This window comes from Methylobacterium amylolyticum, assembly GCF_030700245.1.
In the GTDB taxonomy this organism is placed as follows: domain Bacteria; phylum Pseudomonadota; class Alphaproteobacteria; order Rhizobiales; family Beijerinckiaceae; genus Methylobacterium.
The window spans coordinates 107756-162606 of the sequence record NZ_JAUYZI010000004.1 but is presented as its reverse complement, the minus strand read 5'-3'; the positions used below and the strand labels follow the sequence as shown (position 1 = coordinate 162606).

At 71.6% G+C, this 54851-nt stretch carries 56 protein-coding genes and 1 tRNA gene (2 of these 57 running past the window's edge); 17 read left to right on the top strand and 40 right to left on the bottom strand.

The features are described from left to right. A protein-coding gene (locus Q8W71_RS05070) for a LysR family transcriptional regulator (RefSeq protein ID WP_305524244.1) crosses the window boundary here: on the top strand, positions 1-281 show its 3' end. It extends 715 nt beyond the left edge of the window; 281 of the gene's 996 nt are visible here — the last part of the coding sequence; its start codon lies beyond the left edge, outside the window; the stop codon is at positions 279-281. 3 nt (positions 282-284) lie between these two features. Here the strand turns inward: Q8W71_RS05070 and Q8W71_RS05065 are convergent, their stop codons facing one another. From Q8W71_RS05065 to Q8W71_RS04975, 19 genes are all read right to left on the bottom strand, one after another. Next, positions 285-761 (bottom strand): RidA family protein, encoded by a 477-nt coding sequence (locus tag Q8W71_RS05065; RefSeq protein WP_305524243.1) that lies wholly within the window; start codon positions 759-761, stop codon positions 285-287. 3 nt (positions 762-764) lie between these two features. After that, complete coding sequence (locus tag Q8W71_RS05060; protein WP_305524242.1) at positions 765-1991, bottom strand: MalY/PatB family protein; 1227 nt, start codon at positions 1989-1991, stop codon at positions 765-767. A 54-nt stretch (positions 1992-2045) separates the two neighbouring features. Further along, on the bottom strand, positions 2046-2849 hold the full coding sequence (locus tag Q8W71_RS05055) for an amino acid ABC transporter ATP-binding protein (protein WP_305524241.1): 804 nt from the start codon (positions 2847-2849) through the stop codon (positions 2046-2048). Beyond that, on the bottom strand, positions 2846-3784 hold the full coding sequence (locus Q8W71_RS05050; protein ID WP_305524240.1) for an amino acid ABC transporter permease: 939 nt from the start codon (positions 3782-3784) through the stop codon (positions 2846-2848). The genes Q8W71_RS05055 and Q8W71_RS05050 overlap by 4 nt, the downstream gene beginning before the upstream one ends. 89 nt (positions 3785-3873) lie before the next feature. Further along, a complete protein-coding gene (locus tag Q8W71_RS05045) occupies positions 3874-4728 on the bottom strand; it encodes an ABC transporter substrate-binding protein (protein ID WP_305524239.1) in 855 nt (284 codons plus the stop codon). Positions 4729-4999: 271 nt separating this feature from the next. Then, positions 5000-5338, bottom strand: a complete 339-nt coding sequence (locus Q8W71_RS05040) for an MmcQ/YjbR family DNA-binding protein (RefSeq protein ID WP_305524238.1) — start codon at positions 5336-5338, stop codon at positions 5000-5002. Positions 5339-5373: 35 nt separating this feature from the next. Continuing rightward, entirely contained in the window at positions 5374-5910 is a 537-nt protein-coding gene (locus Q8W71_RS05035; RefSeq protein ID WP_305524237.1) for a glyoxalase superfamily protein, read from the bottom strand. A gap of 310 nt (positions 5911-6220) precedes the next feature. After that, positions 6221-6649 (bottom strand): hypothetical protein, encoded by a 429-nt coding sequence (locus Q8W71_RS05030; RefSeq protein ID WP_305524236.1) that lies wholly within the window; start codon positions 6647-6649, stop codon positions 6221-6223. 44 nt (positions 6650-6693) lie between these two features. Next, positions 6694-7224, bottom strand: coding sequence for a DinB family protein (locus tag Q8W71_RS05025; RefSeq protein WP_305524235.1), 531 nt, complete (start codon positions 7222-7224; stop codon positions 6694-6696). Positions 7225-7551: 327 nt separating this feature from the next. Further along, positions 7552-7643, bottom strand: a tRNA-Ser gene (locus Q8W71_RS05020). A gap of 12 nt (positions 7644-7655) precedes the next feature. Next, the gene (locus tag Q8W71_RS05015) at positions 7656-8456 is read right to left on the bottom strand and encodes a glycosyltransferase family 2 protein (RefSeq protein WP_305524234.1); all 801 of its coding nucleotides are present in this window, start codon (positions 8454-8456) and stop codon (positions 7656-7658) included. Positions 8457-8555: 99 nt separating this feature from the next. Then, positions 8556-9824 carry a diaminopimelate decarboxylase gene (lysA, locus tag Q8W71_RS05010; protein WP_305524233.1) on the bottom strand — a complete coding sequence of 423 codons (1269 nt, stop codon included), beginning with the start codon at positions 9822-9824 and terminating at the stop codon, positions 8556-8558. A gap of 81 nt (positions 9825-9905) precedes the next feature. Next, the gene (lptM, locus tag Q8W71_RS05005) at positions 9906-10271 is read right to left on the bottom strand and encodes an LPS translocon maturation chaperone LptM (RefSeq protein ID WP_305524232.1); all 366 of its coding nucleotides are present in this window, start codon (positions 10269-10271) and stop codon (positions 9906-9908) included. A gap of 180 nt (positions 10272-10451) precedes the next feature. After that, complete coding sequence (locus tag Q8W71_RS05000; RefSeq protein WP_305524231.1) at positions 10452-10754, bottom strand: 3',5'-cyclic-nucleotide phosphodiesterase; 303 nt, start codon at positions 10752-10754, stop codon at positions 10452-10454. Between the two features lie 115 nt (positions 10755-10869). Beyond that, complete coding sequence (locus tag Q8W71_RS04995; protein WP_305524230.1) at positions 10870-11562, bottom strand: hypothetical protein; 693 nt, start codon at positions 11560-11562, stop codon at positions 10870-10872. Between the two features lie 155 nt (positions 11563-11717). After that, on the bottom strand, positions 11718-12905 hold the full coding sequence (gene rhmD, locus Q8W71_RS04990; RefSeq protein ID WP_305524229.1) for an L-rhamnonate dehydratase: 1188 nt from the start codon (positions 12903-12905) through the stop codon (positions 11718-11720). A gap of 77 nt (positions 12906-12982) precedes the next feature. Next, positions 12983-14293: an MFS transporter gene (locus Q8W71_RS04985; RefSeq protein ID WP_305524228.1), complete on the bottom strand. Its 1311-nt coding sequence runs from the start codon at positions 14291-14293 to the stop codon at positions 12983-12985. Positions 14294-14817: 524 nt separating this feature from the next. Beyond that, complete coding sequence (locus tag Q8W71_RS04980; RefSeq protein ID WP_305524227.1) at positions 14818-15570, bottom strand: SDR family NAD(P)-dependent oxidoreductase; 753 nt, start codon at positions 15568-15570, stop codon at positions 14818-14820. A gap of 112 nt (positions 15571-15682) precedes the next feature. Beyond that, entirely contained in the window at positions 15683-16525 is an 843-nt protein-coding gene (locus Q8W71_RS04975; protein WP_305524226.1) for a fumarylacetoacetate hydrolase family protein, read from the bottom strand. Between the two features lie 166 nt (positions 16526-16691). Here Q8W71_RS04975 and Q8W71_RS04970 point away from each other — a divergent pair, with 166 nt between their 5' ends. The 4 genes from Q8W71_RS04970 (at position 16692) to Q8W71_RS04955 (ending at position 20444) form a co-directional block, all read left to right on the top strand. Beyond that, complete coding sequence (locus Q8W71_RS04970; protein WP_305524225.1) at positions 16692-17639, top strand: LysR substrate-binding domain-containing protein; 948 nt, start codon at positions 16692-16694, stop codon at positions 17637-17639. Between the two features lie 192 nt (positions 17640-17831). Next, positions 17832-18941, top strand: a complete 1110-nt coding sequence (locus Q8W71_RS04965) for a methionine ABC transporter ATP-binding protein (RefSeq protein WP_305524224.1) — start codon at positions 17832-17834, stop codon at positions 18939-18941. Beyond that, a complete protein-coding gene (locus tag Q8W71_RS04960; RefSeq protein WP_305524223.1) occupies positions 18931-19596 on the top strand; it encodes a methionine ABC transporter permease in 666 nt (221 codons plus the stop codon). The genes Q8W71_RS04965 and Q8W71_RS04960 overlap by 11 nt, the downstream gene beginning before the upstream one ends. 47 nt (positions 19597-19643) lie before the next feature. Beyond that, on the top strand, positions 19644-20444 hold the full coding sequence (locus Q8W71_RS04955; protein WP_370875339.1) for a MetQ/NlpA family ABC transporter substrate-binding protein: 801 nt from the start codon (positions 19644-19646) through the stop codon (positions 20442-20444). Here the strand turns inward: Q8W71_RS04955 and phnN are convergent. The 8 genes from phnN to phnG are packed head-to-tail and all read right to left on the bottom strand — an operon-like array spanning position 20401 to position 26756. Further along, on the bottom strand, positions 20401-20985 hold the full coding sequence (gene phnN / locus Q8W71_RS04950; RefSeq protein WP_305524271.1) for a phosphonate metabolism protein/1,5-bisphosphokinase (PRPP-forming) PhnN: 585 nt from the start codon (positions 20983-20985) through the stop codon (positions 20401-20403). The genes Q8W71_RS04955 and phnN overlap by 44 nt on opposite strands. 44 nt (positions 20986-21029) lie before the next feature. Beyond that, positions 21030-22172 carry an alpha-D-ribose 1-methylphosphonate 5-triphosphate diphosphatase gene (locus Q8W71_RS04945; RefSeq protein ID WP_305524222.1) on the bottom strand — a complete coding sequence of 381 codons (1143 nt, stop codon included), beginning with the start codon at positions 22170-22172 and terminating at the stop codon, positions 21030-21032. 14 nt (positions 22173-22186) lie between these two features. Continuing rightward, a complete protein-coding gene (phnL, locus tag Q8W71_RS04940; protein WP_305524221.1) occupies positions 22187-22891 on the bottom strand; it encodes a phosphonate C-P lyase system protein PhnL in 705 nt (234 codons plus the stop codon). Further along, on the bottom strand, positions 22888-23694 hold the full coding sequence (phnK, locus tag Q8W71_RS04935) for a phosphonate C-P lyase system protein PhnK (protein WP_305524220.1): 807 nt from the start codon (positions 23692-23694) through the stop codon (positions 22888-22890). Before phnK ends, phnL begins: the two co-directional genes overlap by 4 nt. Then, a complete protein-coding gene (locus tag Q8W71_RS04930; RefSeq protein WP_305524219.1) occupies positions 23691-24566 on the bottom strand; it encodes an alpha-D-ribose 1-methylphosphonate 5-phosphate C-P-lyase PhnJ in 876 nt (291 codons plus the stop codon). The genes phnK and Q8W71_RS04930 overlap by 4 nt, the downstream gene beginning before the upstream one ends. Beyond that, positions 24563-25675, bottom strand: a complete 1113-nt coding sequence (locus Q8W71_RS04925) for a carbon-phosphorus lyase complex subunit (protein WP_305524218.1) — start codon at positions 25673-25675, stop codon at positions 24563-24565. The genes Q8W71_RS04930 and Q8W71_RS04925 overlap by 4 nt, the downstream gene beginning before the upstream one ends. A gap of 5 nt (positions 25676-25680) precedes the next feature. Next, the gene (phnH, locus tag Q8W71_RS04920) at positions 25681-26280 is read right to left on the bottom strand and encodes a phosphonate C-P lyase system protein PhnH (RefSeq protein ID WP_305524217.1); all 600 of its coding nucleotides are present in this window, start codon (positions 26278-26280) and stop codon (positions 25681-25683) included. After that, positions 26280-26756, bottom strand: coding sequence for a phosphonate C-P lyase system protein PhnG (phnG, locus tag Q8W71_RS04915; RefSeq protein WP_305524216.1), 477 nt, complete (start codon positions 26754-26756; stop codon positions 26280-26282). Before phnG ends, phnH begins: the two co-directional genes overlap by 1 nt. A gap of 72 nt (positions 26757-26828) precedes the next feature. Here phnG and phnF point away from each other — a divergent pair, with 72 nt between their 5' ends. After that, positions 26829-27587 (top strand): phosphonate metabolism transcriptional regulator PhnF, encoded by a 759-nt coding sequence (phnF, locus tag Q8W71_RS04910; RefSeq protein ID WP_305524215.1) that lies wholly within the window; start codon positions 26829-26831, stop codon positions 27585-27587. A 2-nt stretch (positions 27588-27589) separates the two neighbouring features. Here the strand turns inward: phnF and phnE (Q8W71_RS04905) are convergent, their stop codons facing one another. From phnE (Q8W71_RS04905) to Q8W71_RS04880, 6 genes are all read right to left on the bottom strand, one after another. After that, positions 27590-28450 carry a phosphonate ABC transporter, permease protein PhnE gene (gene phnE / locus Q8W71_RS04905; protein WP_305524214.1) on the bottom strand — a complete coding sequence of 287 codons (861 nt, stop codon included), beginning with the start codon at positions 28448-28450 and terminating at the stop codon, positions 27590-27592. Continuing rightward, positions 28447-29331: a phosphonate ABC transporter, permease protein PhnE gene (phnE, locus tag Q8W71_RS04900; RefSeq protein ID WP_305524213.1), complete on the bottom strand. Its 885-nt coding sequence runs from the start codon at positions 29329-29331 to the stop codon at positions 28447-28449. The genes phnE (Q8W71_RS04905) and phnE (Q8W71_RS04900) overlap by 4 nt, the downstream gene beginning before the upstream one ends. A 22-nt stretch (positions 29332-29353) precedes the next feature. Further along, the gene (gene phnD, locus Q8W71_RS04895) at positions 29354-30295 is read right to left on the bottom strand and encodes a phosphonate ABC transporter substrate-binding protein (protein WP_305524212.1); all 942 of its coding nucleotides are present in this window, start codon (positions 30293-30295) and stop codon (positions 29354-29356) included. A gap of 90 nt (positions 30296-30385) precedes the next feature. Next, a complete protein-coding gene (phnC, locus tag Q8W71_RS04890) occupies positions 30386-31189 on the bottom strand; it encodes a phosphonate ABC transporter ATP-binding protein (RefSeq protein ID WP_305524211.1) in 804 nt (267 codons plus the stop codon). Between the two features lie 95 nt (positions 31190-31284). Further along, complete coding sequence (locus Q8W71_RS04885; RefSeq protein WP_305524210.1) at positions 31285-31554, bottom strand: hypothetical protein; 270 nt, start codon at positions 31552-31554, stop codon at positions 31285-31287. A gap of 39 nt (positions 31555-31593) precedes the next feature. Continuing rightward, positions 31594-31782, bottom strand: coding sequence for a hypothetical protein (locus tag Q8W71_RS04880; RefSeq protein WP_305524209.1), 189 nt, complete (start codon positions 31780-31782; stop codon positions 31594-31596). Between the two features lie 389 nt (positions 31783-32171). Here Q8W71_RS04880 and Q8W71_RS04875 point away from each other — a divergent pair, with 389 nt between their 5' ends. The 6 genes from Q8W71_RS04875 to Q8W71_RS04850 all read left to right on the top strand — a co-directional run bounded on the left by Q8W71_RS04875 (position 32172) and on the right by Q8W71_RS04850 (position 37800). After that, positions 32172-32393, top strand: coding sequence for a hypothetical protein (locus tag Q8W71_RS04875; RefSeq protein ID WP_305524208.1), 222 nt, complete (start codon positions 32172-32174; stop codon positions 32391-32393). 225 nt (positions 32394-32618) lie between these two features. Beyond that, a complete protein-coding gene (locus Q8W71_RS04870) occupies positions 32619-33116 on the top strand; it encodes a dihydrofolate reductase (protein ID WP_305524207.1) in 498 nt (165 codons plus the stop codon). A gap of 284 nt (positions 33117-33400) precedes the next feature. Next, a complete protein-coding gene (gene hflK, locus Q8W71_RS04865; RefSeq protein ID WP_305524206.1) occupies positions 33401-34594 on the top strand; it encodes an FtsH protease activity modulator HflK in 1194 nt (397 codons plus the stop codon). Next, a complete protein-coding gene (gene hflC / locus Q8W71_RS04860; RefSeq protein ID WP_305524205.1) occupies positions 34591-35550 on the top strand; it encodes a protease modulator HflC in 960 nt (319 codons plus the stop codon). The genes hflK and hflC overlap by 4 nt, the downstream gene beginning before the upstream one ends. Positions 35551-35654: 104 nt before the next feature. Next, positions 35655-37178: a DegQ family serine endoprotease gene (locus Q8W71_RS04855; RefSeq protein ID WP_305524204.1), complete on the top strand. Its 1524-nt coding sequence runs from the start codon at positions 35655-35657 to the stop codon at positions 37176-37178. Between the two features lie 103 nt (positions 37179-37281). Beyond that, a complete protein-coding gene (locus Q8W71_RS04850; protein WP_305524203.1) occupies positions 37282-37800 on the top strand; it encodes a coiled-coil domain-containing protein in 519 nt (172 codons plus the stop codon). Positions 37801-37813: 13 nt separating this feature from the next. Here the strand turns inward: Q8W71_RS04850 and serB are convergent, their stop codons facing one another. Then, complete coding sequence (gene serB, locus Q8W71_RS04845) at positions 37814-38707, bottom strand: phosphoserine phosphatase SerB (protein WP_305524202.1); 894 nt, start codon at positions 38705-38707, stop codon at positions 37814-37816. On the opposite strand from serB, the gene miaA reads away from it, so the two are divergent. Further along, positions 38706-39620: a tRNA (adenosine(37)-N6)-dimethylallyltransferase MiaA gene (gene miaA / locus Q8W71_RS04840; RefSeq protein ID WP_370875338.1), complete on the top strand. Its 915-nt coding sequence runs from the start codon at positions 38706-38708 to the stop codon at positions 39618-39620. The genes serB and miaA overlap by 2 nt on opposite strands. 21 nt (positions 39621-39641) lie before the next feature. On the opposite strand, the gene Q8W71_RS04835 is transcribed toward miaA, so the two are convergent. Then, positions 39642-40511, bottom strand: coding sequence for an NAD(P)-dependent oxidoreductase (locus tag Q8W71_RS04835; RefSeq protein WP_305524200.1), 870 nt, complete (start codon positions 40509-40511; stop codon positions 39642-39644). Positions 40512-40740: 229 nt separating this feature from the next. On the opposite strand from Q8W71_RS04835, the gene Q8W71_RS04830 reads away from it, so the two are divergent. The 4 genes from Q8W71_RS04830 (at position 40741) to Q8W71_RS04815 (ending at position 47008) form a co-directional block, all read left to right on the top strand. Next, positions 40741-42798 carry a carbon starvation CstA family protein gene (locus Q8W71_RS04830; RefSeq protein WP_305524199.1) on the top strand — a complete coding sequence of 686 codons (2058 nt, stop codon included), beginning with the start codon at positions 40741-40743 and terminating at the stop codon, positions 42796-42798. A 4-nt stretch (positions 42799-42802) separates the two neighbouring features. Next, the gene (locus Q8W71_RS04825; protein WP_305524198.1) at positions 42803-43027 is read left to right on the top strand and encodes a YbdD/YjiX family protein; all 225 of its coding nucleotides are present in this window, start codon (positions 42803-42805) and stop codon (positions 43025-43027) included. Between the two features lie 115 nt (positions 43028-43142). Beyond that, positions 43143-43577: a tellurite resistance TerB family protein gene (locus tag Q8W71_RS04820; RefSeq protein WP_305524197.1), complete on the top strand. Its 435-nt coding sequence runs from the start codon at positions 43143-43145 to the stop codon at positions 43575-43577. Between the two features lie 140 nt (positions 43578-43717). Continuing rightward, the gene (locus Q8W71_RS04815) at positions 43718-47008 is read left to right on the top strand and encodes an efflux RND transporter permease subunit (RefSeq protein ID WP_305524196.1); all 3291 of its coding nucleotides are present in this window, start codon (positions 43718-43720) and stop codon (positions 47006-47008) included. Positions 47009-47054: 46 nt separating this feature from the next. On the opposite strand, the gene Q8W71_RS04810 is transcribed toward Q8W71_RS04815, so the two are convergent. The 5 genes from Q8W71_RS04810 to Q8W71_RS04790 all read right to left on the bottom strand — a co-directional run. Further along, positions 47055-48266 (bottom strand): methyl-accepting chemotaxis protein, encoded by a 1212-nt coding sequence (locus Q8W71_RS04810; protein WP_305524195.1) that lies wholly within the window; start codon positions 48264-48266, stop codon positions 47055-47057. Positions 48267-48480: 214 nt separating this feature from the next. After that, positions 48481-51456 (bottom strand): Rne/Rng family ribonuclease, encoded by a 2976-nt coding sequence (locus Q8W71_RS04805; protein ID WP_305524194.1) that lies wholly within the window; start codon positions 51454-51456, stop codon positions 48481-48483. A gap of 582 nt (positions 51457-52038) precedes the next feature. After that, entirely contained in the window at positions 52039-53373 is a 1335-nt protein-coding gene (gene glcF / locus Q8W71_RS04800; protein ID WP_305524193.1) for a glycolate oxidase subunit GlcF, read from the bottom strand. 118 nt (positions 53374-53491) lie between these two features. Continuing rightward, positions 53492-54679 (bottom strand): glycolate oxidase subunit GlcE, encoded by a 1188-nt coding sequence (gene glcE, locus Q8W71_RS04795; RefSeq protein WP_305524192.1) that lies wholly within the window; start codon positions 54677-54679, stop codon positions 53492-53494. 125 nt (positions 54680-54804) lie between these two features. Further along, positions 54805-54851, bottom strand: the end of a protein-coding gene (locus tag Q8W71_RS04790) for a gamma-glutamyltransferase family protein (RefSeq protein WP_305524191.1). It continues 1543 nt past the right edge of the window; only the last 47 of its 1590 coding nucleotides appear in the window; its start codon lies beyond the right edge, outside the window; the stop codon is at positions 54805-54807.

The following is a 54851-nucleotide window of genomic DNA, read 5'->3' as shown; positions in this document are numbered from 1 at the left end:
CGCACTATCTCGTGGCTCCCTGGATCATCAAGGGAACCCCGCTGGTCACGGTGTTCGGAGACAGCGTTTTGCTGGCCCTGTCTCCCGAGAGCGAGACGCGGATCATCCAGCCGCCGATCCCGCTTCCCGACGTGACCGTTTCGCTCATCTACGAGGCGAGCGCCGAAGGCGACCCGGGACACCGCTGGTTCCGCGGCATCATCCGGTCGATCTCGGATGCGCAACAGCAGCGCAAGGAAGCGATCTACCGCCGCCTCCGTTGGCCGAGCGCCAGGGGCTGACGCTCAGCTTTCCGCTTCGATCTCGAACAACCCTTCCACCTCGACGGGCACACCGAGTGGAAGTGACGCGACGCCGACGGTGCTGCGGGTATGGCGGCCGGCCTCGCCGAAGATCGTGACCATCAGGTCGGAGGCGCCGTTCATCACCTTTGCGTGGTCCGTGAACTGGCCGGACGAGGCGATGAAGCCTCCAAGGCGGACGACCTTCTTCACGCGATCGAGGTGTCCCACGGCCGCCTTCACCTGCGCGACGAGATTGACCGCAGCAGCCTTCGCTGCCCGCTGACCGTCCTCGACGGAGATCTCCTCGCCGAGTTTGCCAAGCGCGACCGGCTTGCCGTCGCTTCCCAAGCAGAGTTGGCCGGACACGAAGAGCAAGTCGCCGACCGGACAGGTGGCGACGTAGTTCGCGACCGACCCGGGTGGAACGGGAAGGACGAGACCGAGTTCGTGGATGCGATCTTCGATAGATGCGACCATCGTCTAGCTTCCAGGCTGGTTGGAGTGTGGGATGTGCGTCCGGATGGCCGCCGCGATTCGGCAAAGCCCTTCCGATAAGTTCGATCGCGCGGTGGCGAGATTCAGACGGATATGGCCGTCGCCGCCTTCACCCAGGAACGCTCCGTAGGTCACCGCCACATGCGCCTCCTTCTCCAGAACGTCACGGAGCTGCTCTGTCGCCAAGTCTAGGCTCTTGACGTTGATCCAGGCGAAGTAGGTGCCCTCAGGCGATGTGACGCTCAATTCGGGAAGGTGTATTCTGAGGAACTGTTCGAGATAGCGGAAATTGCCTTCGATGTGACGGACCGCGGCCTTCGTCCAGGCGTCGCAATCCCGGAACGCCGCTTCGGCGGCCGCCTGGCCGAACACGCAGCCGCCGAAGTAGAGGTTGTTTCGCTTCAGGCCGCGCATGTACGCGCCCCGCAGGCCTTCGTCCTCGGCGATCACGAGGGAGTGCTTCAAGCCGGTCACGTTGAAGGACTTGCTGGCCGAGGTCAGGGTTACCGAGTTGCGGGACGCGGCGGCCGACACGTTGGCGAACGGGGTGAACGCAACGCCGTCGAAGATCAGGCCGCAGTACACCTCGTCGGACAAAACGAGGATCCCCCGCTCCAGGCAGAAGGCACTCAGTCGATCGAGTTCGGCTCGGGTCCAGACACGGCCCACCGGATTGTGCGGGCTGCACAGCAGCAGCATCCGCGTCCGTTCCGTCACCTTCCAAGAGAGGTCGTCGAAGTCGATCTCGTACCGGCCCCGGCGCTCGACCAACGGGTTGGCGAGGGCGACCCTGCCGGCCGCCTGGATCACCTCGGGGAAGATGTGGTGAACCGGGGGCTGATAGAGGATTTCGTCGCCCGGTTCGGTCAACTCCTCGATGAGCGGCTGCATCGAGGGATAGATGCCGACGTTGCTGGCGATCCAGTCCTTCTCGATCTTCCAGCCGAAGTGCCGATCGAAGTATCCGACGACGGCCTCGTAGTAAGAGGCCCGCTTGAACGGATAGCCGAAATGGCCCGCGCCCGCCACGCGCTCGAGAGCGGCGCGGATCGGTGGCGCGGCCCGGTAATCCATCTCGGCGGTTCCGAAGCACAGGAGCGTCGGATCCTGGGTCCGCGCGATCTCCATCTCCCATTTCGCGGTGCTGAGGCCGGCACGGTCGAGGGGGACGTCGAAGCCGAACTCATCCGCTGTCGAAGAGGCAGGTGTCATGTCCTTGCACCGATGCAGTGGCTTTCGAGGGGCATCCGGCGGGAATGCCGGCCTTCAAAGGACGCGTGCGAGGAACTCGCGGGTCCGCGGGGACCGGGGATTGGTGGTGATCTCAACGGGATCGCCGGCTTCCACGACCACACCGCCGTCCATGAAGACGAGCTGGTCCGCCACCTCGCGGGCAAACCCGATCTCATGCGTCACGACGACCATGGTGATGCCGCCGAGCGCCAGATCCTTCATCACCTCCAGGACCTCGCCGACGAGTTCCGGATCGAGGGCCGAGGTCGGCTCGTCGAACAGAAGGACCTTCGGGTTCATCGCGAGCGCGCGCGCGATCGCGACGCGCTGCTGTTGTCCACCCGAAAGCTGTCGCGGATAGGCGGCGCGCTTCTCCGCAAGGCCGACACGCTCCAGCAGAACCAGCGCCCGCGCGGTGGCGTCCTTGACGGGCTCTCCCCTGACCCTGACCGGCGCCTCGACCAGGTTCTCCAGCACGGTCATATGCGGGAAGAGGTTGAACTGTTGGAACACCATCCCGATGTCGGCCCGCCTCTCGCAGATCGCCGCCGGCGGCAGTTCGTACAGACGGTCGCGTTCGAGGCGGTAGCCGACGAAGTCCCCGTCGACCAGCATCAGGCCGCCGTTGATCTCTTCGAGGTGGTTGATGCAGCGCAGGAAGGTGCTCTTGCCCGAACCCGACGGCCCGATGATGCAGGCGACGGAGCCGGTGGGAACGACGAGATCGACCCCCTTCAGGACATCGAGGTTGCCGTAGGATTTCCGGATCCCGGATGCGTAGACCATCGTCGTCGGGTCGATGCCGAAGCGTGCATGATGTCCAGCCGAAGCGTTCATGCCGAGTCTCCCTTTCGCCCAAAGCGGAAAACAGTCTTGAACAAAGCTCCCGCGAAGGGCGGTCCGCCGCGCTGCTCGTCGCGGCTGTAGTGCCTTTCCAGAAAGTATTGGCCGACGGACATGATCGAGACGACGAGCAGGTACCAGAAGGTGACCACGATCAGCAGGGGAACGGTCTCGAAAGTCCGCGCGTAGATCGCCTGGGCCGAGTAGAGAAGGTCGCCGACGGCGATGATGCTGACGAGGGAAGTCGTCTTCAGAAGGTTGATCGTCTCGTTGCCCGTGGGCGGAATGATCATGCGCATCGCCTGCGGCAGCACGATCCGCTTCAGTGAAAGGGTCGGCTTCATGCCGAGGCAGGCGGCGGCTTCGCTCTGCCCGCGATTCACCGATTTCAGTCCGCTGCGGACGATCTCCGCCATGTATCCGGCTTCGTGCAGGGACAAGGCGACGATGGCCGATACGAACGGGGTCATGACGTCGTTGGTGGCAACCGAGAAGACGGTTCCATACCCCGGCAGCCAGAGACTGAACTCTCGCAGGACGAGAGAGAGATTGTACCAGAGGATGAGCTGGACCAAGGCTGGCGTTCCGCGAAACAGCCAGACGAAGACAGCCGCCGGGATGGAAAGGAGCTTGCTGGGCGACAGCATCATCAGTGCGGCGATGGTTCCGCCGATCGTGGCAAAGATCATCACAATCACGGTGATGATGATCGTCTGCCCCACGCCCTTGAGTATCAGGGGATTGAAGAGGTAGCGCGCCACCACGGGCCACTGAAATTCCGGGTTGGAAACCGCTGACCGCGCCATCAGGGCAACGACCACGATGACCAGAGCGACGGCAATCCATCGTCCAGGGTGGCGAAGGGGAACGACCGTCAGGGCAGTTGGGTCGAGACGTGCGCTCGACGAGCCCGAGAAATGCTTGTTCACGACGTAGCCTCCGCGTGGACAGAGGAGCTGCCTCGAAACTCCTCATCGATATTCGACGTGCTTGCGGCGCTCAGTGCGCGCCCGGTCGATTACTGCGGAAGTTGGGAAGGATTGGAATAGAGGGCCGGCTTGGAGACGGCGGAGGACCGCAGGTTGTACTTATCGAGGATCGTCGCGTAGGTGCCGTCGGCGATCAGGCTGCTCAAGGCCGCCTCGAGCATCTCTGCCGTCGCCTTATCCCCCTTCACCACCGCTGCGCCGAGCGGTGCGGGATACAGGCTGCGACCGGCGACGACCATGCGCCCCTTGCTCGTCGCTTCGTAATATCCCGCAGAGGTCGAGTCATCGAGGCGCGCCTCCACGCGACCGGACAGAACCGCCTGGATGACATCCTTCTGCTCGGGATAGATCGCCTTCCTCATGGCCGGCAGGCCGGCCTTCTCACAGTCGGCCACGATGCGGTCGGCAACGAAATCGGCTGCCGTGCCGCTCTGCACGGCGACGGAGGCACCACAGAGTCCATTCTGTGTGGCAAACCGCTCCTTGTTTGCCGGCAAGGTGGAGACCACCGTTCCTGCTTCGAGGAACGAGACGAAGTCGACCTGAGCAAGTCGCTCCGCAGTGACCGAGAACGTAGCCCAAGCGATCTTGACGCGCCCGGAGGCAAGGGCCGGGATCTGAGACGCGAACGGGATGGTGACGATCTTGAGCTTCACGCCCAGGCGGTCTGCGACGGCTTTCGCAAGTTCGATGTCGAGGCCGGCAGGCTTACCCTGTTCATCGACGAACTCGAACGGTGCGTATGCGAGCGAACTGGCGATCGCGAGCTGGCCGCTATCCTTCACATCCTGCGCGATCGGGATCTCCGCCGCATAGGCCGTCGTCATCAATGCCGACCCTGCGACGAGTCCCAGCATCCTGCGCTGCATGCTGAGAATGGACATCGAAACCCTCCCTCCGAATTTTATCCGGGGATCATTGGACGCCGATGCACCATCCATCAAATCGATATTTTGCATTAAGAAAATTATTTTCACGCATGCTGGTGGCAGTTGCAGATCGTGACGTCGTGGTTTTTGGTGGAGCGGGTGCGGCCTGACCTCTGGGGCGGCGGCAGCGTCCGTCTTCATATGGAACTGCACAATCGGTGGATTGCACGGCCGAGGCGCCCGACGACCGGGAGGTCTCATGCTCCCGGCCGACAGAGGGGGCGGATCAGCGGCGGGTTCGGGTCCTCGACTTCGGGGCGGCAAGCCGATGCGCCGCCGTCAGGGCCGACATCAGGGTCGCCTCGTCGACGGCCGCCAAGTCGCACCGCGTCGCGCCCATCCGGCCCCAGCCGCCCGGGACGGGGCTGAACGCCTCGGGAACCTGCTCGCAGAAGAAGTCGCGATGGTCCGGGTCGAACATCAGGTTGAGGTCGCGGCCGGCCTCGTCCAGCGTCGCGAAGGTCTTGCGCGGCGTGTGGAAGGCCGTCCTGTGGACGTGGGGGCCGGCGGTGACGGCCTCCAACGTCGCGATGAGCGCCTTCACGCGTTCGACGTCGACGCCCATCGCGACCGTCCCTCTCTCAGCCGGCAGTGGCTCCGTCATCCAGCCCGGCGCTCGCAGAACCGCAATCGGTTGCCGAACGGGTCCGCCACCTCCAGCACGTCGCCCCAGGGCGCCCGCTCGATGCCGGGCCGGGCGTAGCCGTACCGCTTGTCCGTCAGTTCCCGGTGGAAGGCGTGGATGCCCGTCATCGGCACGAACACCGTCGAGCCGGGACTGGCGTCGCCGTGATGCTCGGAGAGGTGCAGCCTCAAGCCGGCGCGGGCGACCTCCATGTAGAGCGGCAGGCCCGGCTCGAACCGGTGCTCGAACCCGGACGTGAAGCCGAGGAAGCCGCCATAGAACTCACGCGCCTTGGCCTCGTCGAAGATGCGCAGGATCGGCACCGTCTCCAGGAAACGGGGTTCGTCCTCCCCGATGCGGTCCAGGGCGGCGCAGGCCGTGTTCCAGTCGTCGTGGCCGAGACCGGCTGCGACGAGTTCGAGGGCGGTCGCGTGCGGGACGGCGAGGTCGCGCGCGGCCAAAGCGGCGCGCAGCCGCTTGGCCATGGCCTTGGCCTGGTCGACGGTCGTCATGGTGCTCTCCCCAAGTCGGCGTCGGCTCGTCGGTGCCCGCATTGCCGACCCGGCGCCGGTCAGGGACGCGGTGAGGGTGGTCGTCCGCGATGCTTTCACCATCCCGTTCCCGGGGCGAGCGGCAGGCAGCATCGGCCTCGCGGCAGGCTACCCCGGCGGCGGTCCGGACGCCAAGGCGTCCTCTCACGCCCTGCCGCCCACGCCTCCCCGTGCCTGCGGTGATCTGCTCGGACATGCTCGCGCCGCTATGAACCGGCCGACCGGCCAACCCTCGTCCGACGGGTTGCACCTCGCTGGCTGCTCGCCGAGGCTACGCCGCGGACGCCGACCTTCGCGGCGTCCGGGTCCAACCGCCCCCGGTCGCGCACGGCGAGCCACCCGTACACGCCGCCGCCGACGGCCCCGGCGCATGTAGCCTGGACCGGCCGGTCGACCATGCCGGCGAACAGCCCCCAAGGGCGAGGCCGACGGCGGCGCCGCAGGCTACGTGGAGGGCCGGGTGGCGCGAGCCGGCCCGCACCGACACGGCCAAGCACAGCAGGAAGGCCGGCAGTGCGAAGGCCGTCGCGAGCAGCATGGCCATGACGAGCGTAATGGCCACGGAGATCCAGTCGAGGGCGAGCGCGGATTCGGCAGACACCGGGACGGGAGGCTCGGCCATCCGCTGGACCGCGTCGGTCAGCATGTAGACGGCCAGCGCTGCCGCCACGGACGCGAGGTAGCTGCCGAGCACGCGCACGACGGGATCTCCGGGCGGATCGGTGCCGGCAGACGTCTGGACGGTCACTGCGCGGAGGCCGTGGCGCGGCGCGCCAACTCGCGTTGCATGAGCAGCAGGTCGAGCGAGGGCGGCTCGGCCACGCCCAGCCGTGTCAGAATGGCGTGCGCCTGCCCGCGGTGGTGGGTCTGGTGGTTGAAGAGATGCGCCAGCGCCTCCGAGCGCGGCTGGCGCTGCGGCACGCCGCTCGTCGTCGCGTAGTCGACGTGCGCCGTCAGCGCATCGGGCGAGAGGCCGGCGACGTAGGTTTCGAGGCGCGCATCTTCCGCCACCCGTGCCTGCCGCAGCGCGTCGAGCCGCTCGAACAGGATGACGTCCAGCCTGTCGGGAGCGTCGCCCTCGCCGGTCAGGCGCCGCAGCCAGAGCCGGTCGGTGACGAGCAGGTGGTTCAGCGTACCGTGCAGGCTGCCGAAGAACGCGCCCGCCGCCTGTCGGTAGGCGTCATCCGGTAAGGACGCCGCCGCGGCATAGAGACGTTCGTTTGCCCAGGCGTTGTAGGCGGCCATGGTGCGCATATGGTCGGCGAGGCTGGTCATCGGCGTGCCCACGTCCCCAATAAGCAAGGCCGACTCTACACCTGGGACTGGGACGCCCCTTTCACAACTTACGGAGGACCAGACCGACCCAAGGCACAAGGCTCTGCCTTCCCGGGACGCCGCGAACCGCATCTCCGGCCGGGCCGTCGGCGACCCCGCGACTCACGGCGTCGAATGAACTCGGGGCCCCTTTGGCGGGACGGTCTCCGGGATCCGGGCCAGGGACTGGCCACAGGCATCGGTTCCGGAGTGGAATCGGGGTCGAACGCGATTGTTGCGCAGCCGAAACCCTGGCAAAATCAAAGATATACAAGGGTCTCGGGTAGATGGCGGAGACGGAGGGATTCGAACCCTCGATACCCGTTTCGGGGTATGCTCATTTAGCAAACGAGTGCCTTCAGCCGCTCGGCCACGTCTCCGGCTCCCCGGCTCTAGAAGGTCGCATCGGGCCGGTCAACCCGATCGCGGCGGGCGGCGGTGCGCCGGCGCTCGTAGTGTTTGGCGATCCGCAGGTGGCGGGAGATGGCGTAGTTCATCGCCGTGAGGAAGCCGTAGGTGCCGCGGGCGAAGTGGCGGCGGCCGAGATAGGCCTTCAGGAAGTTGCCCGGCAGCTCAACGAAGATCCGCCACGTCGGGATCACGACGCCGCGCGCCTCCAGGTCGTCCGCCTGCTGGTCCGAGTACCGGTTGAGCTTGTCGAGCTGGTCGCCGAGCGAGCGCACCGAGAAGTGGTGGATTTTTCCGCGCAACCGGCCGGGTTCGACGCCGGGTTCCAGCTCGACCCGGTCGTGGACGGGCGACGCCGAGTAGCGGCCCCGGTCCCGCCGGTAGAGCCGCACGGGGGTGAGCCGGTAGGCGAGCGGGTGCGGGCGGTCCTCGCCCGGAAAGATCTCGGCGATGCCGATGCGCCAGGCCGGTCGCTCCGGCTCGCCGCGGGCGAACAGGGCCCGGATCTCGGCGGAGAGCGCCGCCGGCACCACCTCGTCGGCGTCGAGGTTGAGGAGCCAGGTGTGCCGGCACTGCGCCTCGGCGAAGCGCTTCTGCGGGCCGTAGCCCGGCCAGTCGTTGTGGATCACCCGGGCGCCGAGCTCCGCCGCGAGCGCCTGCGTGCCGTCGGTCGAGCCGGAATCGACCACCACCAGGTCGTCGGTCAGGTCGCGCACCGCGCGGATCGTCGCGCCGATGCGGTCCGCCTCGTTGCGGGCGATGATGAAGACGGAGAGCGGCGGCACTTCTTTGGGACTTGAGACGGCGCCAATCCCCTAACGACGGCGTCCCACGGGGACAAGCGGGGGCCGATGCGGGGCGCCGCGGCCGGCCTCCAGAAAGAGTCAGGCGAGCCAGTCGGGGACGCGGTCGAGGGCGACGAGCGCCTCGACCGGCTGGCGCGGGCGCACGACCGCGGCGTCCGCGCCGCGCACCAGCACCTCGGGCACGAGGGGACGGGTGTTGTAGGTGCCGGCCTGGACGGCGCCGTAGGCGCCCGCGCTCATCACCGCGATCAGGTCGCCGGCGGCGACCTCCGGCATCTCGCGGTTGAGGGCGAGGTAGTCGCCGCTCTCGCAGACCGGGCCGACCACGTCGACGACGCGGCGGGGTGCGTCCGCGGCCGGCTCCGCCACCGGGCGCAGGGCGTGGTAGGCCTCGTAGAGGGTCGGGCGGATCAGGTCGTTCATCGCCGCGTCGACGATGACGAAGGTCCGGCCCTCGCTCCGCTTCACGTAGAGCACCCGGGTGACGAGGATGCCGGCGTTGCCGCTGATCATCCGGCCGATCTCGAAGACCGGGCGCAGGCCGAGCGGCGCGAAGTGCGGGCGCAGCGTCGCCGCGAGCGCCGCCGGGTCGGGGGGCGGGGCGTTGTCGTCGCGGTAGGGGATGCCGAGGCCGCCGCCGAAATCGATGTGCCGCAGCGGGTGGCCCGCCGCCATCAGGTCGCGGGCGAGCCCGGCCAGCAGGCGCGCGGCGTCGGCGAAGGGGGCGAGGTCGGTGATCTGGCTGCCGATATGCATGTCGACGCCGTGGACCGCGATGCCCGGCAGGCGCGCCGCCTCGGCGTAGACGGCGGGGGCGCGGGTGATCGGGATGCCGAACTTGTTCTCGTACTTGCCGGTGGAGATCTTGGCGTGGGTGCCGGCATCCACGTCCGGGTTCACCCGGACCGAGACCGGCGCGCGCAGGCCGAGGGCGGCGGCGGTCTGGGACAGCAGCGCCAGTTCCGGCTCGCTCTCGACGTTGAAGCAGGAGATGCCGGCGTGCAGCGCCGCCTCCATCTCCGCCCGGGTCTTGCCGACGCCGGAGAACACGATCTTCTGCGGATCCACCCCGGCCGCCAGCGCCCGGTGCAGTTCGCCGCCCGAGACGATGTCCATGCCCGCGCCCTGACGGGCGAGCGTGCGCAGCACGGCCTGGTTCGAGTTCGCCTTCATCGCGAAGCAGACCAGCGCGTCGTCCCCGGCGAAGGCCTCGGCGAACACCCGGTAGTGCCGCTCCAGGGTGGCGCTCGCGTAGCAGTAGAAGGGCGTGCCGACCTCCGCGGCCAGCGCCGTCAGGTCGACGTCCTCCGCGTGCAGGCGGCCGTCGCGGTAGTGGAAGTGGTGCATCTCGGCCGTGTCCCTCCAGAACGGCCCCCGCCGCGGCGGGTCCGCCGGCCGGTCGCGCGGGGCCGGCGCGGCGTCGCCCGTCTACAGCAGCGGGTCGAGAATGAAAGGATCCCGGGGGATCCGGTAGCCGCGCTTGGCGCCGCGGCTGGTCTGGATCGGCGCCTCGGTGCCGGCAGGCGGCACGGCGGAGAGGGACAGCTCGTCGCCCGCCCGGACCGCGGTCGGGTCCGGCTCCGGCCGGCCACCGCCGAGGCCGACGCTGTCGGGCAGGGTCCGGGCGCCCTGGACCACGCCCGGAACCGCGCCCGGGGCCGCCTGGGCCCCGGCCGCCGGGCCGAGTGCCGCGGCCTGCGGCGGCTCCAGGGCGCCCCGGCGCCCGCAGGCCGAGACCGCGAGGGCCGCGAGGGCGGACGCGGCGAGGAGCGTCAGGGCGGGTCGGGGCAACATCGCGCGCGGGTCCGGCGGGTCTGGTCGCCGGCGGTGGTCCCCCGGCGGGCGGCTCACCTTAGCCGTTGCCGCGGCCCGCGGCGAGCGCAGGGCCGCAACAGAGGGCCGCAACAGGGGCCCGTGCGCGGGAGCGGGCGGAGGCGTGGGCGGAGGCGCGGGGGCGATCCCGGGTCGGCTGCGTCAGCCGCGGCGGTCGCGGGCGCCCTGGGCGCCCTGCTTGTCCTTGTTGTCCTTGTTGTACTCCTGCTCCGCCTGATACGCGTTGATCGCGCGACGGCAGTTCTCGCTGAGCTGCTTCCAGTTCTTCTGCATGCACGCATCCGTCGCGGGCGCGTCCGGATCGAGATTGCCGCAGTAGTTCAGGTAATCGCCGGTGCAGTACTTCTTCAGCGTGTCGTTGCCCCGCTTGGATTGCTGGGCGGTCGCCGGGACCGCCAGCGCGAGTCCGGCCAACGCGGCGAGAAGGGCGTGCGTGAGGCGCATAGGGCTTCGTTCCATCGATCGGAAGGGACTGACGTGTGCGATGATGCGTTTGCGTGGTCGAAACAAGGCGCGGACCCCGAATTTCCGGCCGGCAATCCCGGCCCTCGACACCCGGTCAGACCCGTTCGGGCTCCGCCGCGGCGAGCGTGGCCGCCCTGGGCAAACGTTCGCGCCCGGTCAGGGCATCCGCGACCTCGGCGATGCGGCGGCGCAGGTCGGCATTGTCCCGCTCCACGCCCGCGTCGCGGCCCGCCAGCGCCGCGGCCAGCGCGTCCTCGGCGGCCCGGAGGCTCGCGCGCAGGTCGTCGCGCTCGGTCGCGAGGGCCGGGTCCGTGCCCGGCATCCCGGCCACCGTGCCGTCCTCTCCGCGCGCGGCGAGCAGGCTGTCGAGGAGGTCGGCATGCGCCTCCTCCAGCGCCCGCAGGGTGGCGAGGCTCGCGGTGCCGTCCTCCAGCGCGGCGGCCAGTTCCGCCTCCAGCGCCTCGCGCCGCTCCTCGACCCGCGCGATGCGGGCGTCGCGGGCGGCGACGTCGCGGGTCAGGGCCGCGGCCCGCATCGTCCCGGCGCCGATCGCCGCCATGTCGGCGTGGCGCTTGGCCCGCACCTCCTCCACCGTGCGCTCCAGGCGGCGCTGCTGGACGGCGAACTGGGCCCGCAGGAAGTCGCGCTCGGCGGCGATCTCGCCCGGGGAGAGCGGCAGCACCGCCTCGGCCCGGCGGCGGGCGAGCCGCGCGGCGCGCCTGTTCACCGCCGGCAGCACGAGGAGGCCGCACAGGCTCGCCGCCAGGAAGCCCAGCGCGAAGATCATCGCCGTTTCGATCACGAGGGGACAGCCCGCGCCACCGGCCGGACAGGCCGGCCCACCCCCTTCTAACCCAGGTCCGGCCCGGGACAAAAACCCAGATCCGGCCCCGGACGAAAACATCCGTTGCCGGCGCGCCGCGCGCGGCGCGCCGGGTGCGGTCACGCCGCCTGGTAGGGCCGGTGGAGCTTGACCTCGGGGTTGAGGCGCACGCCGAAGCCGGGCTTGTCGAGGGCGGACGCCTTCATGCGGCCGTTCACCGGCACCGGCTCGTCGAGTAGCAGGGGGTGGAAGGCCGGGCGCACCGCGTCGGCGTGCGGCGCGGTCATGATGATCTCGGTGAACGGGCTGTTATGCCGGGTGATCACGAAGTGGTAGCTGTAGACGCCGGACCCGTGCGGCACCATCAGCGCGCCGTGGGCGTCGGCGAGCGCCGAGATCTTGATCAGCTCGGTGATGCCGCCGCACCAGTTCACGTCCGGCTGGATGATATCGCAGCAGCCCATCTCCAGGAGCATGCGGAAGCCCCAGCGCGTCGCCTCGTGCTCGCCGGTGGTCACCAGCATGCCCTTGGGCACGTTGCGCCGCAGGGCCGCGTAGCCCCAGTAATCGTCCGGCGAGAGGCACTCCTCCAGCCATTTCAGGCCGTAGGCCTGGGCTCCCTGCGCGAGCTTGGTCGCGTAGTTGAGGTCGAGGCTCATCCAGCAATCGTACATCAGCCAGAAGTCGTCGCCGACCCGGTTGCGCATGTCCTCCAGGGCGGTGAGGTTCTTCCTCAGACCCTCCTCGCCCTCGGCGGGCCCGTGCTTGAGCGGCAGCTTGCCGCCGATGAAGCCCATCTCCTTCGCCAGATCCGGCCGGGCGCCGGTGGCGTAGAAGGACAGCTCGTCGCGGACCGGACCCCCGAGCAGGGCGTGGACCGGCTCGTCGCGGATCTTGCCGAGCAGGTCCCACAGGGCGATGTCGACGCCCGAGATGACGTTCACCACGACGCCCTTGCGGCCGTAGAACTGGGTGGCGAAGTACATCTGGTCCCAGATCTTCTCGATCTCGGTGACCGGCCGCCCGACGAGGAAGCGCGCGAGGTGGCGCTCCACGATGAAGGCGCCGATCTCGCCCGCGGTAGTGATCCCCAGCCCGACCGTCCCGTCGCTCGCCTCGACCTCGATCACCAGCGTGCCGAGCACGTTGATGCCGAAGGACTGGCGGCTCTGGCGGTACTCCGGGTAGCGCGCCATCGGGGTCGCGATGTGGTCGTCGATCCAGTGGTAGCCCTCCTGGTCGTGGTAGTCGGCGCCCCCGCCGCGCACCGTGTAGGCGCGGACCGCCTTGATCGTCGGCATGGCCATGATTGTCTCCCTCTCGTTTCGGGCTCTCGTTTCGGGCCCCGCGACGGGGCGTCGGATCCGGTGCGGCGCGCGCCGGCTCAGGCGTGCTCGACGGCGACGCCCGGACGGGCGGACGTGCGCCCGATGGCGAGGATGAGCAGCGCCCCGCACAGGGTGGTGGCGGCGAGCCCGTAGAGGCCCGCGGCCGTGGAGGCGAAGGCGCTCTCCGCCCAGGTCTTCACGTTGGGCGCCACGAAGCCGCCGAGCGCCCCGACCGAGTTGATCAGCGCGATCCCGCCCGCGGCCGCGACGCCGCCGAGATAGTCGGTCGGGAAGGTCCAGAAGATCGGCTGGACCGCGATGAAGCCCGCCGCCGCGCAGCACAGGGCCAGCAGCGACAGCACCGGCGAGGTGGTGGCGACCGAGGCGGCGATGCCGATCCCGGCGACCGCCAGGATGGCGGCCGCGTGGCCGCGCCGGTGGCCGGAGGCGGCGGCGATCCGGGGCAGCCAGTAGGCGGCGGCGAGCGCGCAGACCCACGGGATCGCCGACACGAAGCCGACCTCCAGGCCGACCTTCTTGCCGAGCAGGCTCGCCACCTGGGTCGGCAGGTAGAAGACCACGCCGTAGACGCTCATCTGGATCAGGAAGTAGATCAGCGCGAAGTGCAGCACCCGGCCGTTGCGCAGGGCCGAGAGCAGGTGCGCGGGGCCGTGGGCCTCCTTGTGCTGCTCCTCGGCGCGGATCGCGCGGACCAGCACGCTCTTCTCGTCCGCGGTGAGCCAGCGCGCGTCGGCGGGCCCGTTGTCGAGGTAGTAATAGGCCCAGACGCCCACGATCGCGGCGAGCAGGCCCTCGACCAGGAACATCCACTGCCAGCCGTGCAGGCCCGCCACGCCCTGGAAGTCGAGCAGCAGGCCCGAGAGCGGGCTGCCGAAGATGAAGGCCAGCGGCGCGCCGAAGTAGAACAGGCCCATCGCCCGGCCGCGATCGGCCGAGGGGAACCAGTAGGTCAGGTAGAGGATCACGCCGGGGAAGAACCCGGCCTCGGCCACGCCGAGCAGGAAGCGCAGGACGTAGAAGGCCAGCTCGGTGTGGGCGAACATCATCGCGGCGGAGATGAGCCCCCACGAGACCATGATGCGGGCCATCCAGAGCCTCGCGCCCACCCGGTGCATGATCAGGTTCGAGGGCACCTCCAGCAGCGCGTAGCCGAGGAAGAAGATCGAGGCGCCGAGCGCGTAGGCCGCGTCCGACAGGCCGGTATCGGCCTGGAACGCCTTCTTGGCGAAGCCGACGTTCGCCCGATCGAGGAAGGCGAGGACGTACATCAGCAGCAGGAACGGCAGCAGCCGTCGGGTCACCTTCGCGACCGTCGCCGCGAGTTCGGCGGGTTGAGGATTCGGCATGGCGCTCTCCCTGATGATATGATTTTCGGCGGAACGCCCGGTCGTCGGCGCGCACGCCGTCATCGCGAGCCGAAGGCGAAGCGACCCAGGGCAGCGCGCGTTCGCCAGCGGTGGCGCTGCCGGGTTGCTGCGCTCGCAAGGACGGACGGAAGCGAACGCGAGCGCTTCAGCCGGAAACCGTGCGCGACATCGCCTTCGGCCGTCCGGGACGGCGGCTCACGCGGTACACGACGCGGCGAGCCGAAGGGGTGTCTCCGACCCTGATCCTCATCCTGAGGTGCCCGCGAGAGCGGGCCTCGAAGGAGCCCTCCAGGAATCGCGTGGCTGGCTGGAGGGCTCCTTCGAGGCCCCTTGCCAGGGCAAGGGGCACCTCAGGATGAGGGGGGTTGGTGGGATCGGCCGACGCAAACTCCGAACTGTCGTGTACCGTTGGTGGCCCGACATGCTCTGTTCTCGTCGATTGCGAGGTTACGCTCGCCCGGTGCGTGCGCGCCGCAGCGGCGGCCGGCCCCCGGCGGTGCGCCTCAGTAGACGGCGCGGCCGCCCGACAGGTCGAAGACCGCGCCGGTCGAGAAGGCGCACTCCTCGGAGCACAGCCACACGATCATCGCGGCGGCCTCGTCGACTTCGAGGAAGCGGCCCATCGGGATCTTCGACAGCATGAAGTCGATGTGCTCCTGCTTCATCTGGTCGAAGATCTCGGTGCGCGCGGCGGCGGGGGTGACGCAGTTCACCAGGATGCCGGACTGGGCCAGCTCCTTGGCGAGCGACTTGGTCAGCCCGATCACGCCGGCCTTCGAGGCCGAGTAGTGCGAGGCGTTGGGGTTGCCCTCCTTGCCGGCGATCGAGGCGATGTTGACGATGCGCCCCCAGCCGGTCTCCAGCATGCGCGGCACCACCGCCTTGGAGGTCAGGAACGGGCCGACGAGGTTCACGTCGACCACCCGCCGCCAGACCGCCGTGTCGAGTTCCCAGAGCTTGCCGTTGCCGCCGGTGATGCCGGCGTTGTTCACGAGGATGTCGATCTTGCCGTGCGCCTCGACCGCCGCCCGGGTCGCCGCCTCCACCGAGGCCTCGTCGGTCAGCTCGACGGTGGCGGTGGTGACGCGGCCCGCCCGGCCCAGAGCCGCGGCCGCCTCGGCGAGGCGCCCGGCGTCGATGTCCCACAGGCAGACCTCGGCGCCCGAGGCCAGCAGCCGCGCGGCGGTGGCGTAGCCGATGCCGCGCGCGCCTCCGGTGACGACGGCGACGCGGCCGCGCAGAGCGATGGTGGTCATGATCGATCCCCTAAAGCGCTCTCCGCCGAGGTGGACGCCGGCTCGGCGCGAGAGAGCGCGTCAAAACAAAGGCTTAGAGCCGAGCACGATCGCAACGCGATCGGGAACGGCTCTAGCCCTGGACGGTGGTCTGGCGCTGCTCGCCGAGCCCGTCGATGCCGAGCCGCATGGTCTGGCCGGCCTTCAGGTAGACCGGCGGCTTCTGGCCCAGCCCGACGCCCGGCGGCGTGCCGGTGGAGATCACGTCCCCCGGCTGGAGGCTCATGAACCGGCTGATGTAGCTGACCAAGTGGGCGACGCCGAACACCATCGTGCGGGTCGAGCCCTGCTGGAAGCGGCGGCCGTCCACCTCCAGCCACATCGACAGGTCCTGCGGGTCGGGCACGGTGTCGGCGGTGACGAGCCAGGGGCCGATCGGCCCGAACGTGTCGCAGCCCTTGCCCTTGTCCCACTGGCCGCCGCGCTCGATCTGGAAGGCGCGCTCGGACACGTCGTTGATCACGCAGTAGCCCGCCACGTGGGAGAGGGCGTCGGCCTCCGCCACGTACTTCGCCGGCTTGCCGATCACCACGCCGAGCTCGACCTCCCAGTCGGTCTTCTCGGAGTCGCGGGGGATCTCCACGGCGTCGTAGGGCCCGCAGATGGCGCTGGTCGCCTTCATGAACAGCACCGGCTCGGTGGGCACGGGCAGGCCGCTCTCGGCGGCGTGGTCGGAGTAGTTGAGGCCGACGCACACGAACTTGCCGACCGCGCCGACGCACGCGCCGATGCGGGGCGAGCCCTCGACCAGCGGCAGGGTCGCCGGGTCGGCGGCGCGGATGCGCGCGAGGCTGTCGGGCAGGAGGGCGGCGCCCGCGATGTCGGGCACGAGGCCGGACAGGTCGCGCAGCCGATCCTCGGCGTCGAGCAGCGCGGGCCGCTCCCGGCCGACCTCGCCGTAGCGCACGAGTCTCATCGCATCCTCCCGTTCGCGGCCGCTGCCGCGACTCGTCCCCGAGTCGGCGCGCCGATCTGTTCCCGGACGCTAGTCGAGGACGCGATAACGGGATAATCGAATTTTTCGTTCGATCCATTCCATTCCGTTATGGCAGTTCGGTCATGGCCGCGGACCCGTCGGTGCGATGAGCGAGCTGGATCCGGCGACGCTGATGGGGCGCGTGAAGTTCCGGCAGCTCCGGCTCGTGGACGCGCTCGCCCGCGTCGGCACCCTCGGGCGGGCCGCCGCCGCGCTGAACGTGACCCAACCCGCCGCGACCAAGACCCTGCAGGATCTGGAGGCGCTGCTCGGCGTGCGCCTGTTCGAGCGCACCCCGCGGGCGATGGTGCCGACCGAGATCGGCGCGCACGTGGCGGACTACGCCCGGCGGGTCCTCGCGGACGGGGAGCGCTTCGCCGACGGGCTCATCAGCCTGAAGCGGGGCGGCTACGGCGCGCTGGCGCTCGGCGCGATCATGGCCACCGCCTCCGACCTGCTCCCCCGGGCGGTCGCCGCACTCAAGCAGCAGCGCCCGCTGATGACGATCCGGCTGCTCGCGGCCACCTCGGACGTGCTCGCCGCGGCCCTCGCCCGGGGCGAGATCGAGCTGTTCCTCGGGCGGATCCCGGCCCCGGGCGACCGGGCGGCCTTCGCGTTCGAGCCGCTCGCGGGCGAGGAGCTGTGGGTGTTCGCGGACGCGTCCCATCCCCTGGCCGGGCGGAGCCGGATCGATCCGGCCGAGCTCGGCGGCCTGCCGTGGGTGCTGCAACCGGCCTCGAGCCCGATGCGGCGGCGGATCGCGACCGCCTTCGCCTCCGCCGGGCTGGCGATCCCCGACAACCGGGTGGAGACGACCTCGATCTTCGCGACCCTCAACCTCGTGCGCCGCGCCGGCATGGTCTCCATGCTGCCCAGCACGATCATCGCCCACGAGGTGGCCCGCGGCGACTTCGTCCGGCTGCCCGCGCAAATCGCGGTCGAGGTCGGCGATTTCGGGGTGGTCACGCGGCCGGACAGGCCGCTCTCGGCGAACGCGCACGCGTTCATAGCGGTCGTGCGCGCGCTCGTCCGGGACGGGCCGCCGCGTTCGTGAGCGCTCACGCGCGCGCTCATGGGCGGGAAGGACGTTCTCGAACCGGCCCGGGCGGCGAGACCGTCCGTCTCCACGGATCGCGAATTATGTAGGGCGCTTTCATTGACCGTCACCGCCGGGAGAAGCGATACAACCCGGACATGCAGCGAGATCCCGGGGCCGTCCTGCCGCGTCCGGGGCCAGGAGCAGGACGTGCCAGCCCGACCGAGTCCGCACGACGGCGACGACGCGCCGCTGATCCGCATCGAGGGCGTCTCGAAGACCTACCCCGCCCGGGCCGGCGCCGCCCCCGTCGCCGCCCTGTCCGGCATCGACCTCGCGGTCCCGAAGGGCGAGATCCTCGGGGTGATCGGGCGCTCGGGTGCCGGCAAGTCCACGCTGATCCGCCTGATCAACGGCCTGGAGCGGCCGAGCGCGGGCCGGGTCGTGGTCGGCGGGGCGGAGGTCTCGGCGCTGGCCGAGCGGGACCTGCGCGCCGTGCGGGCCCGCGTCGGCATGATCTTCCAGCACTTCAACCTGCTCTCCTCGCGCACCGCCGCCGACAACGTCGCCCTGCCGCTGGAGATCGCCGGCTGGAAGCGGGACGCCATCCGCACCCGCGTCGCGGACCTGCTCGCCCTCGTCGGGCTGGAGGATCAGGCGCGCCGCTACCCGGCCGAGCTCTCGGGCGGGCAGAAGCAGCGGGTCGGCATCGCCCGGGCGCTCGCCACCGGGCCGGACGTGCTCCTGTCCGACGAGGCGACCTCGGCGCTCGACCCAGAGACCACCCGCGCGATCCTCGCCCTCCTGAAGCGGATCAACCGCGACCTCGGCCTGACCATCGTGCTCATCACCCACGAGATGTCGGTGATCCGGGCGGTGGCCGACGCGGTGGCGGTGATCGAGGGCGGCGCGATCGTCGAGCGCGGCAGCGTGTTCGAGGTCTTCACCCGGCCGCGGGCCGAGATCACCCGCAGCCTGCTGGCCGGCGAGACCGGGCACGGCCTGCCGCCGGGCCTCGCGGCGCGGATCGGGCCGGAGCCGCTGCCCGGCGCCGCGCCGGTGCTGCGCCTCGTCTTCCGCGGGGCCGGCGCCGACACCGCGGTGATCGCGCGGCTCGCCCGCGAGACCGGGATCGAGGCGGCGATCCTTGCCGGATCGGTCGACGAGATCGGCGGCCAGCCCTTCGGCGCGCTGGCGGTCGCCCTGTCCGCGGGGCCCGACGTCGCCGCCCGGGCGCGCGCCTTCCTCGTCGGCCACGGCGTCGAGACCGAGAGCCTCGGCTACCTGGCCCCCAACCGGGAGGAAGCCCGTGTCGCCTGACCTCGTCGGCCTCCTCGTCCAGGCCACCGCCGACACGCTGACCATGGTGGCGATCGCCGCCGGGCTCGGCACTCTGTTCGGCCTGCCGCTCGGGGTGTTCCTCGCCACCAGCCGGCGGGGGGAACTGCTCGCCGTGCCGCCGCTCAACGCGGCGCTGGGCTTCCTCGTCAACGCCACCCGCTCGACGCCGTTCATCATCCTCGTGGTGGCGATCATCCCGTTCACGCGGCTGGTGGCCGGCACCTCGATCGGCACCATGGCCGCCACCGTGCCGCTGACCGTGGCGTCGACCCCCTTCATCGCCCGGCTGGTGGAGGCGGCGATCCGCGAGGTCGATCACGGCCTCGTCGAGGCGGCCCGCGCCTTCGGGGCGAGCCCGGCGCAGATCGTGCTGAAGGTGCTGATCCCGGAGGCGCTGCCGGGCATCCTGCTCGGGCTGACGCTGGCCGTCGTGTCGCTGCTCGGCTTCTCCGCCATGGTCGGCGCGGTGGGCGGCGGCGGCCTCGGCGATCTCGGCATCCGCTACGGCTACCAGCGCTTCCGGCCCGACATGATGCTCGCCGTCGTCGTCGTGCTGATCGTGCTGGTACAGGCGGTGCAGACGCTGGGCGAGACCCTGGCCCGCCGCCTCAACCGGCGCATCCGCCGCACCTGATCCCACCCGCCCCTCGGCCAACCCCTCCAACAGAACGGATCCCCGCCATGCTGCGCGCCCTGGCGCTCGCCGCCCTGCTCGCTCTCCCCGTCCAGATGCTGCCGGCGCAGATGTCCGCCCAGGCGCAGGCGCCCAAACGCGTGCGCATCGGCGCGACGCCGGGGCCGCACGCGCAGATCCTCGAAGCCGTGAAGCCGGTGGCCGCCAAGAACGGACTCGACCTCCAGATCATCGAGTTCTCGGACTACGTCGTGCCGAACGAGGCGCTGTCGGCGGGCGAGATCGAGGCGAATTCGTTCCAGAACCAGCCCTTCCTCGACAACCAGAAGGCCGATCGCGGCTACAAGCTCGTCAGCGTCGCGCAGACCGTGAACTTCCCGCTCGGCATCTACTCGAAGCGCCACAAGAGCTTCGATGCGGTCCCGAACGGCGGCACGATCGCCATCCAGAACGACCCGACCAACGGCGGGCGCTCGCTGCTGCTCTTGCAGGACAAGGGCGTGATCAAGCTGCGGCCCGGCACCGGCTTCAAGCCGACGCCCGCCGACATCGTCGAGAACCCGCGCAAGCTCCGGTTCATCGAGGTCGACGCGGCGCAGACGCCCCGGGCGCTGGACGACGTCGACGCGGCGGCGATCAACACCAACTACGCGACCCCGGCCGGCCTCAAGCCCTCGGACGCGCTGCTGCGGGAGGACCCGAAAGGGCCCTACGTGAACATCCTCGCCGTGCGCGAGGCCGACCGCGACCAGCCCTGGGTCAAGGCGCTGGTCGAGAGCTACCGCACCCCCGAGACCAAGGCGTTCATCGAGAAGACGTTCGGGGGCACGGTGCTGCCGAGCTGGTAGGCGCCTGCCGCAGGAACGCGACGAGCCGCGCGCCCGCGGCCGCGGGCGCGCCCTCGTTGACGAGGGTGAGGTCGGCCCCGGTCGGCGCCGCCCGCGGCGCCTCGCGGGCGAGGCGGGCGCCCAGGTCGCCGTCCTCCGCCCGGCCCCGGGCGGCGAGGCGGGCGGCCAGGATCTCGGGCGCCGCGGTCACGTTCACGACGCGCACCCCGGGGAGCGCCCGGCGCGCCTCCGCCACCACCCGGCGGGAGACGTTGCAGACCACGCACCGCCCCTCTCGCACCGCCGCCAGGGTCTCGGCGGGGATCGCGTAGCCGAGGCCGTGCGCCCGCCAGGACAGGGCGAAGGCGCCCGCCTCCGCACCGCGCGCGAAATCCTCCTCCGCGATCTCGGCGTTGTCCTCGTGGGCCGAGGGCGGCCGGGTGACGAGGCGGCGCGGGAAGACGAAGCGCGGGTCGCCCGCCAGCGCGTCGCGGGCCAGCCGGATCAGGGTGTCCTTGCCCGCCCCGCTCGGGCCGACCACGAGGACGAAGCCGCCCGTCATCACCGCACCCGTCGTCAGCTCGGCCGTTCCCGCGCGGCCCGCCATCACGCCACCCGCACGCCCGCGCGCCAGACCGCGCGCACCACGGGCACGCCCCGGGCCACCCGCACACGGACGAGGTCGGCGCGCAGGCCCGGCGCGAGCCGGCCGCGGTCGTCGAGGCCGGTGGCGCGGGCGGGGTTGGCGGTCACGGTGGCGATGGCGGCCGGGAGATCGATGCCCGGCACCCGCTCGGGCAACTGGAACGCCGCCATCAGCAGGCTCGCCGGCACGTAGTCGGAGGACAGGATGCTGAGGAGCCCGGCATCGGCGAGATCCTGCGCCGCGACGTTGCCGGAATGCGAGCCGCCGCGGATCAGGTTCGGCGCCCCCATCATCACGGTGATCCCGGCCGCGTGCGAGGCCTGCGCCGCCTCGCGGGTGGTCGGGAACTCGGCGAGCGCCACCCCCTCCGCGCGCGACAGGGCGACGTCGTCCGGCGTCGTGTCGTCGTGGCTCGCGAGCGGGATGCCGTGCGCGCGGGCCAGGGCCACGAGCGCCGGCCGGCTGACGGCGGTGAGCGCCTGCCCCCGCTCGATCTTCAGGGCGGTGCCGGCCTGGATCGCCTCCAGCGAGCGCCCGCCGCGGCCGGCATACTGGTAGTACTTGGCGATGTCGCGGAACTGGCGCTGCCCCGGCGTGTGGTCCATCAGCGAGATCAGGCCGACGGGGTAGCGGGCGACGAAGTCCGCCACCGTGTCGACCACGTCGGTCGAGGGCAGCTCGCAGCGCAGGTGCGTGCGGTGCTCGACCCGGAACAGGCCCTCCGCCCGCGCCTGCCCGATCGCCTCGGCCAGCGCCTCCAGCTCCGGCCCGAGGCCGCTCCCGTCCGGGTCGCTGCCGGCGCGCAGCGAATCGAACACCGTGGTGATGCCCGACGCCGCGATCTGCGCGTCGTAGGCGAGCACCGCCCCGAGCGGGTGCCAGCGCACCCCCGGCCGCGGGGCGTAGTGGCTCTCCAGGTGGTCGGTGTGCAGCTCGACGAGTCCGGGGATCAGGTAGTCGCCGTCGCAGTCGAGGCCGCGCTCCGGCGCCCGCCCCGTCCCGGTCTGCGCGATGCGCCCGTCCGCGACCGCGAGCCAGCCGGCCTCGACCCGGTCCGGCAGGACGAGCCGGGCGTTCTCGACGATCTCGATCCGGCCGTTCATCGCGCCTGCCTCCCTCACGCCGCCGCCGCCGGGCGGAAGCCCGCCACGTCGACGATCCGGGTCGCCACGGCCTCGCGCACGTCGGCGTCGTGGAAGATCCCGAGGATCGCCGCCCCGGCCGCCCGCCGCTCGCGGATCAGCTCCACCACCGCGGCGCGGTTGCCCGCGTCGAGGGAGGCGGTCGGCTCGTCGAGCAGCAGCAGCGGGCGCTCGGCGATCAGGCCGCGGGCGATGTTGACCCGCTGCTGCTCGCCCCCCGAGAAGGTCGCCGGCGGCAGCTCCCAGAGCCGCTCGGGCAGGGCGAGGCGCGCGAGCAGGTCGGCGGCGCGGGTGCGCGCCGCCTCCGCCGTCAGGCCGCCCTCGATTCCGGCCGCCTCCACCACCGCGCGGGCGCCGACCCGGGGGATGACCCGCAGGAACTGCGAGACGTAGGCCACCACCCGGCGGCGCAGCGCCAGGATCTCGCGGGGCTCGGCGGTCGCCACGTCCACGACCCGGTCGCCGTCCCGGACCCGGATGGCGCCGCGCGCGCAGCGATAGTTGCCGTAGGCCATCTTCAGGAGCGAGGATTTGCCCGCCCCCGAGGCGCCGCCGAGCACGACGCACTCGCCCGGATCCACCGTGAAGCTCGCGGCGGCGATCACCGGCAGGGTCACGCCCCCGCGCAGGTGCAGGGTGAAGCTCTTGCCCACGTCGTCGAAGGCCAGGACCGGGTTCATGCGGTGAGCACCGAGGCCACGAGGAGCTGGGTGTAGGCGGCCTGGGGGTCGTCGAGCACTTGGTCGGTCAGCCCCGTCTCGATCACCCGGCCGCCGCGCATCACGAGGACCCGGTGGGACAGCAGGCGCGCCACCGCCAGATCGTGGGTGACGATGATCACCGCGAGCCCCAGCTCGGCCACGAGGCCGCGGATCGTGTCGAGGAGGCGGGCCTGGACCGAGACGTCGAGGCCGGAGGTCGGCTCGTCCATCAGCACGAGGCGCGGCGCGGTGACGAGGTTGCGGGCGATCTGGAGCCGCTGGCGCATGCCGCCGGAGAACCGGGTCGGCGGGTCGTCCACCCGGTCGGCGTCGATCTCGACCCGGGCGAGCCAGTCCAGAGCCTCGGCGCGGATCCGGCCGTAATGGCGCGCGCCCACCCCCATCAGGCGCTCGCCGACATTGCCGCCGGCCGAGACCGCCATGCGCAGGCCCTGGGTCGCGTCCTGGCGGACGAAGCCCCAGTCGGTGCGCATCAGGGCGCGGCGCTCGGCGGCCCCGAGGGCGGCCAGCTCGCGGGTGACGCCGTCGCGCATCCGGTAGGAGACGGTGCCGGCATCCGCCGCGATCTCGCCCGCGATCAGGCCGAGCAGGGTCGACTTGCCGGAGCCCGACTCGCCCACCACCGCCAGCACCTCGCCCGGGTGGAGGGTGAAGCCGACGCCGTCGCAGGCGCGGCGCGGGCCGTAGCGCTTGGTCAGGCCGCGCACGTCGAGGAGCGGTCCGCTCACGCCGGTCATCTCGCCGGTGATCTCGCCGGTCATGCCGCCTGCTCCCCCGCATGGCCCGCGGCGCGGCGCGCCTCGCAATGGTCGGTGTCGGAGCAGACGAACATCCGCCCGCCGGCATCGTCCAGCACCACCTCGTCGAGGTAGACGTCCGCCGCCCCGCACAGGGCGCAGGGGCGGTCGAAGCTCTGGACCCGGAACGGGTGATCCTCGAAATCGAGGCTGCGCACCCGCGTGTAGGGCGGCACCGCGTAGATGCGCTTCTCGCGGCCCGCGCCGAAGAGCTGGAGGGCGGGGCAGTCGTCCATCTTCGGGTTGTCGAACTTCGGCGTCGGCGAGGGGTCCATCACGTAGCGGCCGGCCACCTCCACCGGGTAGGCGTAGGTGGTGGCGATGTGGCCGTGGCGGGCGATGTCCTCGTAGAGCTTCACGTGCATCAGCCCGTACTCGCCGAGCGCGTGGAGCTGGCGCGTCTCGGTCTCGCGCGGTTCGAGGAAGCGCAAGGGCTCCGGGATCGGCACCTGATAGACGAGGATCTGATCCTCGGTGAGCGGGGTCTCGGGGATCCGGTGGCGGGTCTGGATCACGCTCGCCTCGCACGTCCGAGTCGTGGTGGCGACGCCCGCGGTGCGGCCGAAGAAGCGGCGGATCGAGACCGCGTTGGTGGTGTCGTCGGCACCCTGGTCGATCACCTTGAGCACGTCCGAGGCCCCCAGGATCGCGGCGGTGACCTGCACGCCGCCGGTGCCCCAGCCGTAGGGCATCGGCATCTCGCGGGCGGCGAAAGGCACCTGATAGCCCGGCACGGCGACCGCCTTGAGGATCGCCCGGCGGATCATCCGCTTGGTGCCCTCGTCGAGGTAGGCGAAGTTGTAGCCGGTCTCCGGCAGGGCGGACGCGGCACTCATTCGGCGGCCTCCCGGATCGGGGCGTCGCCCTGGGCGCGGGCCGCCGCGTGCTCGGCGCGCAGGCGCCGGACCAGCTCCAGCTCCGCCTGGAAGTCGACGTAGTGGGGCAGCTTCAGGTGTTCCACGAAGCCGGTCGCCTGGAGGCTGTCGCAGTGGGCGAGGACGAATTCCTGATCCTGCGCCGGGGCTCCGACCGCCTCGCCGAGTTCGGAGGCCCGCAGGGAGCGGTCGACCAGCGCCATCGCCATGGCCTTGCGCTCGCCCTGGCCGAAGACGAGGCCGTAGCCGCGGGTGAACTGGGGCGGGACGTCGCCGCTGCCGTGGAACTGGTTGACCATCTGGCACTCGGTCAGCGGCACGTCGCCCAGAGGGACGGAGAAGCCCAGTTCCTCGGGCACGAACTCGACCGCCACCGTGCCGCAGCGGATCTCGCCGACGAACGGGTGGGTGCGGCCGTAGCCGCGCTGGGTCGAGTAGCCGAGCGCCAGCACGAAGCCCTCGTCGCCGCGGGCGAGCGCCTGGAGCCGCACCGCCCGGTCGGCCGGAAAATCCACCGCCTCGCGGGTCAGGTCGCCGACCGGCGCCCCCGCCTCCGGCGGCGAGGCTTCGAGCAGCCCGGCCTGACCCAGGATGTCGGTGACCCGCGGGCAGAGGGCGGCGTCGGGGCCGGGCTCGGCCTCCGCGGCGGGCTCGGGCTCGCCCGCGGCGGCGAGCGCGAAGTCGATCAGCCGGTGGGTGTAGTCGAAGGTCGGCCCGAGCACCTGACCGCCCGGCATGTCCTTGAAGGTCGCCGAGACCCGGCGGTCGACCGCCATGGCGCCGGTCTCGACCGGCACGCTCGCGCCGAAGCGCGGCAGGGTGGTGCGGTAGGCGCGCACCAGGAACACCGCCTCGACCACGTCGCCGCGGGCCTGCTTCAGGGCGAGCGCCGCGAGGTCGGGGTCGTAGAGCGAGCCCTCGGCCATCACCCGGTCGACGAGCAGGCTCATCTGCTCGCGGATCTGCGCCACGGTGAGCTCCGGGACGGCCGGGTCGCCCCGGCGCCGCTCGGCCAGCAGCCGGTGGGCGTTGTCGATGGCGGCCTCGCCGCCCTTCACGGCCACGTACATGCGGCTCAGGCCTCCGCCGGCTGGAGGAGCCGCGCCGCGCGCGGCAGCCCGGCGATCCGGCCGGGGGCGGTGAGAATGAGGTCGATCCCGAGCGGGAAGGCCGCGGCGTTCTCCGCGAGCCGCCCCGCCCAGTCCGCCGGCACGGGCCCCGCGTCGATCCGCGCCCGGCCGCGGATGCCGGGTCCCGCGAAGGCCGGGCCGGCCGCGTCGTCGAGGTGCCGCAGGGCGAGGATCAGCGTCGCCGAGCGGTCGGGATAATCCGGCGCCCCGCGCGCGAAGGCCGCGAAGTCCGGGCAGCGGGCCGGGTCGGCGATCAGCGCGAAGGCGGCCTCGGCCGGGTCCGCCGTCAGCGGCGCCCCGGTGTGGAAGCGCAGGAACGCGGCCACGTCGTCCGAGCCGGCGAGCGGCGGGTCGAGCCAGAGCGGCGTGTCGGCATCCGCCAGCGCGAGCGCCAGGGCGGCGAGTTCCGGGCTCAGCGGGGCCGGCGGCGCGAGCGCGGTCGGCAGCGGGCGGACGCGGGCGGGCCGGCTCAGCGCGTCCAGGGCGGCGCGGAACACCGCTTGCGCGTCGTGGACCGGGTCGGCGAAGCCGGGGCGGAGCGCCATCAATCCTCTCCGCGGACCAGGGTGAAGAAGTTGACCCGGGTGGCCGCCGCCCGCCGGGCGCGGGCCCGCGCCGCGCCGGCCCGCCGGTCCGCCACGGCGCCCAGGGCGGCCTCGACCGCGGGGCGGTGCGCGGGGTTCTGCCAGTGCGCGTCGAGGATCGCGGCGAGCCGCGCCTTCGGGCGGTCGCGGCCGAGATGGTAGGCGAAGCCGGTCTCGCCGCCGGGCAGCCGCACCGCAGCCCGGGTCACCGTCGCCTCGCCGAGATTGAAGGCCCGGCCGTCGCCGCCGATCCGCCCGCGGGTCATCACGAGGCCGGTCTCGGGCGCGCGCAGATCCTCGGCCCGGTCGGGCAGCCCGGCGTCACTCAAGGCGGCGCGCAGTTCGGCGAGGGTGGCCGCGCCCGCGAGCGCCATGGCAGCCTGTCGCGCCGCGACCTCTGGCGCCGCGGCACCGGCTGGTGTTTCGCTGCTCGACATCGCGCTGCGATTCCTATTTGTCTAGTGTTGTAGACAACCGGATGTGCGGACGCAAGGGATCCCCGCGACCTGATGACCGACGCCCGCGACACCTCCGTGACGCCCTCCGACCCGCCGCTGCTGCGCGGCGCCGGGCTCACGGCGTGGCGACAGATCGCCGACGCCCTGGCCGACGAGATCGGAAGCGGCGCGCTTTCCGCCGGCAGCCAGCTCCCGACCGAGGCGGCGCTGGCGGCCCGGTTCGGGGTGAACCGGCACACGGTGCGGCGGGCGCTCGCGGCGCTCGCGGAACGCGGCCTCGTGCGGGCGACGCAGGGGCGCGGCACCTTCGTAGAGCGGGGCCAGATCCCCTACCCGATCGGCCGGCGCACGCGCTTCTCCGAGAACATCTCCCGGGCCGGGCGCGAGGCGCGGGGCGAGCTGATCGCGGCGGCCGAGATCCCCGCCGATCCCGAGACGGCGGAGGCGCTGGGCGTCGCGCCGGGCACGCCGGTCGTCGAGATGCTGACCGTGCACCGGGCGGACGGGACGCCGATCTCGACGGCGCGGATCGCCCTGCCGCTGCCGCGGTTCTCCGGCTTCGCGGCGGCCTACGCCCGCCTCGGCTCGATCACCCGCGCCTTCAAGGATTTCGGGGTCGAGGACTACACCCGCCTCTCGACGCGGATCGGCGCGCGTGGCGCCACCCCCGAGGAGGCGGCCCGGCTCGATCTCGCCCCGGGCCGGCCGCTGCTGGCGGTGGCGAGCGTCAACGTCGACCCGGAGGGGCGGCGCATCGAGGCGACGCGCACGCTGTTCGCCGCCGACCGGCTCGAACTCGTGGTGGAATGACGCTACCGCGCCTCGCCGCCGATCAGCGCCCGGCGCAGGCGGCCGGAGACCGCGTCGATCACCGCGACGGTCACGAGGATCATCAGCACGAGGCAGGAGACCTGCTGGAGTTCGAGCACGCGGATCAGCTCGGTGAGGTACTGGCCGATGCCGCCCGCCCCGACGATGCCGATGATCGTGGCCGAGCGGGTGTTCGACTCGAAGAAGTACAGCACTTGGCTGCCCAGCACCGGCAGCACGGCGGGCACGAGGCCGAAGCGCACCCGGTGCAACCCGCCGCCGCCCGCGGCGGTGACGCCCTCCACGGCCTTGCGGTCGGCGGTCTCGACCGCCTCGGAGAACAGCTTGCCGAGCGCTCCGATATCCGAGCAGGCGATGGCGAGCGCCCCCGCGAACGGGCCGAGCCCGACCACGTTGATCCAGATCAGCGCCCAGATCAGCACGTCGACCGACCGCAGCACGTCGAGGCCGCGCCGCACGGCGAAGTGGACGAAGGGGTTCGGCACCACGTTGCGCGCGGCGAGGAACGCGACCGGGAAGGCGAGGAGCGCCGCGGTCAGGGTGCCGAGGAAGGCGATGCCCAGCGTCTCGGCGAGCGCGTGCAGGAAATCCGGGAACCGCCCGCCGGCCGAGGGCGGCAGCATCAGCACCGCGAACGCGCCGAGCCGGCCGAGGCCGTTCAGGATCCGGGCGGCGGAGACGTCGAGGCGCCACAGGGCGAAGGCGGTGAGCCCCGCGAGGCCGAGCAGCACGCCCACGGTCGCGAGTCGGGCGGGCCAGGCGATGCGGAAGGCGTCCGGGTAGCGGGCCCGCAGGGCCGCCACCTCGACCGCGTGCCCGCGGCTGGTATGCCCGCCGCTCATCGCCCGTGCTCCAGGCCGATCAGGTGATGGCGCAGGCGCTCGGTGCCGAGGTCGATCAGCATCACCGTCGCGACGATCATCAGCAGGATCGCGCTCACGTCAGTGTAGTAGAAGTTGCGGATCGCCACGAGCAGCTCCTGCCCGATCCCGCCGGCGCCGACGAAGCCCATCACGCCCGCGCCGCGCACGTTGATCTCGAAGCGCAGCAGCCCGTAGGAGGCGAAGTTCGAGGCGACCTGCGGCAGCACGGCGAAGCGGATCGCCGCGACCCGGGTCGCGCCCGAGGCGACCAGCCCCTCGACCGGCTTCATGTCGATGTTCTCGACGACCTCCGAGAACAGCTTGCCGAGGGCGCCGGCGGTGTGGATCGCGAGCGCCATCACCCCGACCATCGGCCCGAGGCCGAAGGCGATCACGAACAGCAGCGCGAACACGATCTCCGGCACCGTGCGGGCGAATTCCAGGGCGCGCCGGGTCAGGAACCGGCCGGCCCGGGTGCGGGCGAGGTTCTCCGCGGCACCGAAGCAGAGCAGGAACGCCGCGAGCCCGCCGAGCAGCGTGCCGAGATAGGCCATCAGCAGGGTCTCACCCAGCAGCGCCGCCCATTTCGGCAGGCCCCAGTACCACTCGGCGAGGTCGCCGCGCAGGTTGCCCAGGGTGAGGTGGGGCAGGATCCGCCCGAGATAGGCGGTGAAGTTGCCGATGTTCTCGGCGAGCACCAGCGGCCGCACCTCCGCGGCGAAGCCCGCGGCCACCGCCAGGACGGCGATTGCGGCGAGCGTCAGGATCGTCCGCCGCCGCGTGGCCGCGACCGCCCGGGCGTAGGCGCTCTCCAGCGCCGCGGCGCGCCCGGGCGCGAGCGGGACGATCCGCGTGTCCATGCTCACGCTCGGAACCGGCGGATCAGGACTTGCGGCGCTGGTCGTCGTTGAAGCGCAGCATGTCGATGATCGGCTGGTAATCCTTCAGCGTCACCGGCGTGAGGTCGAGGTCCTTGCCGTCCGAGAGCCGGTCGAAGGCGGCCTTGTCGGCCTTGGGCAGGGCGAGGAACGCCGCGCGGATCTTCGCCTTCAGGTCGTCCGGCAGGCTCGCCAGCACGGCGAACGGCCCCTCGGGCAGGAACTCGGACTTGAACACCACCCGGAAGTCGGACTGGCCCATCGGCGTCCCGTCGGGCTTCTTCAGCATGCCCTTGGTCGCCATGCGGGTGACGACGGTGTCGGTCTCGGAGTTCCAGAGGTTGGCCGCGGCGTCCGCGGTGCCCTGCACGAGGGCGAGCACGGCGTTCTCGTGGCTGCCGGCATAGACCGTCTTGCCGAAGAACTTATCGACCTCGATCCCGGCCTTCTGCAGGAAGTAGCGCGGCGCCTGGTTGCCGGAGGTGGAGTTCGGGTCGACCAGGGCGAGGTTCTTGCCCTTCAGGTCTTCGAGCGTCCGGTAGGGGCTGTCGGCGCGCACGTAGAGCACCGAGTGGTAGCCCGAGACGCCGTTCTCGTGCTTCTGGTTGACCACAGGCTCGACCTTCACCCCGGTCATCACCGCGCGGGCGAAGGAGGCGGGGCCGTAGAAGGCGATCTGGATGTTGCCGGCGCGCTGCCCCTCGATCACCGCGGCGTAGTCGTTGGCGACCCGGAGCTTCACCGGCACGCCGAGCGCCTTCGACAGGTACGCGGTGAGCGGCGCGTAGCGGTCGGCCGTGCCGGTCGCGTTCTCGACCGGGATCACGGCGAGCGTCAGCTCGGGAACCTTTACCTTCCAGTCCTGGGCGGCGGCGGGCGCGGCGCGGAGGGGCGCGGCGAGGGCGAGCGCGGCGAGGGCGCCGGCGAACAGACGACGGGTCGGCATCTCGGTCTCCTGTGGTCGTGGGCTCTGAGTCCGTGTTCCGGCGCGCGCTCCTGCGCCGAACCGGACCGATCTCGGCGGAGAGCGCTCCGGTCAGGCGACGAGGGCGGCCCCGACCGGCGGATGCGCCGCTTCGGGCGTCCGGCGGTCCATCACCTCGCCGGCCTCCAGGCCGTAGAGGCGCTGCGCCACGTCCTCGGTCAGGTCGAAGGCGCGTCCGTCGAACACCACGCGCCCGTCCGCCAGCCCGATCAGGCGGTCGCAATAGGCGCGGGCGAGGTCGAGCGAGTGCAGGTTGCACAGCACGGTGATGCCGAGGCGCCTGTTGGCATCGGCCAGTGCGTCCATCACCAGCTTGGTGTTGCGCGGGTCGAGCGAGGCGACCGGCTCGTCCGCGAGGATGATGTCGGGCTCCTGCACCAGGGCGCGGGCGATGGCGACGCGCTGCTGCTGGCCGCCCGAGAGCTGGTCGGCCCGGTTGCCGGCGAACTGGCCCATGTCGAAGCCTTCGAGGGCGGCGAGCGCCAGCGCCCGGTCCTGCGCCGACCAGAGCTTCAGGAGCGCGCGGTGGCTCGGGGCGCGGCTGAGGCGTCCCATCAGGACGTTGGTCAGCACGTCGAGGCGGCCGACGAGGTTGAACTGCTGGAACACCATGGCGCAGCGGGCGCGCCAGCGGCGCAGCGCCCGCCCGCGCAGCCGGGTGACGTCGACCCCGTCGAACAGGATCCGCCCGTCGGTCGGCTCCGCGAGGCGGTTGAGCATGCGCAGGAGGGTGGACTTGCCGGCCCCCGACCGGCCGATCACGCCGACGAAGCTGCCGGGCTCGATCCGCAGGGAGATGCGGTCGACCGCGTGCCGGCTGCCGTACCGGCGCGTCAGATCCTCGACGATCAGCATGCCTTGCGCCCGCCGCCTGTTCCGGGCCGTCATGCCCCCGGATGCGCGACGGTAGGATGACACCCGGTTCGCGCGGCGGCTTCCGGGCCGGCGGCTCACCCGGGAATGGCGTACCCGATCGCGAGCGACACGGCGCCCACGAGCGCGAGAATCAGCGTGACGCGCACGACCCGGGCCCGGCGCGCGGCCCAGGCCCGCTCCTCGGCGGTGTCCGAGAGGTGCATCTCGTCGTCGAAGCCGCGGACGAACGCCTCGAAGCTCGGGTACAGACGCAGCGCCAGCCACACCGCGGCGCAGAGCGCGATAACGGCGACGAAGCCGCCGCCGTATGTGAAGGCATCATCGAGCACGGCGACGGATCGCATATCCCATCCCGCGGCCTCCGGCACGCCCGCTGCGCCGGTTCAGCGCGATCGTGATCGCGCCCCGAGCGCGAACGCGACGCTGGTCGACGCGGTCGCCGCGATGAGCAGCGCGACCTCGGCATCGGCCATGACGAGACCGGACCATCCCGTCGCGGCGGTCCATGCCGTGAACAGGATCATCCCGACCGGCGCGCTGAAGCAGAGCGCCATGAAGGCGACGACGCGCATCCTGTCCCGGCCTCCTCGATCGACGAGGCGGCACCTAAGCAGGCGCGCGGGATCCGCGCGCTGATGTATGTTGGCGCCGCTCCGGCGCATTCCCGACCCGCGCGGCGGCGCGCTTCCCCGCCTCCCGCGGAACCGCCGGCCGGCCCGCACCCGCGTGCGCCGTGACGCTCCGGACGTGCCTGTCCCGGACGAGTTCCCGTGACCCGGAGTGTTCCCGTAACCCGGCCGAGCCCCGTCACGCCGCCGATGCGCGGGGCTCTCGTCCGCGCGCCGGCCCACGGAGGGGCTCTCCCGGGCCGGGTCCCATCGTCCCGTGTCAGTACTCTGCACCGTTGAACAGCCGAGCCATAGTTGCAGCTTATGGTTGAAACTAGCGGAAGGAGGTCGTGATGCAAGCGTCGGAGTGCTGCATCATCCGCGTGGCCATCGCGTCGATCCTGGGCGGCATCGCCGCCTTCGCCGTGCTGTGGCAGCACAGCGCGGTCGCCGCCCTGCTGCTCAGCCCCTTCTTCGGAAGTGCTGCCGCCATCGCGGCGATCACGCTGTTCTGGTTCGTGAGCCTGTTCGTCCCGTGCCAGCCGGTCCCGGAGGAGGCCCGCGCGCGCCTGTAGCGGCGCCCGCAGCCGCGGAGCGGGGGACATCGCGCGACTGTCCGCGGGTCGCGCTTCTCCCCGGGCCGGAACGTCTCTATCCCGGGAGCGGCGCCCCGCGCCCGGTCCGGGGCGCGGGAACAGGCGCGCCGGGCGCGAGGGAGGCAGGATGCCGCGGGAGATCGGTGAGGCCGGGGCCGGGCGCGCGCGACCGGGCGCGGGCGGGTCCGGCCGTGGCGGGGCGCGATGAGGCGCCCGAGCATGATCGCCCTGGTGGCGGCGGTCGCCCGCAACGGCGTGATCGGCCGCGACAACGGCCTCGCGTGGCACCTGTCGAGCGACCTGAAGCGGTTCAAGGCGCTGACGATGGGCCGGCCGATCCTGATGGGCCGGCGCACCTGGGACTCGATCGGCCGGCCGCTGCCGGGGCGGCGCACCCTGGTGCTGACCCGCGACGCGGGCTTCTCCGCTGCGGGCTCGGAGGTCGTCCACGGCTGGGACGCGGCGCTCGCCGCCGCCGCGGACGCGACGCTGATGGTGGTCGGCGGGGCCGAGATCTACGCGCTGGCCCTGCCCGAGGCCGACCGGATCCATCTCACCGAGGTCGAGGCCGAGCCCGCGGGCGACGCGCGCTTTCCCGCCTTCGACCGGGCGAACTTCCGGGAGACCCTGCGCGAGGCGCACCCGGCCGGCCCCCGCGACGCGCACCCGTTCGCCTTCGTCGACCTGGAGCGCATCCGCTGAGCGACCGGGAGCGGGGACCGCCCGGGACGGCGTGGGGCGCGCCGCCGCATTTGCCAACCGGCGCCCGCGTGCCCACCTGCCAGCCTTGACAGCGGGTGGCCCGCGCCCGCAGGTGCCGGGCGGGCGTGGGTTTTCGCGCCGGTTCCCCGGTCTCGCGGCCGGGGCGCCGCCACGGCGAGGCACGCGGCCGGGATGGGGCGGGCGGGTGTCGCCGTTCAGGCAGGGGGCGGACCGGGCACGCGGGTGGCGGACCGGGCGCGGCAGGTCAGGAGACGACGTCTAGGATGCCTTGGAGCAATCAGAGCGGCGGCGGCGGTGGCGGCGGGGGTCCGTGGGGCCGGCCCGGCGGCAACGGCGGCGGCCCGTGGGGCGGCGGGGGCGGGGGCGGCAAGACCCCGCCGAACCTGGAGGATCTGCTGCGCCGCGGCCAGGACCGGTTGCGCGGCCTCATCCCCGGCGGCGGCGGTCCGGGCGGCGGCGGGGGCGGCGGATCCGGGTTCGGAGGCGGCGGCCGCAGCGTCGTCGTGATCGCCGGCCTCGCGGTCGCGGTCTGGCTCGCCACCGGCTTCTACACCGTGGCCCCCAACCAGGTCGGCATCGAGACGATCTTCGGCCGCTACGTCGGCTCGAAGGGCGAGGGCCTGCGCTACAACTTCCCCTATCCGATCGGCGGCGTCGTCAAGCCGAATGTCGGCCAGGTCAACTCGATCCAGATCGGCTTCCGCGCCGGCCCCGGCGGCCAGGGGCGCAACCGCGACGTGCCCGACGAGAGCCTGATGCTCACCGGCGACGAGAACATCGTCGACCTCGACTTCGAGGTGCAGTGGCGCGTCAACCCGCTGAAGGCCTCCGACTTCGTGTTCAACATCCAGAACCCGGAGGGGACGATCAAGGCGATCGCCGAGAGCGCGATGCGCGAGGTGGTCGGCCGCCGCAACATCCAAGCGATCCTCACCAACGAGCAGGCGAGCATCGCCCAGGAGGTGAAGGAGATGGTCCAGACGGCGCTCGACGAGTACGGCGCCGGCGTGCGGATCGAGGTGGTGCAGCTCGTCTCGGTGAACCCGCCGCCGGAGGTGCGCCCGGCCTTCATCGACGTGAACGCCGCCCAGCAGGACGCGGACACCGCCCAGAACGAGGCCAAGACCTACGCGAGCCGCGAGGTGCCGCAGGCCCGCGGCCGGGCCTCACAGATCGTCCAGTCGGCCGAGGCCTACAAGGCGAAGGCCACCGCCGACGCGACCGGCCAGGCCGCCCGCTTCAGCGAGGTCTACGCCTCCTACAAGGAAGCGCCGGCGGTGAGCCGCGAGCGGATCTTCCTGGAGACGATGGAGAAGGTGTTCGGCTCCGTGAACAAGGTGATCATCGACCAGAACGGCGCGCCCGGGGCCGCGAGCGCGGCCGGCGTGGTGCCGGTGCTGCCGCTCGCCGAGTTCGGCGCCCGGGGCCAGGCCCAGACGACGGGAGCGGCGCGATGAAGCAGGCTCTCCGCACCGGCCTCATCGCCGTCGCCGCGATCATCGCCGTCGGCCTCTACGCCTCGGTCTTCACGGTCGGGCAGATGCAGCAGGCGCTGGTCCTCCAGTTCGGCCGCGTCCGCGCCGTCCTCAACGCCACCGGTGAGGACAAGCCCGGCCTCTACTTCAAGATCCCGTTCATCGAGAACGTGGTGATCTTCGACAAGCGCGTCCTCGATCTCGACCTGCCGGTGCAGACGGTGCTGACCGCCGACCGGCAGAACCTGGAGGTCGACGCCTTCGCCCGCTACCGCATCCTCGATCCGCTGCGGTTCTACCAGGCGGTGGGCAATGTCGGGCTGGCCAACCAGCGGCTGGCGAGCTTCACCAACTCGGCCCTGCGCAGCGTTCTGGCCCGCTCGACCCGCGACGCGATCGTCAAGACCGAGCGCGGGCGGCTGATGCACCAGATCCAGGAGGACGTGAACCGGCAGGCCAAGGCGCTCGGCATCGAGATCGTCGACCTGCGCATGACCCGCGTCGACCTGCCCGCGCAGAACTCCGCCGCCGTGTACAAGCGGATGAAGACCGAGCGCGAGCGCGAGGCCGCCGACATCCGCGCCAACGGCGAGCAGGCCGCCGCGACCATCCGCGCCAAGGCGGACCGCGAGGTGACGGTGATCGTCGCCGAGGCGACGCAGACGGCCGAGCAACTGCGCGGCCAGGGCGACGCCGACCGCAACCGCATCCTCGCCGAGGCGTTCGGCAAGGACCCGGACTTCTTCAGCTTCTACCGCTCGATGCAGGCCTACGAGACCGGGCTGAAGGGATCCGACACGCGGCTGGTGATCAGCCCGAACTCGGACTTCTTCCGCTACTTCAGCGACCCGCAGGGCAAGGCGGCGGCGACGCCCGCCTCCCGCGGGCCCGCCCCGGATCCGAGCGCCACCACCGGCTCGACCGGCGCGGCGCGGTGAACTGGCGCGGCCCGCATCCGGGCCGCTTGAACCACGAAGCCCGGCCGCCGATCTGACGTCGGCGGCCGCGAGGGCCGGGAAACGCGTTCTTGGAGAGGCCTGCCATGCACCCTGTCGCGAGCGCCCGTCCGGCGCCCCTCCGCCGCGCCCGATCGCGGGCCCGTTCGATGATGACCGCCCTGCTCGTCGGCGCGTCGGTGGCGGGCGCGGCCCTGCCGGTGCCGGCGCTGGCCAAGGGGCCCGCCTCGCTCGCCGACCTCGCCGAGCAGGTCACCGACGCCGTGGTGAATATCTCGGCCTCGACCACCGTCGAGGCGCGCGGCGGCCGCACCGGGCCGCAACTGCCGCCCGGCACGCCGTTCGAGGACCTGTTCGAAGAGTTCTTCAACCGCCGCGGCGGCCGCAACAACGAGCGCAACGAGGAGACGCCGCGGGCGCAGCGCAAGTCGAACTCGCTGGGCTCCGGCTTCATCATCGACGCCTCCGGCCTCGTCGTGACCAACAACCACGTCATCGGCGACGCCAACGATATCCAGGTCATCCTGCACGACGGCACCAAGCTGAAGGCCGAGATCGTCGGCAAGGACCCGAAGATCGACCTCGCGGTGCTGCGGGTTAAGCCGACCGCGGAGCGGCCGCTCAAGGCGGTGCCGTTCGGCGATTCCGACAAGATGCGCCCGGGCGACTGGGTGATCGCCATCGGCAACCCGTTCGGGCTCGGCGGCTCGGTCTCGGCCGGCATCGTCTCGGCCCGCGGCCGCAACATCGAGTCCGGCCCCTACGACAACTACATCCAGACCGATGCGGCCATCAACAAGGGCAATTCCGGGGGGCCGCTGTTCAACATGGACGGCGAGGTGATCGGCATCAACACCGCGATCCTGTCGCCCACCGGCGGCTCGGTCGGAATCGGCTTCGCGGTGCCCTCGGGCACGGCCAAGCCGGTGATCGACCAGCTCCGCGAGTTCGGCGAGGTCCGCCGCGGCTGGCTCGGGGTGCGCATCCAGAACGTCGACGACGCCACCGCCGAAGCGCTGGGCCTCAAGGGCGGCGCCCGCGGCGCGCTGGTGGCCGGGGTCGACGAGAAGGGACCGGCCAAGGCCGCGGGCCTCGAGGTCGGCGACGTGATCGTCAAGTTCAACGGCATGCCGGTGAAGGCGTCGAGCGATCTGCCCCGCGTCGTGGCCGCGACCCCCGTCGGGCAGAAGGTCGACGTGGTCGTGGTGCGCAAGGCCGAGGAGGTGACGAAGCCGGTCACCCTCGGCCGCCTGGAAGACGGCGAGAAGCCGCAACTCGCCAACCTGCGCCAGCCGGACCCCGAGAGCGCGGTGCGGCAGGCGCTCGGCCTCAACCTGTCGGGCATGACCGACGAGCTGCGCAAGCGCTACGCGATCAAGGACGGCGTGAAGGGCGTGGTCGTCACCCGCGTCGACCCGAACTCGACCGCCGCCGACAAGCGCATCCAGCCCGGCGAGACCATCGTCGAGGTCGGCCAGGAGGCGGTCTCGACCCCCGCCGACGTGACCAAGCGCGTCGAGGCCCTCAAGAAGGACGGCCGCAAGTCGGTGCTGCTGCTGGTGGCGAGCGCCAACGGCGACGTGCGCTTCGTGGCGATCGGACTGGACTGATTTCACCGATCCGGCGCTCCGCGATCCCGCGCGTTGACGCGGGCGCGGGCGCCGGTCCACCTTGCGTCACGGATAGGTATCCCAACGAGCGCCAGCCGCCACCATGACCGCGGTCGCCTTCGATACGCTGAAGTTCTCGCGCACGCTCCGGGAGAAGGCTCGGCTGTCGCCCGAGCAGGCGGAGGGCTTGGCCGACGCGCTGGTCGAGGTGCTCGACGGCAATCTCGCGACGAAGGGCGATATCGCGGCCGTCCGGGGCGACATCGAAGCGCTGAAGATCCAGACACAGGCCGATATCGAGGCGCTCAAGCTTTCGACCAAGGCCGGCATCGAGGCGCTCGGGTTGTCGACCAAGGCCGACCTCGACGCCCTCAGGCTTTCGACCAAGGCCGACCTCGATGCCCTCAGGCTTTCGACCAAGGCTGACCTCGACGTCGTCAAGCTTTCGACTAAAGCCGATATCGACGCACTGAGGCTCTCGACTAAAGCGGATATCGAAACCGTTCGCAGGGAGATCGCGACCTCCAAGGCCGAGACGATCAAATGGCTTATCGGCGCCGTCGGCTTCCAGACGATCGCCGTTCTCGGAGCTGTGCTCGCCCTCTCACGCAGTCTTCACTGACCGCGTTCGATTCTCACCCCACGAACTCGCTCGCCGCGTAGCCCTGAAGGTACAGCAGCGCGGTGAGATCGCCGTGCTCCACCCGCGCCCGCGCGGCCGCGGCCACCGCCGGCTTGGCGCGGAAGGCGACGCCGAGGCCGGCCTCGCCCAGCATGTCGAGGTCGTTGGCGCCGTCGCCGACCGCTAGGGTGTCGGCGGGGGCGAGACCGAGCCGGTCGCGCAGTTCGATCAGGCTCGCGCGCTTCTCGGCCTTGCCGACGATCGGGTCCTCGACCGAGCCGGTCAGGCGCCCGTCCGCCACGCACAGCCGGTTGGCGCGGTGCTCGTGGAAGCCGATCGTCTCGGCGATCGGTCCGGTGAACAGGGTGAAGCCCCCCGAGACGAGGCAGGTGTGGGCGCCGTGGGCGCGCAGGGTCCGGACCAGGGTGCGGCCCCCGGGCGTCAGGCTCAGCCGCTCGGCGATCAGCCCGTCGACCGCGCCGACGGGGATGTCCTTCAGGAGCGCCACCCGCTCGCGCAGGGCCGGCTCGAAGGCGATCTCGCCGCGCATCGCCCGCTCGGTGATCGCCGCGACGTGGTCCTTCAGCCCCAGCGTGCCGGCCAATTCGTCGATGCATTCCTGCTCGATCATGGTCGAGTCCATGTCGGCCAGGAACAGGCGCTTGCGGCGATGGGCGTCCGCGGGCAGCACCGCCACGTCGACCGGCTCGGAGCCCAGCGCCGCGCGCAGGCGCTCGGTCAGGGCCAGGGCGTCGGCGGCTCCGCCCGGCACCGGCAGCTCGGCCGCGACCGCGCGGTGCAGGATACGGGGCTGGTGGTCGGTCCCGAGCACGGCGCGGGCCTCGGCGAGCACCGCGTCGGTGATGGCCGGGCGCTCCGGGTTTGCTATCAGGACCGCGACCAGCATGCGGAGCAACGCCTTGTCATCCGAGGCCCGGGATCGTCCGGCGGCGGTCCTCATCGCAGGGCCGACCGCCTCGGGCAAGTCGGCACTCGCGAGCCGGATCGCGCGCGCGCGCGGCGGCGTCGTGATCAACACCGACTCGATGCAGGTCTACGCGGACCTGCGCGTCCTCACCGCGCGGCCGGACCCGGAGGAGGCGGGCCGCGTCCCGCACCATCTCTACGGCCACGTGGACGGGGCGACGAACCACTCCGCCGGGCACTTCGCCCGGGACGCGGCGGCGCTGCTGCGCGACCTCGACGGCCGCCTGCCCGTCTTCGTGGGCGGCACCGGCCTGTACTTCCGCGCCCTGGAGCAGGGTCTTTCCGAGCTGCCGCCGGTGCCGGAGGCGGTGCGGGCGCGGGTGCGGGCGGAGGCCGAGGGGCGACCGACCGAGGCGCTGCACGCCGATCTCGCCCGCCTCGATCCCGCGGGCGCCGCGCGCCTGCGCCCCAGCGACCGCATGCGGGTGATGCGCGCCCTGGAAATCTTCATGGGGACCGGCCGGCCGATCGAGAGCTTCCACGGCGATCCGGTGCCGGGCCCGCTGGCGGGATGGAATCTCGAAAAGATCTTCCTGGCGCCGGATCGCGCGGAGCTGCGCGCGCGGATCGACGCGCGCTTCCGGGCGATGATCGCGGCCGGCGCCCTCGACGAGGTCGCGGGCTTGCGCGCCCGCCGCCTCGACCCGATGCTGCCGGTGATGCGCGCCCACGGCGTGCCCGGGCTGATCGCCCACCTCGACGGGACGCTCGACCTGGAGGCGGCCATCGCGCGGGGGCAGGCGGACACGCGCGCCTACGCCAAGCGCCAGTTCACGTGGTTCCGTCACCAGATGGGGCCGGACTGGCGCTGGGTCGATCCGGCCGCACTCTGACGGGGTCACAGCGCTCCAGTCTTAGCGCTCCAGTCGGGCGACGAGGCTCGACGTGTCCCAGCGGCCGCCGCCCATCGTCTGCACCTCGGCGTAGAACTGGTCGACCAGCGCCGAGACCGGCAGCTTGGCGCCGTTGCGCCGGGCCTCGTCGAGGAGGATGCCGAGGTCCTTGCGCATCCAGTCGACCGCGAAGCCGAAGTCGAACTTGCCCGCGTTCATGGTCTTGCCGCGGTTCTCCATCTGCCAGGAGCCGGCCGCGCCCTTGGCGATCACGTCGAGGACCGCCTCCACGTCGAGGCCGGCGCGCTTGGCGAAGTGCACGCCTTCGGAGAGCCCCTGCACGAGGCCGGCGATGCAGATCTGGTTGACCATCTTGGTGAGCTGGCCGGCGCCCGCGGGTCCCATCAGCCGGCAGGCGCGGGCGTAGGAGCCGATCGCGCCCTCGACCTTGGCGTAGGTCGCCGCGTCGCCGCCGCACATCACGGTGAGCACGCCGTTCTCGGCCCCCGCCTGGCCGCCGGAGACCGGCGCGTCGATGAAGCCGAGCCCCTTCGCCTCGGCCGCCGCGGCGAGTTCGCGGGCGACCTCCGCCGAGGCGGTGGTGTGGTCGACGAAGATCGCCCCCGGGCTCATCCCGGCGAGCGCCCCGTCCTCGCCGAGCACCACGCTGCGCAGGTCGTCGTCGTTGCCGACGCAGGCGAACACGATCTCCGCGCCCTCGGCCGCCTGACGCGGGGTCGCGGCGTGCGCGCCGCCGTTGGCCTTCACCCAGGCCTCGGCGCGTGCGCCGGTGCGGTTGTAGACGGTGACCTCGTGGCCGCCCTTCTTGGCGAGATGCCCCGCCATCGGCGAGCCCATCACGCCGAGCCCCAGGAACGCAACCTTCGCCATCGCCCGTCTCCAGCCCTGTCGCCGAAATGCGGGCGCTGTATAGCGCAGTATGGCGCGGGCGCGACACGGCAGGGGTGACGAATCCATCCCCGCCACCGCGGACCCGAGGGAACAATTCGGCATCGAATGTCGCGGAGCGGTTCGGAAAGGATTTGCTTACCGGCAAAATTCCGCCAAAAAGCCGTTCGGTCTCCGGCCCTGAAGAGCCGGTCACGGGAGCGAGACGGCGATGACCGCTTTGCAGAAACACGGGCCCTGGGCCCTGGTGGGGGCGCTCGGCGCGGCCGCGCTCGCGATCGTCGCGACTCAGCGCGGCGAGACGATCAACGCCCTCTGGATCGTGGTGGCGGCGGTCTGCGTCTACCTGATCGCCTACCGCTACTACTCCCTGTTCATCGCCAACCACGTGATGCGCCTCGATCCGAAGCGCGCCACCCCGGCCGTGCGCCACAACGACGGGCTCGACTACGTCCCCACCAACAAGTCCGTGCTGTTCGGCCACCACTTCGCCGCCATCGCCGGCGCCGGCCCGCTGGTCGGCCCGGTGCTCGCCGCGCAGATGGGCTACCTGCCCGGCATGCTCTGGATCCTGGCCGGTGTCGTGCTCGCGGGCGCGGTGCAGGACTTCATGGTCCTGTTCGTCTCGATGCGCCGCGACGGCCGCTCGCTCGGCGAGCTGATCCGCTCGGAACTCGGCACGGTGCCCGGCATCATCGCCCTGTTCGGCACCTTCATGATCATGGTGATCCTGCTGGCGGTGCTGGCGCTCATCGTCGTCAAGGCGCTGGCCGAGAGCCCCTGGGGCACCTTCACCGTCATGATGACGATCCCGATCGCCATGCTGATGGGGATCTACACCCGCTACATCCGCCCCGGTAAGATCGGCGAGGTCTCGATCCTCGGCTTCATCCTGCTGATGGCCGCGATCGTGTTCGGCGGCTCGGTGGCCGACAGCCCGGTCTGGGGCCCGGCCTTCACCTTCACCGGCACGCAGCTCTGCTGGCTGCTGATCGGCTACGGCTTCGTCGCCTCGATCCTGCCGGTCTGGCTGCTGCTCGCCCCGCGCGACTACCTCTCGACCTTCCTCAAGATCGGCACGATCGTCGGGCTGGCGCTCGGCATCGCCATCGTCGCCCCGCACATGCAGATGCCGGCGCTGACGAAGTTCGTGGACGGTACCGGCCCGGTCTGGTCGGGCAGCCTGTTCCCGTTCCTGTTCATCACCATCGCCTGCGGCGCGGTCTCGGGCTTCCACTCGCTGATCTCGTCGGGCACCACGCCGAAGCTCATCGCCAGCGAGGCGGACGCCCGCTTCGTCGGCTACGGCGGCATGCTGATGGAATCGTTCGTGGCGATCATGGCGCTGGTCGCCGCCTGCGTGATCGATCCCGGCGTCTACTTCACCATGAACTCGCCGGCCGCCCTCCTCGGCACCACGCCGGAGACCGCCGCCGCCGCCGTGACCAAGCTCGGCTTCCCGACGACCCCCGAGGTCATCACCCAGACCGCCCAGGATGTGGGCGAGCACACCATCATCTCGCGGGCCGGCGGCGCGCCGACGCTCGCGGTCGGCATGGCTCACATCATCTCCTCCGCCATCGGCGGCAAGGCGATGATGGCCTTCTGGTACCACTTCGCCATCCTGTTCGAGGCGCTGTTCATCCTCACCGCGGTCGATGCCGGGACGCGGGCCTGCCGGTTCATGGTGCAGGACCTGATCGGGCTCGCCGCGCCGGGGTTCAAACGCACGGACGCCTGGGTCCCGAGCATCGTCGCGACCGCGATCTCCGTGGGCGCCTGGGGCTACTTCCTCTACCAGGGGGTGACCGACCCGCTGGGCGGCATCAACACCCTGTGGCCGCTGTTCGGCATCTCCAACCAGATGTTGGCCGCGGTGGCGCTGACGCTGTGCACGGTGGTGATCTTCAAGATGAAGCGCGAGCGCTACGCGTTCGTGACGATCATCCCCACCATCTGGCTGTGCATCTGCACCCTGACCGCCGGCTGGCAGAAGATCTTCTCGGCCGACCCGCGGATCGGCTTCCTCGCCCACGCCGACCGCTACAGCGCGGCCGCCGCCGAGGGGAAGGTGCTGGCCCCGGCCAAGAACGCCGACCAGATGAGCCAGATCATCTTCAACGACCGCATCGACGCCGCGCTCGCCGCCCTGTTCATCGGGCTCGTGCTGGCGATCGCCGCGTTCGGGATCCTGGCCTGCGTGAAGGCGTGGCGCGCCGACCGCTGGACGGCTCTGGAGACCGAGCCCAAGATGGTCGCGGCGGAGTAGGCCCATGGCGCAACCGTCGCAGACCCTGCGGAACCGCTGGCAGACGCTCACCAAGTGCGTCTGCGACGGCGCCCGGCTGATGGTCGGCCAGGGGGATTACCAGACCTACGCCGACCACGTCCGACGCACCCATCCCGACCAGGAGCCGATGACCGAGCTGGAGTTCTTCCGCAACCGCGAGAACGCCCGGTTCGGCGTCGGCAACACGTCGGGCTTCCGCTGCTGCTGAGGGGCTGCCGCGCGGCATCCGTCGGCGCCGCGCCGGCCCTCCGGGCGGCCGAAGCTCGGCCGCGACTTGACTCGACCGCGGCAATGCCCGCCTTTGCTGTCCGCAGGAGGTGGGTATGAGCATATTCCAGGACGCCATCCTTCGGTTCGGCCGCACGATCATGTCGTATGCGGGCGACGCGGTGTTCCTCCAGGCCTCGGTCTCGGCGGCGGCCAACGTCATCGTCGCCGACGGCGACGTGGCCGAGGAGGAGATCGACTCGGCAATCACCGGGATCCGCGCCAACCCGATCCTGGAGAAGTCCTACGACACGCTGCGCGTCGAGCAGGAACTCTACGAGGCGATCACGCGGGCCAAGTCCCGCGCCGGGCGGCTGGAGAACCTGCGCTTCGTCGGGGCCATCGCCGAGCGGCCGGTGGAACAGCGCCAGGACGTGTTCCTGATCGGCGCCGACGTGGCCGATTTCGGCGGCATCAGCGAGGTCGAGCACAAGGCGCTCGACGAGATCGCCGCCGCGCTCCACGTCGACAAGAGCGCGCTGCTGCGCTGACGACGCCCCGGGGCCCCGCGGAGCGAGCCGGCCGCCACGGCCCCTGCGACGGCGGCGCGCCTCGCCGCGGCCCGCGTTTCACGCCAGGATTGCGCCCGTGACGCCGGCTGCCCGGAACGCGGGCGCGGAGACGTGAGCGCATGGGTCTCGTCCTCTACGCCCTGAAGTTCCGGATCACGACCTACGTACTCGCCGTGCTGATGATGCTCGGCGGCGTCGGCGCGATCGTCGTCATGCCCAAGGACGTGCTGCCGGTCGTCGACATCCCGGTCGTCGTGGTGGTCTGGACCTACAACGGTCTCGCCGCGCCGGAGATGGAGCAGCGGATCACGACCTACTCGGAGTACTCGTTCTCCAACAACGTCAACAACATCCGCCGCATGGAGTCGACCACGCTCCAGGGCACGGCGGTGCAGCGCATCTACTTCGACCAGTCGGTCAGCATCGACCTCGCGGTGGCGCAGGTGGTGTCCTCGGCGAACTCGATCCGCGCGGTGATGCCGCCGGGCACGCAGCCGCCGATCGTGGTGCGCTACTCCGCCTCCTCCGTGCCGGTGATCCAGATGGTCCTGTCCTCGGCCAAGGACAGCCTGAACAAGGTCTACGATTACGGCCTCTACCGCGTCCGCCAGACGCTGACGCAGGTGCCGGGTTCGACGCTGCCGACGCCCTTCGGCGGCGCCCCGCGGCAGATCATGGTCGATCTCGACCTCAACGCGCTCCAGGCGCTCGGGCTGACGCCGCTCGACGTCACCAACGCGATGAGCGCGCAGAACCTCACCGTGCCCTCGGGCCTCTCCAAGATCGGCGAGCAGCAATACCCGATCCAGCTCAACGCCACGCCGCCCTCGATCGAGACGCTCAACCTCGCGCCGATCACGGTGGTGGCCGGCCAGCCGGTGCTGATGCGCGACGTGGCCTACGTCCGCGACGGCGGGCCGCCGCAGGTCAACGTGGTGCGCGCCGACGGCGGCCAGGCGGTGCTGCTGCCGATCATCAAGAACGGCAACGCCTCGACGCTGAGCGTCGTCGACAACGTGAAGGCGATGATGCCGCTGATCCGCGCGGCCGCGCCGGAGGGCATGAGCGTCAAGCTGCTGTTCGACCAATCGGTGTTCGTGTCGAACGCGATCCGCGGGGTGCTGCACGAGGCGGCCATCGCCGCCGCGCTCACCGGCCTGACCATCCTGCTGTTCCTCGGCTCGTGGCGCTCGACGCTGATCGTGCTGATCTCGATCCCGCTCTGCGTCATGACCTCGCTCGCGGCGCTGGCAGCGCTCGGCGAGACCATCAACGTGATGACGCTGGGGGGCCTCGCGCTCGCGGTCGGCATCCTCGTGGACGACGCCACCGTGGCGATCGAGAACACGTACCGCCTGTTCGAGGAGGGCGAGGAGTTCCGGGAGAGCGTCGTCCACGGCGCCGCCGGCATCGCCAAGCCGGCGCTGATCTCGACGCTGTCGATCTGCGCCGCCTTCACCGCGGTGTTCGCGCTCGCCGACACGCCGAAGTTCCTGTTCACCCCGCAGGCGATGGCGGTGGTGTTCGCGATGCTGACCTCGTACCTGCTGTCGCGCACCCTGGTGCCGCTGCTGATCGACGTGATCGTCGCCCCCGAATACGCGGCCAAGCACGCGAAGGATCGGCCCGGGAGGGATCGTCCGGCGGAGGACGGGCAGGAACGGGGTGCGCCGCGGCGGACCCGGCTCGGGCGCGCGGCGGGGGTGGTCGGCCGCCCGGTGATCCGCTTCGCCCGGTGGTTCCACGCTGGTTTCGAGCGGCGCTTCGCGGCCTTCCACCGGGGGTATGTCGGGCTGCTGCACGTCGTGCTCGCCCGGCGGATCGCCACGGCCTGCGTCGCCGGGGCGATCCTGGCGCTCGGCGGCACGCTGTTCGCCTTCACCGGCCAGGACTACTTCCCCGAGATCGAGGGCAGCCAGATGACGCTGCACCTGCGCACCCGGCCGGGCATGCGCATCGAGACCACCGAGCAGGTCTTCGCGCAGGTCGAGGACGTGGTGCGCGAGGTGATCCCCGAGGGCGAGATCGAGCAGATCCTCGACAATATCGGCCTGCCGTCGATCAACTACAACTTCGCCTTCTCCGACGGCTCGTTCGTGGCCTACAACGACGGGCAGATGCTGATCAGCCTCAAGGAAGGGCACGGGTCGATCGCAGCCTACAAGAAGCGCCTGCGCGCCGTGCTGATGCAGCGCTTCCCCGACATGATCGCCTACTTCCAGCCCGCCGACATGATCACCCAGATCCTCAACTTCGGCGTGATCACCCCGATCGACGTGCAGGTCTCGGGCCGCCACCCCGAGAAGGACCTGGAGGTGGCGCAGAACATCGTCCGCCGGATGAAGGAGACCAAGGGCCTCGTCGACGTCCACCTCCAGCAGATCGTCAACGAACCGCAATTCTACATCGACGTCGACCGGCGGCTGGCCTCCGAGCTCGGGCTCACGCAGCAGGCGGTGGCGCAGAACATGAACATCTCGCTGTCCGGCAGCTATCAGGTGACGCCGAACTTCTGGCCGGACCCGAAGACCGGCATCCCCTACCAGCTCTGGGTGCAGACGCCCGAGTACCGCAACAGCTCGCTCACCGACCTGCGCAACACGCCGCTGTTCGTGCGCGCTTCCACCGGCTCGGGTCCCGGGGTGCTGACCCTGCTGTCGAGCGTCGCCGACCTGCGCCGCGTGCCGACCCAGACGGTGATCAACCACGTCAACGTCCAGCCGACCTTCGACATCTTCGCCTCGGTGCAGGACCGTGACCTCGGCTCGGTAGCGCGGGATATCCGGGCCATCGTGCAGGACGAGCAGAAGAATCTCGAGGCGCCCGACAAGATCAGCATCCGCGGCCAGATCGAGAACATGGACTCGGCCTTCCTCCGCCTGGAGATCGGCCTCGGCATCGCGCTGATCGCCGTCTACCTGCTGATGGCCGTGAACTACCAGAGTTGGGGCGACCCCTTCGTGGTCATCGCCGCCCTGCCGATGGCGTTCTGCGGCATCACCGTGAGCCTGTTCATCACCGGCACGACCTTCTCGATCCCCTCGATCTTCGGGGCGATCATGTCGGTGGGCATCGCCTCGGCCAACTCGATCCTGCTCGTGACCTTCGCCAAGGAGCACCGGGAGGCGACCGGGTGCAGCGCCTTCGAGGCGGCGATCACCGCGGGCGAGACCCGGCTGCGGCCGGTGCTGATGACGGCGTCGGCGATGTTCCTCGGCCTGATCCCGATGGCGCTCGGCACCGGCGAGGGCGGCGAGCAGAACGCGGCGCTCGCCCGGGCGGTGATGGGCGGTATCGCCTTCGCCACCCCGGCGACGCTGCTGCTCGTGCCGTTCCTCTACGTGCTGCTGCGCGGCGGGCCCGCCCAGCCGGTGGCGGACTACCTCGAACCCGAGGCCAAGCCGGCCTGAACCGGCAGGGATCTCGAAGGGCCGCGCCCTTTCGAGATCCCGGTTCTCAGGCGGCCTGCGCCTCGGCGAGGGCGGCCTCGAAGGCCTGGAAGTCGGCCGTGGCCCCGTCCCAGGCCGACGCGCGCACGTGACCGAGCATCGCCGCGGCGTGGGTCCGCGCCCGCGCCAGGGCGATTCCGACCGCCCCGTCGAGGGCGGGGTCGGGCTCGATCGCCCGGGTCTCCCCGTCCGCGGATTGCAGCCCGACCAGCACCGCGGCGAGCCGGCGGCGCCACGCCGCGCAGTCGGCCGGGAGCCGGGCCCGGCGCAGCGCCCGCGCCTCGCCATCCTGACGGTCGAGCAGCGTCCGGCCGAGATCCTCCATCCGGTCGAGCTGGCCCAGCGCGTCGCCGATCTCGCGGCGCGACTTGTCGGTGCCGGCGGCGATGCGGCCGACGCTCTCGGCGATCTCGGCAGTGGCCAGGATCTGCTGGTCCATGATGGCGGCGGTGGCGCGCACCTGCTCGGCCACGCAGGCCACGGTGCCGCTCTCCGCCTCGACCCGGGCATTCGCCCGCGCCATCGCTGCGGCCCCGGCCTCCACCGCCGCGCGGCTCTCGGTGACGGCCGCCTGCATCGCCGCCAGTTCGCCGCGCAGACCCGTCAGCCGGGCGCGGATCTCCTCGGTCGCCCGAGCGGTCTGCCCCGACAGGGCCTTCACCTCGGCGGCGACCACGGCGAAGCCGCGGCCGGCGGCACCGGCGCGGGCCGCCTCGATCGTCGCGTTGAGGGCCAGCAGGTTGGTCTGAGCCGAGATGGCGGCGATGGCGCCGGCCATCTCCTCGATCCGCGCGGCGGCCTGGGCGAACCCGTCGAGGCGCCCGCCGATCTCCGCGGTCCCGCCCTCGATCCGGCGCATGCCGTCGCCGGCCTGCCGCAGGTCCGCGACGCAGTCGCCGATCCCGGAGCGCACCGCCTCGGCGCCGCCCGCGGCCTCCGCGGACCGGGCGGCGATCTCCCGGGTGGACGCCGCCATCTCCTCGCTGGCGGCGGCGATGAGGCGCGCCTGCTCGGCCATACCCGCGGCGTCGTGGGTCAGCCAGCCGATCGAGGTGCCCGCCTCCGAGGCGGAGGCCGAGAGGCGCGCCTGAAGGGCGAGACCTTCGAGATCGACGGCGGGCGCGGAGACCACCGGCGCGGGAGCCTCGGGCTCCGGAAGCAGGATCGATTCGGCGGCCTGGGGCGGGGGGGCCTTCGGCCTGTTGAACAGGCTCAGCATCGTCGAGCGGCCTCGGGTTGCGAGTTGGCCCCTCTAGGTCGCACAACGATCTTTATCGCCGGTAAAACCTACAGTCGTAAATGCGGCGGCCGCCGCGAATTCGCGTGAACTATGTCGCCGCGCAGCGAGACGCCCCCGGGATCGGCAGATCCCGGGGGCGCTGTGAGCGATCGAACCCTGTGCATCCCGCGCCGTGAGCGGCGCGGGACACGATTCACTCGCCGCCGAGGGCGGCCTTGGTGCGCGACCACCAGCCGGCGCGCTTGGGACGGTCCGGATCGGCGGGCGGCGTCAGCACCACCGCCACGGGCTCCGGCGGCGGGCCTGCCGGGGCGGCCGTCTCCGCAGCGGTCTCGACGGACGCGTCCGCCGGCGGAATGTCGGTCGCAGCGACCGGGAGATCCACGGCGATCTCCGCGGGCGCGGCCCGCGTTTCCTCGACGGCGGACAGATCGGCGGCGCTCACCGGCTCCTCGGTCAGCAGCGGAACGACGGCCTCGGGCTCCCCGGACACGTCCTCGGACGCCTCCACCGTCTCGTCCCGCTCGCGGGTCCGCTCGGACCGGCCGCGACCGCCCCGGCGCCCACGGCGGCGGCGGCGGCCCGCCTCGTCGTCGGCGGCACTCGCCTCGCCGGCCTCCTCGCCGCCCTCGGTGGGCGCCGCCGGAGCGGCCGCCTCGACGGGGTCGCCGGCGCTCTCAGCCGCGGTCTCGTCGAGCTCCCCGGCCTCCTCGTCATCGCCGTCGGCGGCATCGTCGGACGCGCCCTCGGCCGTCTCGCGGCCCTCCTCGGAGCGCCCGCCGCGGCGGCGGCGGCGGCGGCGGCGACGGCGTCCGCCCTCGCCCTCCTCGCGCTCCTCGTCACGACCCTCGCGGCGGCTCTCCTCGCGCCCCTCGGCCGCGGCCTCCTCGACCTCGGCCTCGGCGTCCTCCACCTCGTCGCCTTCGTCCTCGTCCTCGAATTCCATCGCCGGCGAGATCGCGGTGGCGCGCACGCCGGTGACCGGCCCCTCCGCCCGCTGCGCGGGCTCGCCGCGGTCGAGCTGGAACGCCGCGGTGGCCGCAAGCCGCTCGTCGGCGGCGATGGTGAGGGTGACGCCGAACCGGGTCTCCAGCTCGCGCAGGTGCGCCCGCTTCTGGTTGAGAATGTATAGCGCCACCTCGGTGCGGGTGCGCAGCACGAGGTTGTGGGTGGCCGACTTGACCAGCGCCTCCTCGATCGAGCGCAGGATGTGCAGGGCCACCGAGGCGGTGGCGCGCACGAAGCCCGAGCCGCCGCAATGCGGGCAGGGGATCGAGGAGGATTCGAGCACGCCGGTGCGGATGCGCTGGCGGCTCATCTCCATGAGGCCGAAGGGCGAGATCCGGCCGACCTGGATGCGGGCGCGGTCGTTCTTCAGGCACTCGTTGAGCTTCTTCTCGACGGCGCGGTTATTGCGCTTCTCCTCCATGTCGATGAAGTCGATGACGATCAGGCCGGCGAGATCGCGCAGGCGCAACTGCCGGGCGACCTCCTCCGCCGCCTCGAGGTTGGTCTTGAGGGCGGTGTCCTCGATGTCGTGCTCGCGGGTGGCGCGGCCGGAATTCACGTCGATCGAGACCAGCGCCTCGGTCGGGTTGATGACGAGGTAGCCGCCGGACTTCAGCGAGACGTGGGTCGAGAACATCTGGTCGAGCTGCTGCTCGATCCCGTAGCGCGCGAAGATCGGCGTTGTCTCGCGGTAGGGCTTCACCGTCTTCGACTGGCCGGGCATCAGCATGCGCATGAAGTCCTTGGCCTCGCGGTAGGCGTCCTCACCCGCGACCAGAACCTCCTCCAGATCCTTGTTGTAGAGGTCGCGGATGGCGCGCTTGATCAGCGAGCCCTCCTCGTAGACCAGCGCCGGGGCGATCGACGACAGCGTCAGCTCGCGGACCGACTCCCACAGCCGCATCAGGTACTCGAAGTCGCGGGCGATCTCGGGCTTGGAGCGCGAGGCGCCGGCGGTGCGCAGGATGACGCCCATCCCGTCCGGCACCTCCAGGTCCTGCACGACCTCCTTGAGGCGCTTGCGGTCGGCGGCCGAGGTGATCTTGCGGGAGATGCCGCCGCCCCGGCCGGTGTTGGGCATCAGCACCGAGTAGCGGCCGGCGAGCGACAGGTAGGTGGTGAGCGCTGCGCCCTTGGTGCCGCGCTCCTCCTTGACCACCTGCACGAGGATGATCTGGCGGCGCTTGATCACCTCCTGGATCTTGTAGTGGCGGCGGGGCGCGCGCGGGCGCTCGGGAATCTCGGCGAGCGCGTCGCCGTTGCCGCCGACCTGGGCGATGCGGGGCTCGGCGTCGGGATCGTCCGACTCGTCCTCGGAATCGTCCTCCTCGTCCTCGTCATCCTCCGCGTCGTCGTCCTCGTCCTCTTCGGACTCGTCGTCCTCCGCGTCCTCGTCCGCCTCGGTCTCCTCGCGAACGTCGCGAGCCTCGACCGCGGCCTCACCGATGGGCGCCGCGTCGGCGCCGGCCGGATCCGCGGCGACCGTCAGCTCTTCCGTGATCGCGATCACCGCCTCGGGCTTCACCTCGGCGTCGAGCTCGACCGCGGGCGCCTCGGCGGCCGGGGTTTCGGCCGGGACGTGCGGGGAAGCGTCGCTCTCCGGCGCCGGCTCGGCGGCGGCCTCGCCCTCGGTCGCGAGTTCCTCGCGCACCGCCTCGGCGTTGTCGGCGAGCGCGTCCGGCTGGCCGGCCGCGTCCGCGGCGATGCCCTCGGGTGCGCCGGTCTCCGCCGCGAGGCTCTCGTCGGACGAGATCTCGGACGGGACCGCGGCGCTCACCGTCTCGTCGGTGCGGGTGCGGGCCTCGGCGCGGCGGCCGCGGGAGCGGCGGGACGAGCGGCGGCGGCGCTCCTCGCGCTCGCGGTGCTCCTCGTCCTCGCGCGCCTCCTCCTCCAGCAGTGCCTGCCGGTCGGCGAGCGGGATCTGGTAGTAGTCGGGGTGGATCTCGTTGAAGGCGAGGAAGCCGTGGCGGTTGCCGCCGTACTCGACGAAGGCCGCCTGGAGCGAGGGCTCCACCCGGGTGACCTTGGCGAGGTAGATGTTGCCGCGCAACTGGCGCCGGCTGGCGGACTCGAAGTCGAATTCCTCGACCCTAGACCCGTGGACCGTGACGACCCGGGTCTCCTCCGGGTGCATCGCGTCGATGAGCATCTTGTTGGCCATGACGAACTCTCGGCATGGCGGCCGACGTCGCTCTCCTCATGCGGGATCCCGGCGGTGCCCCGTCCGGCATGGAATCTGCCGTCCGGGGTTCCGGCCTCGTCGCCGAGGCCTCAGGGCTCGATGGGGGGAATGGACCGTCAACCGCCGGTCGGCGCCCTGGGCGCCTGGGGTTGAACCTGGCCGGGAGGCTGGAGGAGCCGGCGCAACGCGGCGTGCGTGCGCGCGGGGCACGAGCAGCGGCGAGCGTTGCTGTGCGTCCCTCCATCCCGTTTCCGACCTCGCGAAACATCTCGGCCGGTTGAGCCCCGACCGTGAATCCTGTGTGCGGCGGGATCCGCCGCGTCGTCCGACACCTGTCCAGGATCTCGCCCAAAGGGCAAAGACGTCCGCCGTCGCTCGCGCGGGCCGTGAAGGCCCGCCGCGACACCGCGTCCGTATTCTCGGGAGAACTCGGCCGCGTCCGCGGGCCTGAGGGCCGGCGGGACCGGAGAGGGGTCGATATCATTACAGATCGCCGCGCCGATTTGGCAAGGGTCGCGGACGGGGCAATGTCACAGGCGTGTCACGCTCGGTTCCGGCTGCCTACTCCGCCGCCTCCAGCCGCGGCGCGACGCCCGCCAGCGCCGCGGGGCGCGGGCCGCCGGTCGCCCAGTCGAGCAGCTCGACGGTGTGGACGATCGGGATGCCGGTGCCCTTGCCGATCTGGGTGACGCAGCCGATGTTGCCGGTGGCGATCAGGTCCGGCTTCAGCCGCTCGATGTTGGCGACCTTGCGCGCCCGCAGCTTGGCGGCGATCTCCGGCTGGAGGATGTTGTAGGTGCCGGCCGAGCCGCAGCAGATGTGGCCCTCCGGCACGTCCTTCACCGTGAAGCCGGCCTTCTTCAGGAGCGCCTTCGGCTCGGTGCGGATGCCCTGGCCGTGCTGCATCGAGCAGGCGGAGTGGTAGGCGACCACGAGGTCGCTCTCGGCCGTGGGCGCCATCAGCCCGAAGCTCGCCATGTACTCGGTCACGTCCTTGGCGAGCCCCGAGACCCGCCGCGCCTTCTCGGCGTAGGCGGGATCGTCCCGGAACATGAAGCCGTAATCCTTGATCGTCGTGCCGCAGCCGGAGGCGGTGACGAGGATCGCGTCGAGGCCGCGGGCGATCTCGGCGTCCCAGGCGTCGATCGCCTGCTTGGCGAGCGCGTGGGAGGAATGCTCCTTGCCCATGTGGTGGGTCAGTGCCCCGCAGCAGCCCTCGTCGGCCTGCACCACCTCGACCCCGTGCCGATTGAGCAGCCGGATCGCCGCCTCGTTGAAGTCCGGCCGCAGCACGCTCTGGGCGCAGCCGCGCAGCAGCGCCACGCGTTTCTTCGCGACCTGGCCGCCGTTCGGCGGGAAGGTCCCGGGCCGGTTGGTGGGGTTGCTGCCCGGGAGACTGGCGGGGGCGAGGTCGAGCATCGCCGCGAGCCGGTTGCCGACCCGCGGCAGCCGCGCCACCAGCCCGCGGAACGGCTGCCCGAGCTTGGCCGCGATCAGCGCCAGCCGGAAGCGCCGCGGATAGGGCAGCACCTGGGCGAGCACCGCCCGCAGGAGCCGGTCGCCGGCCGGGCGCGCGTAGGTGGTCTCGATATGGGCGCGCGCGTGGTCGACGAGGTGCATGTAGTGCACTCCCGACGGGCAGGTGGACATGCAGGACAGGCACGACAGGCAGCGGTCGACGTGCTTGACCACCTCGGCGCTCGCCGCCTTGCCGCCCTCCAGCATGTCCTTGATCAGGTAGATGCGCCCGCGCGGACTATCGAGCTCGTCGCCCAGCAGCAGGTAGGTCGGGCAGGTCGCGGTGCAGAAGCCGCAATGCACGCAGGTCCGCAGGATCTTTTCCGAGGCCGCCATGGCGGGATCGGCGAGCTGGGCGGGGGAGAAGTTGGTCTGCACGATCCGATCCTGCCTGCTCTCCTCCGCCTGCGGGAGGAGGTGGGGACGCGGAAGCCACCGCGGCGCTCGATCCTGAGCCGCCCCCGCTGATCCCTCCCCAAGGGAGAGGGGACGAAACTCACACCCCCGCGTACATCCGCCCAGGGTTCAGCACGCCGCCGGGGTCGTGCGCGGCCTTGATCCCCGCGGTGATCCGCATCAGCGGCTCGGAGAGCGGTTCGAACACCGGCACGGCGGCGCGCACCGCGTCGGGGGCGCGCACGAGCGTCGCGTGTCCCCCTTCGGCCCGCACCGCGGCGCGCACGGCCTCGGCGCCGGCGTCCCCCGCGGCGGGGGTCGAGAGCCAGATCAGGCCGCCGCCCCAGTCGTAGAACCAGCGCGCATCGAGGCGCCCTGCGAGGGAAGCGGTGAGCGCCGCGCCCCGGGTCGGGGCGGTGGAGATCCGCCACAGGGCGGCGTCCCGCGGCTCGGCGAGCGGCGCGGCGTCGCGCACCGCGCGCCACAGGGCGGCGCCGTCCGCGCCGTCGCGAATCTCCGGCGCGCCGTAGCGCTTGAGCAGGCGGCGCAACGCGCCGATCCGGTAGTCGACGGAGTCGGAGAATCCCTCGAGTCGCATCAGCGTGCGCGCCTCGGCCCCGCCGATCCCGGCCGGCAGGTGGGCGGCGCCGATCAGCTCGAAGGGCGAGCCCAGCGCCGCCGACAGCGCCGCGATCGCCCGGGCGTCGTCGAGGCCGGGGAAGACCAGGGTCGCGACCCGCTCGGAGGCCGGAAGCACCTTGAAGGTCACCTCTGTGAGGAGGCCGAGCGTGCCGTGGGCGCCGGCCATCAGCTTCACCAAATCGAGGCCTGTGACGTTCTTCATCACCCGCCCGCCGGACTTGATCGCCTCGCCCCGCCCGTTGACGAAGCGCACGCCGATCAGGCTGTCGCGGGCCGCCCCCGCGGTGATGCGGCGGGGCCCGGCATTGTTGATCGCCGCCACCGCGCCGATCGTCGGCTCGCCGGCGGTGCCCATGACCCCGCGATAATCCACCGGCTCGAACGGCAGCATCTGGTTGCGCGCGGCGAGCAGGGCCTCGACCTCGGCGAGCGGCGTGCCGGCGCGGGCGCCCACCACCATCTCGGCGGGCTCGTACAGGGTGATGCCGGTGAGATTCCGGGCGGAGAGGGTCGCCTCGTCCTGCGCGGGGCGGCCGAGACCGGCATTGGTGCCGCCGCCGACGAGGCGCAGGCGCTCGCCGCGCGCGGCGGCCGCGCGCACAGTATCCGCCGCCTCCGCCTCGGTCCCGGGCTCGTAGCCGCCCATCGTTTCCCGCCCCGCCCTCTTCTTTAGTCCGGATCCAAGGTGTTGCCGGAACCCGGCGCGGTTGCAAGGCGGGATCGGGTCGCGGGCGGGCGCGCGGCTTTCATCGCGCGCAATCCTTCCCCCGGTCAGTAGCCCAGGGCGCTGCCGTCCTTGCGGGGATCGGAGCCCGCCA

What these genes read in the sequence shown, in the direction of transcription:
- Q8W71_RS05065 (WP_305524243.1), bottom strand. Translation starts at nt 761, where the DNA reads ATGGTCGCATCTATCGAAGATCGCATCCACGAACTCGGTCTCGTCCTT.
- Q8W71_RS05060 (WP_305524242.1), bottom strand. Translation starts at nt 1,991, where the DNA reads ATGACACCTGCCTCTTCGACAGCGGATGAGTTCGGCTTCGACGTCCCC.
- Q8W71_RS05055 (WP_305524241.1), bottom strand. Translation starts at nt 2,849, where the DNA reads ATGAACGCTTCGGCTGGACATCATGCACGCTTCGGCATCGACCCGACG.
- Q8W71_RS05045 (WP_305524239.1), bottom strand. Translation starts at nt 4,728, where the DNA reads ATGTCCATTCTCAGCATGCAGCGCAGGATGCTGGGACTCGTCGCAGGG.
- Q8W71_RS05040 (WP_305524238.1), bottom strand. Translation starts at nt 5,338, where the DNA reads ATGGGCGTCGACGTCGAACGCGTGAAGGCGCTCATCGCGACGTTGGAG.
- Q8W71_RS05035 (WP_305524237.1), bottom strand. Translation starts at nt 5,910, where the DNA reads ATGACGACCGTCGACCAGGCCAAGGCCATGGCCAAGCGGCTGCGCGCC.
- Q8W71_RS05025 (WP_305524235.1), bottom strand. Translation starts at nt 7,224, where the DNA reads ATGACCAGCCTCGCCGACCATATGCGCACCATGGCCGCCTACAACGCC.
- lysA (WP_305524233.1), bottom strand. Translation starts at nt 9,824, where the DNA reads ATGCACCACTTCCACTACCGCGACGGCCGCCTGCACGCGGAGGACGTC.
- lptM (WP_305524232.1), bottom strand. Translation starts at nt 10,271, where the DNA reads ATGTTGCCCCGACCCGCCCTGACGCTCCTCGCCGCGTCCGCCCTCGCG.
- Q8W71_RS05000 (WP_305524231.1), bottom strand. Translation starts at nt 10,754, where the DNA reads ATGCGCCTCACGCACGCCCTTCTCGCCGCGTTGGCCGGACTCGCGCTG.
- Q8W71_RS04995 (WP_305524230.1), bottom strand. Translation starts at nt 11,562, where the DNA reads ATGATCTTCGCGCTGGGCTTCCTGGCGGCGAGCCTGTGCGGCCTCCTC.
- rhmD (WP_305524229.1), bottom strand. Translation starts at nt 12,905, where the DNA reads ATGGCCATGCCGACGATCAAGGCGGTCCGCGCCTACACGGTGCGCGGC.
- Q8W71_RS04985 (WP_305524228.1), bottom strand. Translation starts at nt 14,293, where the DNA reads ATGCCGAATCCTCAACCCGCCGAACTCGCGGCGACGGTCGCGAAGGTG.
- Q8W71_RS04980 (WP_305524227.1), bottom strand. Translation starts at nt 15,570, where the DNA reads ATGACCACCATCGCTCTGCGCGGCCGCGTCGCCGTCGTCACCGGAGGC.
- Q8W71_RS04975 (WP_305524226.1), bottom strand. Translation starts at nt 16,525, where the DNA reads ATGAGACTCGTGCGCTACGGCGAGGTCGGCCGGGAGCGGCCCGCGCTG.
- Q8W71_RS04970 (WP_305524225.1), top strand. Translation starts at nt 16,692, where the DNA reads ATGAGCGAGCTGGATCCGGCGACGCTGATGGGGCGCGTGAAGTTCCGG.
- Q8W71_RS04955 (WP_370875339.1), top strand. Translation starts at nt 19,644, where the DNA reads ATGCTGCGCGCCCTGGCGCTCGCCGCCCTGCTCGCTCTCCCCGTCCAG.
- phnN (WP_305524271.1), bottom strand. Translation starts at nt 20,985, where the DNA reads ATGACGGGCGGCTTCGTCCTCGTGGTCGGCCCGAGCGGGGCGGGCAAG.
- Q8W71_RS04945 (WP_305524222.1), bottom strand. Translation starts at nt 22,172, where the DNA reads ATGAACGGCCGGATCGAGATCGTCGAGAACGCCCGGCTCGTCCTGCCG.
- phnL (WP_305524221.1), bottom strand. Translation starts at nt 22,891, where the DNA reads ATGAACCCGGTCCTGGCCTTCGACGACGTGGGCAAGAGCTTCACCCTG.
- phnK (WP_305524220.1), bottom strand. Translation starts at nt 23,694, where the DNA reads ATGACCGGCGAGATCACCGGCGAGATGACCGGCGTGAGCGGACCGCTC.
- Q8W71_RS04930 (WP_305524219.1), bottom strand. Translation starts at nt 24,566, where the DNA reads ATGAGTGCCGCGTCCGCCCTGCCGGAGACCGGCTACAACTTCGCCTAC.
- Q8W71_RS04925 (WP_305524218.1), bottom strand. Translation starts at nt 25,675, where the DNA reads ATGTACGTGGCCGTGAAGGGCGGCGAGGCCGCCATCGACAACGCCCAC.
- phnH (WP_305524217.1), bottom strand. Translation starts at nt 26,280, where the DNA reads ATGGCGCTCCGCCCCGGCTTCGCCGACCCGGTCCACGACGCGCAAGCG.
- phnG (WP_305524216.1), bottom strand. Translation starts at nt 26,756, where the DNA reads ATGTCGAGCAGCGAAACACCAGCCGGTGCCGCGGCGCCAGAGGTCGCG.
- phnF (WP_305524215.1), top strand. Translation starts at nt 26,829, where the DNA reads ATGACCGACGCCCGCGACACCTCCGTGACGCCCTCCGACCCGCCGCTG.
- phnE (WP_305524214.1), bottom strand. Translation starts at nt 28,450, where the DNA reads ATGAGCGGCGGGCATACCAGCCGCGGGCACGCGGTCGAGGTGGCGGCC.
- phnE (WP_305524213.1), bottom strand. Translation starts at nt 29,331, where the DNA reads ATGGACACGCGGATCGTCCCGCTCGCGCCCGGGCGCGCCGCGGCGCTG.
- phnD (WP_305524212.1), bottom strand. Translation starts at nt 30,295, where the DNA reads ATGCCGACCCGTCGTCTGTTCGCCGGCGCCCTCGCCGCGCTCGCCCTC.
- phnC (WP_305524211.1), bottom strand. Translation starts at nt 31,189, where the DNA reads ATGCTGATCGTCGAGGATCTGACGCGCCGGTACGGCAGCCGGCACGCG.
- Q8W71_RS04885 (WP_305524210.1), bottom strand. Translation starts at nt 31,554, where the DNA reads ATGCGATCCGTCGCCGTGCTCGATGATGCCTTCACATACGGCGGCGGC.
- Q8W71_RS04880 (WP_305524209.1), bottom strand. Translation starts at nt 31,782, where the DNA reads ATGCGCGTCGTCGCCTTCATGGCGCTCTGCTTCAGCGCGCCGGTCGGG.
- Q8W71_RS04875 (WP_305524208.1), top strand. Translation starts at nt 32,172, where the DNA reads ATGCAAGCGTCGGAGTGCTGCATCATCCGCGTGGCCATCGCGTCGATC.
- Q8W71_RS04870 (WP_305524207.1), top strand. Translation starts at nt 32,619, where the DNA reads ATGAGGCGCCCGAGCATGATCGCCCTGGTGGCGGCGGTCGCCCGCAAC.
- hflK (WP_305524206.1), top strand. Translation starts at nt 33,401, where the DNA reads ATGCCTTGGAGCAATCAGAGCGGCGGCGGCGGTGGCGGCGGGGGTCCG.
- hflC (WP_305524205.1), top strand. Translation starts at nt 34,591, where the DNA reads ATGAAGCAGGCTCTCCGCACCGGCCTCATCGCCGTCGCCGCGATCATC.
- Q8W71_RS04855 (WP_305524204.1), top strand. Translation starts at nt 35,655, where the DNA reads ATGCACCCTGTCGCGAGCGCCCGTCCGGCGCCCCTCCGCCGCGCCCGA.
- Q8W71_RS04850 (WP_305524203.1), top strand. Translation starts at nt 37,282, where the DNA reads ATGACCGCGGTCGCCTTCGATACGCTGAAGTTCTCGCGCACGCTCCGG.
- miaA (WP_370875338.1), top strand. Translation starts at nt 38,706, where the DNA reads ATGCGGAGCAACGCCTTGTCATCCGAGGCCCGGGATCGTCCGGCGGCG.
- serB (WP_305524202.1), bottom strand. Translation starts at nt 38,707, where the DNA reads ATGCTGGTCGCGGTCCTGATAGCAAACCCGGAGCGCCCGGCCATCACC.
- Q8W71_RS04835 (WP_305524200.1), bottom strand. Translation starts at nt 40,511, where the DNA reads ATGGCGAAGGTTGCGTTCCTGGGGCTCGGCGTGATGGGCTCGCCGATG.
- Q8W71_RS04830 (WP_305524199.1), top strand. Translation starts at nt 40,741, where the DNA reads ATGACCGCTTTGCAGAAACACGGGCCCTGGGCCCTGGTGGGGGCGCTC.
- Q8W71_RS04825 (WP_305524198.1), top strand. Translation starts at nt 42,803, where the DNA reads ATGGCGCAACCGTCGCAGACCCTGCGGAACCGCTGGCAGACGCTCACC.
- Q8W71_RS04820 (WP_305524197.1), top strand. Translation starts at nt 43,143, where the DNA reads ATGAGCATATTCCAGGACGCCATCCTTCGGTTCGGCCGCACGATCATG.
- Q8W71_RS04815 (WP_305524196.1), top strand. Translation starts at nt 43,718, where the DNA reads ATGGGTCTCGTCCTCTACGCCCTGAAGTTCCGGATCACGACCTACGTA.
- Q8W71_RS04810 (WP_305524195.1), bottom strand. Translation starts at nt 48,266, where the DNA reads ATGCTGAGCCTGTTCAACAGGCCGAAGGCCCCCCCGCCCCAGGCCGCC.
- Q8W71_RS04805 (WP_305524194.1), bottom strand. Translation starts at nt 51,456, where the DNA reads ATGGCCAACAAGATGCTCATCGACGCGATGCACCCGGAGGAGACCCGG.
- glcE (WP_305524192.1), bottom strand. Translation starts at nt 54,679, where the DNA reads ATGGGCGGCTACGAGCCCGGGACCGAGGCGGAGGCGGCGGATACTGTG.